Source organism: Bradyrhizobium sp. CCBAU 25360 (assembly GCF_028128695.1).
Classification (GTDB): domain Bacteria; phylum Pseudomonadota; class Alphaproteobacteria; order Rhizobiales; family Xanthobacteraceae; genus Bradyrhizobium; species Bradyrhizobium ottawaense.
Genome location: NZ_LBJA01000036.1, coordinates 56954 through 114014 on the forward strand (window position 1 = coordinate 56954; position 57061 = coordinate 114014).

Annotated in this window: 55 protein-coding genes and 1 riboswitch (1 of these 56 only partly in view); of the genes, 39 read left to right on the top strand and 16 right to left on the bottom strand. The window is 65.1% G+C overall.

Going from position 1 to position 57061, the window contains the following annotated elements; all coding sequences use genetic code 11:
- The first annotated feature begins 22 nt into the window (after positions 1-22).
- The 6 genes from XH81_RS13190 (at position 23) to XH81_RS13215 (ending at position 5767) form a co-directional block, all read left to right on the top strand.
- On the top strand, positions 23-703 hold the full coding sequence (locus tag XH81_RS13190) for a Spy/CpxP family protein refolding chaperone (protein ID WP_161966436.1): 681 nt from the start codon (positions 23-25) through the stop codon (positions 701-703).
- Positions 704-724: 21 nt separating this feature from the next.
- A complete protein-coding gene (locus XH81_RS13195; RefSeq protein ID WP_271596243.1) occupies positions 725-2674 on the top strand; it encodes an FAD-binding oxidoreductase in 1950 nt (649 codons plus the stop codon).
- Between the two features lies 1 nt (position 2675).
- Entirely contained in the window at positions 2676-3383 is a 708-nt protein-coding gene (locus XH81_RS13200; protein ID WP_028141567.1) for an iron reductase, read from the top strand.
- Entirely contained in the window at positions 3380-4159 is a 780-nt protein-coding gene (locus XH81_RS13205; protein ID WP_028141568.1) for a cytochrome c3 family protein, read from the top strand. Before XH81_RS13200 ends, XH81_RS13205 begins: the two co-directional genes overlap by 4 nt.
- A gap of 166 nt (positions 4160-4325) precedes the next feature.
- The gene (locus XH81_RS13210; protein ID WP_131233093.1) at positions 4326-4799 is read left to right on the top strand and encodes a hypothetical protein; all 474 of its coding nucleotides are present in this window, start codon (positions 4326-4328) and stop codon (positions 4797-4799) included.
- Between the two features lie 356 nt (positions 4800-5155).
- On the top strand, positions 5156-5767 hold the full coding sequence (locus tag XH81_RS13215; RefSeq protein ID WP_028141570.1) for an RNA polymerase sigma factor: 612 nt from the start codon (positions 5156-5158) through the stop codon (positions 5765-5767).
- Here the strand turns inward: XH81_RS13215 and XH81_RS13220 are convergent.
- Positions 5764-8496 (bottom strand): bifunctional diguanylate cyclase/phosphodiesterase, encoded by a 2733-nt coding sequence (locus XH81_RS13220; RefSeq protein ID WP_271596244.1) that lies wholly within the window; start codon positions 8494-8496, stop codon positions 5764-5766. The two genes, XH81_RS13215 and XH81_RS13220, sit on opposite strands and share 4 nt — an antisense overlap.
- A 310-nt stretch (positions 8497-8806) precedes the next feature.
- On the opposite strand from XH81_RS13220, the gene XH81_RS13225 reads away from it, so the two are divergent.
- On the top strand, positions 8807-8971 hold the full coding sequence (locus XH81_RS13225; RefSeq protein WP_018320265.1) for a Flp family type IVb pilin: 165 nt from the start codon (positions 8807-8809) through the stop codon (positions 8969-8971).
- On the opposite strand, the gene XH81_RS13230 is transcribed toward XH81_RS13225, so the two are convergent.
- Both XH81_RS13230 and XH81_RS13235 read right to left on the bottom strand, forming a co-directional pair.
- Positions 8952-10208 carry an MFS transporter gene (locus tag XH81_RS13230; RefSeq protein ID WP_271596245.1) on the bottom strand — a complete coding sequence of 419 codons (1257 nt, stop codon included), beginning with the start codon at positions 10206-10208 and terminating at the stop codon, positions 8952-8954. The two genes, XH81_RS13225 and XH81_RS13230, sit on opposite strands and share 20 nt — an antisense overlap.
- The gene (locus XH81_RS13235) at positions 10205-11620 is read right to left on the bottom strand and encodes an amidase (protein ID WP_271596246.1); all 1416 of its coding nucleotides are present in this window, start codon (positions 11618-11620) and stop codon (positions 10205-10207) included. The genes XH81_RS13230 and XH81_RS13235 overlap by 4 nt, the downstream gene beginning before the upstream one ends.
- A gap of 138 nt (positions 11621-11758) precedes the next feature.
- Between XH81_RS13235 and XH81_RS13240 the strand changes: the two genes are divergently transcribed.
- Positions 11759-12352 carry a CGNR zinc finger domain-containing protein gene (locus tag XH81_RS13240; protein WP_028141575.1) on the top strand — a complete coding sequence of 198 codons (594 nt, stop codon included), beginning with the start codon at positions 11759-11761 and terminating at the stop codon, positions 12350-12352.
- A gap of 14 nt (positions 12353-12366) precedes the next feature.
- On the opposite strand, the gene moaC is transcribed toward XH81_RS13240, so the two are convergent.
- From moaC to XH81_RS13260, 4 genes are read right to left on the bottom strand one after another with little or no spacing between them, the layout of a single operon-like run.
- On the bottom strand, positions 12367-12867 hold the full coding sequence (gene moaC, locus XH81_RS13245) for a cyclic pyranopterin monophosphate synthase MoaC (RefSeq protein WP_028141576.1): 501 nt from the start codon (positions 12865-12867) through the stop codon (positions 12367-12369).
- Position 12868: 1 nt separating this feature from the next.
- Positions 12869-13690: an indole-3-glycerol phosphate synthase TrpC gene (gene trpC, locus XH81_RS13250; RefSeq protein WP_028141577.1), complete on the bottom strand. Its 822-nt coding sequence runs from the start codon at positions 13688-13690 to the stop codon at positions 12869-12871.
- A gap of 7 nt (positions 13691-13697) precedes the next feature.
- Complete coding sequence (trpD, locus tag XH81_RS13255; RefSeq protein ID WP_152102902.1) at positions 13698-14711, bottom strand: anthranilate phosphoribosyltransferase; 1014 nt, start codon at positions 14709-14711, stop codon at positions 13698-13700.
- Between the two features lie 14 nt (positions 14712-14725).
- Complete coding sequence (locus XH81_RS13260; RefSeq protein ID WP_038971478.1) at positions 14726-16627, bottom strand: SurA N-terminal domain-containing protein; 1902 nt, start codon at positions 16625-16627, stop codon at positions 14726-14728.
- Between the two features lie 223 nt (positions 16628-16850).
- On the opposite strand from XH81_RS13260, the gene tpiA reads away from it, so the two are divergent.
- The 3 genes from tpiA (at position 16851) to XH81_RS13275 (ending at position 19932) form a co-directional block, all read left to right on the top strand.
- Positions 16851-17606: a triose-phosphate isomerase gene (gene tpiA, locus XH81_RS13265; RefSeq protein WP_271596247.1), complete on the top strand. Its 756-nt coding sequence runs from the start codon at positions 16851-16853 to the stop codon at positions 17604-17606.
- 141 nt (positions 17607-17747) lie between these two features.
- On the top strand, positions 17748-18134 hold the full coding sequence (gene secG / locus XH81_RS13270; RefSeq protein ID WP_018320274.1) for a preprotein translocase subunit SecG: 387 nt from the start codon (positions 17748-17750) through the stop codon (positions 18132-18134).
- A gap of 166 nt (positions 18135-18300) precedes the next feature.
- Positions 18301-19932: a CTP synthase gene (locus XH81_RS13275; protein WP_028141581.1), complete on the top strand. Its 1632-nt coding sequence runs from the start codon at positions 18301-18303 to the stop codon at positions 19930-19932.
- A 4-nt stretch (positions 19933-19936) separates the two neighbouring features.
- Here the strand turns inward: XH81_RS13275 and XH81_RS13280 are convergent, their stop codons facing one another.
- The 3 genes from XH81_RS13280 to XH81_RS13290 form a co-directional block, all read right to left on the bottom strand.
- The gene (locus tag XH81_RS13280; RefSeq protein ID WP_038949807.1) at positions 19937-20599 is read right to left on the bottom strand and encodes a class I SAM-dependent methyltransferase; all 663 of its coding nucleotides are present in this window, start codon (positions 20597-20599) and stop codon (positions 19937-19939) included.
- 106 nt (positions 20600-20705) lie between these two features.
- Positions 20706-22082 carry a sensor histidine kinase gene (locus XH81_RS13285; RefSeq protein ID WP_028141582.1) on the bottom strand — a complete coding sequence of 459 codons (1377 nt, stop codon included), beginning with the start codon at positions 22080-22082 and terminating at the stop codon, positions 20706-20708.
- Complete coding sequence (locus tag XH81_RS13290) at positions 22079-22753, bottom strand: response regulator transcription factor (protein ID WP_271596248.1); 675 nt, start codon at positions 22751-22753, stop codon at positions 22079-22081. Before XH81_RS13290 ends, XH81_RS13285 begins: the two co-directional genes overlap by 4 nt.
- Before the next feature lie 197 nt (positions 22754-22950).
- On the opposite strand from XH81_RS13290, the gene XH81_RS13295 reads away from it, so the two are divergent.
- The 4 genes from XH81_RS13295 to XH81_RS13310 all read left to right on the top strand — a co-directional run bounded on the left by XH81_RS13295 (position 22951) and on the right by XH81_RS13310 (position 26064).
- Positions 22951-23277, top strand: coding sequence for an NIPSNAP family protein (locus XH81_RS13295; RefSeq protein WP_028141584.1), 327 nt, complete (start codon positions 22951-22953; stop codon positions 23275-23277).
- 126 nt (positions 23278-23403) lie between these two features.
- On the top strand, positions 23404-24252 hold the full coding sequence (gene kdsA / locus XH81_RS13300) for a 3-deoxy-8-phosphooctulonate synthase (RefSeq protein WP_028141585.1): 849 nt from the start codon (positions 23404-23406) through the stop codon (positions 24250-24252).
- Positions 24252-25460 (top strand): MFS transporter, encoded by a 1209-nt coding sequence (locus XH81_RS13305; RefSeq protein WP_028141586.1) that lies wholly within the window; start codon positions 24252-24254, stop codon positions 25458-25460. The genes kdsA and XH81_RS13305 overlap by 1 nt, the downstream gene beginning before the upstream one ends.
- Before the next feature lie 112 nt (positions 25461-25572).
- Positions 25573-26064, top strand: coding sequence for a GNAT family N-acetyltransferase (locus XH81_RS13310; RefSeq protein WP_038974896.1), 492 nt, complete (start codon positions 25573-25575; stop codon positions 26062-26064).
- 68 nt (positions 26065-26132) lie between these two features.
- Here XH81_RS13310 and queF read toward each other — a convergent pair whose 3' ends face one another.
- Both queF and XH81_RS13320 read right to left on the bottom strand, forming a co-directional pair.
- Positions 26133-26585, bottom strand: a complete 453-nt coding sequence (queF, locus tag XH81_RS13315; protein ID WP_038949812.1) for a preQ(1) synthase — start codon at positions 26583-26585, stop codon at positions 26133-26135.
- Between the two features lie 154 nt (positions 26586-26739).
- A complete protein-coding gene (locus tag XH81_RS13320) occupies positions 26740-27717 on the bottom strand; it encodes a Vgb family protein (protein ID WP_028141589.1) in 978 nt (325 codons plus the stop codon).
- Positions 27718-27893: 176 nt separating this feature from the next.
- Here XH81_RS13320 and eno point away from each other — a divergent pair, with 176 nt between their 5' ends.
- The 16 genes from eno to XH81_RS13400 all read left to right on the top strand — a co-directional run bounded on the left by eno (position 27894) and on the right by XH81_RS13400 (position 45097).
- The gene (gene eno / locus XH81_RS13325) at positions 27894-29177 is read left to right on the top strand and encodes a phosphopyruvate hydratase (RefSeq protein ID WP_028141590.1); all 1284 of its coding nucleotides are present in this window, start codon (positions 27894-27896) and stop codon (positions 29175-29177) included.
- A gap of 44 nt (positions 29178-29221) precedes the next feature.
- Positions 29222-30355: a zinc-binding dehydrogenase gene (locus XH81_RS13330; RefSeq protein WP_028141591.1), complete on the top strand. Its 1134-nt coding sequence runs from the start codon at positions 29222-29224 to the stop codon at positions 30353-30355.
- 112 nt (positions 30356-30467) lie between these two features.
- Positions 30468-31466, top strand: a complete 999-nt coding sequence (locus tag XH81_RS13335) for an MBL fold metallo-hydrolase (RefSeq protein ID WP_028141592.1) — start codon at positions 30468-30470, stop codon at positions 31464-31466.
- Between the two features lie 296 nt (positions 31467-31762).
- A complete protein-coding gene (locus XH81_RS13340; RefSeq protein WP_028141593.1) occupies positions 31763-32314 on the top strand; it encodes an NADPH-dependent FMN reductase in 552 nt (183 codons plus the stop codon).
- 236 nt (positions 32315-32550) lie between these two features.
- Positions 32551-32868: an FtsB family cell division protein gene (locus tag XH81_RS13345; RefSeq protein ID WP_028141594.1), complete on the top strand. Its 318-nt coding sequence runs from the start codon at positions 32551-32553 to the stop codon at positions 32866-32868.
- Between the two features lie 215 nt (positions 32869-33083).
- Entirely contained in the window at positions 33084-34043 is a 960-nt protein-coding gene (locus XH81_RS13350) for a helix-turn-helix domain-containing protein (RefSeq protein ID WP_028141595.1), read from the top strand.
- 344 nt (positions 34044-34387) lie between these two features.
- Positions 34388-35905 (top strand): aldehyde dehydrogenase, encoded by a 1518-nt coding sequence (gene adh / locus XH81_RS13355; protein ID WP_028141596.1) that lies wholly within the window; start codon positions 34388-34390, stop codon positions 35903-35905.
- 268 nt (positions 35906-36173) lie between these two features.
- Entirely contained in the window at positions 36174-37196 is a 1023-nt protein-coding gene (pdhA, locus tag XH81_RS13360) for a pyruvate dehydrogenase (acetyl-transferring) E1 component subunit alpha (RefSeq protein ID WP_028141597.1), read from the top strand.
- A gap of 29 nt (positions 37197-37225) precedes the next feature.
- Positions 37226-38614 carry a pyruvate dehydrogenase complex E1 component subunit beta gene (locus XH81_RS13365; RefSeq protein ID WP_028141598.1) on the top strand — a complete coding sequence of 463 codons (1389 nt, stop codon included), beginning with the start codon at positions 37226-37228 and terminating at the stop codon, positions 38612-38614.
- A 3-nt stretch (positions 38615-38617) separates the two neighbouring features.
- A complete protein-coding gene (locus XH81_RS13370) occupies positions 38618-38920 on the top strand; it encodes a DUF5076 domain-containing protein (protein WP_018320291.1) in 303 nt (100 codons plus the stop codon).
- 2 nt (positions 38921-38922) lie between these two features.
- Positions 38923-39375: a nucleoside deaminase gene (locus tag XH81_RS13375; protein WP_028141599.1), complete on the top strand. Its 453-nt coding sequence runs from the start codon at positions 38923-38925 to the stop codon at positions 39373-39375.
- Between the two features lie 62 nt (positions 39376-39437).
- Positions 39438-40793 carry a pyruvate dehydrogenase complex dihydrolipoamide acetyltransferase gene (locus tag XH81_RS13380; RefSeq protein ID WP_028141600.1) on the top strand — a complete coding sequence of 452 codons (1356 nt, stop codon included), beginning with the start codon at positions 39438-39440 and terminating at the stop codon, positions 40791-40793.
- A gap of 22 nt (positions 40794-40815) precedes the next feature.
- A complete protein-coding gene (locus tag XH81_RS13385; protein WP_038974895.1) occupies positions 40816-41049 on the top strand; it encodes a hypothetical protein in 234 nt (77 codons plus the stop codon).
- 17 nt (positions 41050-41066) lie between these two features.
- A complete protein-coding gene (lpdA, locus tag XH81_RS13390; RefSeq protein WP_028141602.1) occupies positions 41067-42488 on the top strand; it encodes a dihydrolipoyl dehydrogenase in 1422 nt (473 codons plus the stop codon).
- A gap of 215 nt (positions 42489-42703) precedes the next feature.
- The gene (locus XH81_RS13395; protein ID WP_028141603.1) at positions 42704-43945 is read left to right on the top strand and encodes a threonine synthase; all 1242 of its coding nucleotides are present in this window, start codon (positions 42704-42706) and stop codon (positions 43943-43945) included.
- A gap of 180 nt (positions 43946-44125) precedes the next feature.
- Positions 44126-45097: a tripartite tricarboxylate transporter substrate binding protein BugD gene (locus tag XH81_RS13400; protein ID WP_028141604.1), complete on the top strand. Its 972-nt coding sequence runs from the start codon at positions 44126-44128 to the stop codon at positions 45095-45097.
- Positions 45098-45151: 54 nt separating this feature from the next.
- Here XH81_RS13400 and XH81_RS13405 read toward each other — a convergent pair whose 3' ends face one another.
- The 3 genes from XH81_RS13405 to XH81_RS13415 all read right to left on the bottom strand — a co-directional run bounded on the left by XH81_RS13405 (position 45152) and on the right by XH81_RS13415 (position 48710).
- Complete coding sequence (locus XH81_RS13405; protein ID WP_085968097.1) at positions 45152-45532, bottom strand: response regulator transcription factor; 381 nt, start codon at positions 45530-45532, stop codon at positions 45152-45154.
- A 92-nt stretch (positions 45533-45624) separates the two neighbouring features.
- Positions 45625-46290: a response regulator transcription factor gene (locus XH81_RS13410; RefSeq protein WP_028141606.1), complete on the bottom strand. Its 666-nt coding sequence runs from the start codon at positions 46288-46290 to the stop codon at positions 45625-45627.
- A complete protein-coding gene (locus XH81_RS13415) occupies positions 46287-48710 on the bottom strand; it encodes a PAS domain S-box protein (RefSeq protein ID WP_028141607.1) in 2424 nt (807 codons plus the stop codon). Before XH81_RS13415 ends, XH81_RS13410 begins: the two co-directional genes overlap by 4 nt.
- A gap of 710 nt (positions 48711-49420) precedes the next feature.
- Here XH81_RS13415 and XH81_RS13420 point away from each other — a divergent pair.
- The 3 genes from XH81_RS13420 to XH81_RS13430 are packed head-to-tail and all read left to right on the top strand — an operon-like array spanning position 49421 to position 50351.
- Positions 49421-49816 (top strand): hypothetical protein, encoded by a 396-nt coding sequence (locus XH81_RS13420; RefSeq protein ID WP_028141608.1) that lies wholly within the window; start codon positions 49421-49423, stop codon positions 49814-49816.
- Positions 49813-50001 (top strand): hypothetical protein, encoded by a 189-nt coding sequence (locus tag XH81_RS13425; RefSeq protein WP_049801976.1) that lies wholly within the window; start codon positions 49813-49815, stop codon positions 49999-50001. Before XH81_RS13420 ends, XH81_RS13425 begins: the two co-directional genes overlap by 4 nt.
- A 53-nt stretch (positions 50002-50054) precedes the next feature.
- Positions 50055-50351: a hypothetical protein gene (locus XH81_RS13430; RefSeq protein WP_244439222.1), complete on the top strand. Its 297-nt coding sequence runs from the start codon at positions 50055-50057 to the stop codon at positions 50349-50351.
- An 80-nt stretch (positions 50352-50431) separates the two neighbouring features.
- Here XH81_RS13430 and XH81_RS13435 read toward each other — a convergent pair whose 3' ends face one another.
- Positions 50432-52618 carry a transglycosylase SLT domain-containing protein gene (locus tag XH81_RS13435; protein ID WP_028141609.1) on the bottom strand — a complete coding sequence of 729 codons (2187 nt, stop codon included), beginning with the start codon at positions 52616-52618 and terminating at the stop codon, positions 50432-50434.
- Positions 52619-52934: 316 nt separating this feature from the next.
- Between XH81_RS13435 and XH81_RS13440 the strand changes: the two genes are divergently transcribed.
- The 5 genes from XH81_RS13440 to XH81_RS13460 all read left to right on the top strand — a co-directional run.
- Positions 52935-54671, top strand: coding sequence for an adenylate/guanylate cyclase domain-containing protein (locus XH81_RS13440; protein ID WP_028141610.1), 1737 nt, complete (start codon positions 52935-52937; stop codon positions 54669-54671).
- Between the two features lie 124 nt (positions 54672-54795).
- Positions 54796-54972, top strand: a complete 177-nt coding sequence (locus XH81_RS13445; RefSeq protein WP_018320305.1) for a hypothetical protein — start codon at positions 54796-54798, stop codon at positions 54970-54972.
- Positions 54973-55110: 138 nt separating this feature from the next.
- Positions 55111-55320, top strand: a complete 210-nt coding sequence (locus XH81_RS13450; RefSeq protein WP_028141611.1) for a hypothetical protein — start codon at positions 55111-55113, stop codon at positions 55318-55320.
- A 113-nt stretch (positions 55321-55433) separates the two neighbouring features.
- Entirely contained in the window at positions 55434-55697 is a 264-nt protein-coding gene (locus tag XH81_RS13455; RefSeq protein WP_240536374.1) for a hypothetical protein, read from the top strand.
- 43 nt (positions 55698-55740) lie between these two features.
- Positions 55741-55955: riboswitch (cobalamin riboswitch) on the top strand.
- A 114-nt stretch (positions 55956-56069) separates the two neighbouring features.
- Positions 56070-57061: the 5' end (the start) of a TonB-dependent receptor gene (locus XH81_RS13460; RefSeq protein ID WP_097668907.1), read on the top strand. Its footprint extends 1237 nt past the window's final position; only the first 992 of its 2229 coding nucleotides appear in the window; its start codon is at positions 56070-56072; the stop codon falls past the right edge of the window.

Genomic DNA, 57061 nt, shown 5'->3' on the forward strand with positions numbered 1-57061 from the left:
ATCAAACCCCTGGAGAAAGACCATGGACCTTTCGAGAAAATTCGCCTTGAGCGCAGCCGCCTTTGCCGTCCTTGCCCTGGGGCCGGTTGGGCTGCCGTCCGCGATCGCCGCTGGCCATACGCAGTCCGCGATGATGGATGACGACAAGATGTCGAAGATGCCGGCCCCGTCGGATTCCAGCGACAAGATGAACATGGGTCAGCCAGCGGGGCAGCCGCAGAACATGAGCGGCGGTCGGATGAACGACGACAACAAGATGAAGATGCCGCCGCAAGGCCAGGACAATTCCGGCATGATGCAGATGATGCAAATGATGGAGAAGATGATGCGCGGCCAGATGGGTTCGTCCGGCAGCTGCGGTGCGATGAGCGGCCCCGTGGATGTGACAGAGCGGATCGAGGGGCGGATCGCCTTCCTGAAGGCCGAGCTGCAGATCAGCGACAAGCAGGCCGCCGACTGGAACGGTGTCGCCGACGCCTTGCGTTCGAGCCGGCAGCACCTGCTGGAAGCGCGCAAGATGCTCGCGATGGATGACAGGTCGGGAAGCGCCGATCGTCTGGAGCATTACGAGCGGCATTTGTCCGAGCGTCTGGAGGCCATCAAGTCGGCCCGCCAGGCCTTCACGCGGCTCTACGCGTCATTGAACGAGAGCCAGAAACAGACGGCAGACACGATCCTGCTGCCCTTGATTGCGTCGTTCTGATCGTCGAGGTGAGCGCGAGATATGTTCGGTCTGCCCCTTCGTTGTCGAGTCGGCCTGTCTGCGCTCATCGTCCTGACGAGCCAGCTTGTGGCGAACGCCGCGCCCGAATCGGACTTCGGCCTCGGCCGCGCGCATCCGACGGGGGAGGTCGCTCAGCGTTGGGAGCTGGCGCAGGCAGAGGACGACCACGCCGCACATCATCCCGCGGCGTCCGGCTCCGCAGGCGGTGCGGCCGATGTGCCGCCCGGCGGCGCCACGCCGGGGATGATGGGTGGAATGGACGGCATGATGGGCCGGCCGCGCAAGGAGTTCTATCCGGCATTGATGGACATGCCGGCGCTGTCCGCCGAGCAGCGGAGCAGGCTGGAGGTTCAGGCGCGCGAGCGGATCAGCGCGGAGGCCGATCGGCTGGCGACAGCCGAAATGGATCTGCGGCACGCTATCGCCGGGGGCGATAGCGTCGCGGCGGATCAGGCGTCGCGGCGGCTTCGCGAGTCCCTGAACGCGGTTCAGAGCGGCGTGGTCGCGCTGCGTTCGTTGCACGAGGGCAAGCCGCCGGAGCAGATCGCGCAGGCGTGGTTCAAGTCGCAGATGAACCTGCTGCCCCAACGCGGTGCCATGGCTGCGGATGACGGCACGCACGGAATCTCCTGGTTTCACGTCACGACCATGGCGCTGCTGGTGCTGTTCTCGCTCACGCTGATTGCCGTCTATGTCGCGCGCATGCGCCGGGCGAACGCGCTGGTCGATCGGCTGACGCGCGCTGCGGCCGTTCCGGCTGTTGCCGCGGCCGGCCCATCCGCGACGGCCGTCAGCTCGCCGGACGAGAAGGCCGTGGTGACACCTGCGCAACAGACAAATCGCGACACTGCACGAGTCGAACCGGGCCGCTCCTGGAAGGGCAGACTGAAGATCTGCGCGATCTATCAGGAGACGCCGAACGTGAAGACCTTCCGTCTGCAGGCACCGGACGGCGGCGCGATTCCTTTTGCGTTCCTGCCGGGACAGTTCCTGACCTACGCCATCGAGATCGACGGAAAGACCGTCAGGCGCTCCTACACGATCGCGTCGTCCGCGGCCCAGACCGCCTATGTCGAGACCACGATCAAGCGCGAAGACGGCGGGCTTCTGTCGGACTACATGCATGGCCAGCTGAAGGCGGGAGACCTCATCGAGGTTGCAGGCCCCTCCGGCGCCTTCACGTTCACCGGCGTGGAAGCCGACAGCGTCGTCCTGATCGGCGGCGGGGTCGGCATCACGCCACTGATGGCGGCGATCCGGTATCTCTCGGACATCGCGTGGCCCGGCCAGATCTACCTCGTCTATGGCGCGCAGACGACCGAGCAATTCATCTTCCGGGACGAGCTGGAATATCTCCAGCGCAGGATGAACAATCTGCACGTCGCGGCCACGATGGTGCGGGCCGCGGGCACGTCGTGGATGGGAAGCGAGGGGCAAGTCACGGCCGAGTTCCTGACGCAGGCTGTGCCTGATCTCACCAGACGACGCGTTCATTTGTGCGGTCCGCCCGGCATGATGGACGCGCTCAGGAAAATCTTGATCGGGCTCGGCGTGCCGCGCGAGCAGATCAAGACGGAGGCCTTTGGGCCGGCCCGCGGCGCCGTTCCACCTCCCGGCAAAGTCGCGGCCGAAGCGCAAATGCCGGCGACTGAGGCGAGCAATCAAGGGGCTGCAACAATAGGTCCGGCAACGGCGACCATTCGCTTTGCGACATCCGATAGGGTTGTGGCGCTGCCTCCGGACAAGAGCGTCCTGGAGGTGGCCGAAGGTGCAGGCGTTTCGATCGATTATTCCTGTCGGGTCGGGGTCTGCGGCGTCTGCAAGACACATCTGTTGCAAGGAAACGTCACGATGGAAGTCCAGGACGCCCTGACCGCGGACGACAAGGGGAACGGTCTGATCCTGGCCTGCCAGGCGAGATCGGTCGGAGATCTGGTCGTTGAGGCCTGACATGATGGATCGGAGAGGGCGCCTGATCGCCGACGTCGCTCTGGCGGCCCTGTTGTTGCTGGTGCCGGCGTTCCTGCTGCACTCCGATATCAGGTTCGCAGGAAGCCTCGCCGGCTTTGTGCTCGGGGCCGGTGCGGCCGTGCTGATGATTCTTCTTCTCGTCTATCCCATGACGAAATACAGCGTGGGTTTGAAGGCCCTGGTCACGCGATGCGTGTCGATGCCGACGCTCCTGGCATTTCACGCCTATGCAGGAATCGTCGCAGCATTTTTCGCGCTTCTGCACACGGGCCACAAATTTCAAAGTCCGCTCGGGATCGCATTGGTGGCCAGCATGCTGGTCGTAGTCGTCACCGGATTTGTCGGGCGCTACTACCTGCCGCAGACCGCGACGGAGCTGCGCCAGCAGCAATCGCATCTGGCGACCTTGAGGTCGGCCTATGAGCACATGGCGTCGGCGATGTCGTCGTCCGATCGGGTGGTGCGCGACGGGGCCGCCGTGCCTGGATCGGCGTTGCAGAATGTGCCCGTGCTGCAGCTCGTCGATGGCATTTCCGACCTCGAATCGGCGATCGGATCGAGCGAAGCAATCAAGAGAATCTTCCTGCAGTGGATCGGGCTGCATGTCATGGCGGCGATCGTCATGTATGCGTTGCTCGTGGTGCATGTGGCGGCCGAGGTCTACTACGGGCTGCGGTGGCTCGCGTGACGATCAGGGGCGTGCTCTACGCCGTGGTCGCGACACTGGTCGTCGCGAGCGCGGCGGTTGTGTTGATCGCTCTCTATCGGGGCAGCTCCGAGGTCGTTCCGGGGTGGACGAGGCTTGTGACGCCAGGGCCGCTTTCCGAGAAGCATGCATTTCTGTCCGACAAATGCGAGAGCTGCCACACGCCGGTCAGAGGCGTCGATCCGGTGGCCTGTATCTCCTGTCATGCGCCTTCCGCCGGGGATCTCGCCAAGCAATCGACGGCGTTTCACGCCGCGGCGGGCGGTCAATGTTCCGGCTGCCATCTTGAGCACATCGGCGAGCGGCGGCCGATCAGGATGGATCACGCCTCACTTTTGCAAATCGCAAGGCCTCCCCCCGGCGGGGCATGGTTCGACCGGGCCGCTTCCGACCAACTGACGGCGGACCTGAAGACATTTCTGGGCCTGCCAAAGTCCGACCGGCGGGAAAGGGCGGAGCTCGATTGCGCCGGCTGCCACAGCAACCGGGAGCCGCACCGCGAATTGTTTGGACGGGACTGCGCGGAATGCCATGGGCTCGCGTCCTGGAAAATCGCAGGCTTCCTGCACCCCTCGCCAACGTCGAGGGACTGCGCCCAATGCCATCAGGCGCCGCCGAGCCACTATATGGGCCACTTCGTCATGATGGACCGGATGATCACGGGGCAGGAGCACGCATCGGTCAATCAATGCTTTCTGTGCCACAGGACCGACTCGTTCAATGACATCAAGGGCGTCGGCTGGATGAAGCATCATTGACCGGTTCGAGCGTGCGACGGAGATGGGTGCTGCACATTACAGAATTCGGCAAAAAAATATGAGGCTCATTTCGCGATGAATCGCGCGGCCGGATAGAGGCGCCGAACCTTGAAATCCTGCGCAGAGCACGACGCTCATCGTCGCTCTTGCATTGACGATGCCGCGCGTGTCGTTTTCTGTTGGCCGTCCCTTCAACCAGAGCTATATGTTCCGGGTCGAGGCAGTAGGTGCACAGATGATTGGCTTGAGAAAGCCAAGGCGAAGGTGGTGGGGATGGCTTGTCGCCATCGCATATCTGCTTGCCTCGATGACACCGTCGCTTGCGATCTCGACCGCTCTGGATGCATCGATTCAATGCGAGCATCCGGCCGATCAGCCTGCGCATGAGCACGCGCACGATGAAGGTGCCACTGTGCATTCGCATGACGTTGCGATGGCCGGGGATTGCGACGACGATCAGGGCCGGCCTGGCGACCGGCATGCCACCTGCTGCGGCTCGGTGCTGTGCTTCAGCGCCGTGTCGCCTCAAGCTCCCGCGATTGCGGAGTTCGTCGTGCCCCATGCGCGCTGTGAAGCGCAGCCTGATGTGATCGGCGACGCGGGTGCGTTCCGCCGTCACTACCGGCCCCCCATCGCCTGAGATAGCTCCCGAAGATCGAACTGCGTCGCTCCAGGTTTGAGCGCGGATCGGCACGTCTGCGAGGGGCGCCATGCCCCGGCGGATGACGGCGATGCGCACCCAGACTTCGCACACCGCGATGCGACAGGACCGGTCTCGGTCGTTGATCGCGTGCGCTGCGTGTTGAGCGGAAGAACGCCGACGTCGCGATCATCGGCTTGCGGAAGGCGAGGTGACCGCGTGAGCGACGTTCGAGCGGTGATCTTCGCGACTCTTGTTCGGGGGCTGCCGCATCCGCGGATCGCCGCCGTGACCGATTTGACGCGTTCCCGCTCCAACGAAGCAATCTACCGAATGTCACGCAAGGACGATGCGTCATGAAATCGCCGAACGAGAGTCTGCCAGTGCGGACAGTCGGCTCCCCGGATGCGCAGGACGCCGTCGTTCGTGCCGCCCTCGTCGGCAGTTACGATCGCCTCCGCAGCTATCTGCAGCGACGCTTTGGCGGGAAGGCGGAAGCGGAGGAGGTGCTCCAGGCGTTCATGCTGCGCGCGCTGGAGCGGTCCGGCGACATTCGCGACGCGGATTCGGTCCGAGGCTGGTTGAGCAGGGTCCTGGCGACCACCATCGCCGATTTTCACCGTCAGATATCAAAGAGCAGAACGCGGGAGATGCCGTTCCCGCATGAGCTCAACGAGCGTCTCGCAGCCGATCCGGAGGCCGCGGCGAATGCCGCGGTCTGCGAGTGCCTTCATACCCATCTATCCCTGCTGAAGCCGGAGCATGCCGAAGTGATCAGAAGGGTGGACCTCGGTGGTGAGTCGCGGGAGCTCGTCGCGGCCGATCTGGGCGTGACCGTCAACAACCTGACCGTTCGCCTTCATCGCGCGCGACACGCCCTGAAAGAGCGTCTCGAGCAGACATGCGTTGTATGTCTCGAGGAAAGCTTCTGGGAATGCCGCTGTGCCGACAACCGAGGTCCGACCTAGCTCGCCTCGCGGCGACGGGCTTTCGCGCCGCCGCGCTGGGCGAGCCGGCTGCGATGCAGCGCGAACAGCTCCAGCACCTTGTCGGCGGGCTTCGCGGCGCTGAACAGATAGCCCTGCATCTCGGAGCAGCCGAGCGCGCGGAGCAGACGCTGTTGCTCCTCGGTCTCGACGCCCTCGGCCGTGGTGGTCATGCGGCGCGCGGCCGCCAGGTTGACGACGGCCTGGACGATGCTGGCCGAGCCGTCGGGGCCGCCGATGTCGTCGACGAAGCAGCGGTCGATCTTGATCTTGTCGAACGGGAAGCGGTGCAAATAGCTCAGCGACGAGTAGCCGGTGCCGAAATCGTCGAGCGCGATGCGCACGCCGATGGCGCGGAGCTGGTGCAGGATCGCCAGCGCCGTGTCGTCGTCGCGGATCAGCACCGCCTCTGTAATCTCGAGCTCGAGCCGGCTCGCCGGCAGGTTGGAAGCAGCGAGCGCCGCCATGATCTTCAGCGCCAGCGTGCCGCTCTTGAACTGCACCGGCGAGACGTTGACGGCGAGGCGGATGTCGTCGGGCCAGTTCGCAGCGTCCCGGCAGGCGGTCGCCAGCACCCATTCGCCGATCTCGTTGATCAGGCCGGTATCTTCGGCGATCGGGATGAACTCCGCCGGCGAGACCATGCCGCGCGCGGGATGACGCCAGCGCACCAATGCCTCGCAGCCCGTGATGCGATCATCCTTCAGGCTGAGGCAGGGCTGGTAATAGACCTCGAGGCCGCCATCGCGCCGCCCTTGGGCGATGGCGTGGCGCAGGTCGCTCTCGAGCTGCCGGCGCTCGCGGATCTTGGCGTCCATCTCCGGCTCGAAGAAGCGATAGGTGCGGCGTCCGGCGGACTTGGCGGCGTACATCGCCATGTCCGCGTTCTTGAGGACCTGGTCGAGCGCCGTGCCGTGTTCCGGCGCAAGCGCAATGCCGATGCTCGCGTCGGTGGTGAGATGATGGCCCATGCAGTCGAACGGCGCGCGGATGGCCGCGAAGACCCGCGCGACGAGCTCGTTGACCTGGTCGAGCGACGTCACCGCGCTCTGGACGATGGCGAACTCGTCGCCGCCGAGCCGCGCCACGAAATCCGCCGGGCCGGCACAACGGCGCAGGCTTGCGGCAATCGATTTCAACAGCTCGTCGCCGACGAGATGGCCGAGCGCATCGTTGACGCCCTTGAACTCGTCGATGTCGATGTAATGCACCGCGATCTGTTCGTCGTTGCCGACTGCGGCCAGCTCTTCGCGCAGATGCTCGTGGAACATGGTGCGGTTCGGCAGGTCGGTCAGCGCGTCGTAATGGGCGAGGTGGGTGATGCGCTCCTCGATCCGGCGGCGCTCGGTGATATCCTCGTGGGTCGCCACCCAGCCGCCGTCCGTGAGCGGCTCGTTGAGGATGTGGATCGAGCGGCCGTCGGAGGTGTCGACCACCATGGAATTGCGCGTATGGACGCCCTTCAGCACGCGCACGACATAGTCGTCGATGTCGCCCGTGAACGAGCCGGTCGCCTTGCGATGGGCGATGATGTCGTGGAAGCTCGAGCCGGGCTTCACGATCTCGGCCGACAATCCGTACATTTCGAGATAGCGCTGATTGCAGACTACCAGCCGCTGCTCGGCGTCGAACAGCAAGAGGCCCTGCGTCATGTTGTTGACGGCGCGATCGAGCCGCTGCTTTTCCAGCGTCAGCCGTTCCCGCGAGAGGCGGTGCTGCTCCAGAAGCTTGCGCACGACCGCGATGAGCACGCCTGCGATGGCGAGTGCGGAAGAGGCGGCCACCGAGATCAGGATGCCGATCTGCTCGCGCCAGTCCGTCAATGCGGAGGCGCGCGTCGTGGTGGCCATCATCAGGATCGGGAAGTGGGGCAGGGCGCGCGAGGAGATCAGCCTGTCTTCGCCGTCGACGGGGCTCATGAATCGTCCGGCGAAGTGATCGAGGCCGAAGACTCTCTGCTGCGCGGACGTCCCGTTCTTGAAATTCCGCCCCATCAATTCGCTGGAATGGGGATAGCGGGCGAGCAGCGTGCCGTCCCGATGCAGCATCGAGATCGTCGCGCCTTCGCCGAGCACGACGGAGGCGAAGAACTTCTCGAAATTGGCGGGCTCGATGCCGCGCCCGACGACACCCAGGAACTCGCCGTTCGGCCCGACGATCCTGCGCACGATCAGGACGGTCCAGGCGCCGGAGATGCGACTGTGCAACGGCTCGATCAGGACATCCGGCGAATAGGGATCGTATTTGAAGGTGCGAAAATAGGCGCGGTCGGCAACGTTCACTTTCGGAGCCGGCCATGCCGTCGACGAATTGATCAGATTGCCTTCGGCATCGATGATGTTGACGCCGCCGATGTAGGGCAGCGCCTCGATCTTCGAGCGCAACATCCGGTGGACGTCCTCGCCGGCGAGGCGCTTGCGATAGTCCTCCACGGTCCTGATTCCGGCCGCGCGCACGTGATCGACGAAGTCCTTCTGGATGACCGCGAAATCCTGCAATTGCTGATCGAAATGATGGGCGAGCAGCAGCACGGTGTTTTCCAGCTCGCGGCTGGAGTTGCGCAGCGCCCGCTCGCGGAAATTCTGCGCCATCAGGACCGAGCCAATGGCGATGGCGGCGATCAGCAGGGCGCCGCCCACCACCAGCCAGCGGATCGGTCCGCTGCGCACGAAGGCGTGGTCAAAGAGGCGACTGCCGAATCTCGTCATCATGCTGGATCATTGCCGTGCACACGTCAGGATCAATTCTTGGCCCCGAAGACACCCGTTGGTTTACGGGAACGGTGTGGAGGCGAAGTTAGGAAGCGCGGTTAACGCTGTGTGAACGGCCGCGCGCAAATGCAACCGAGGTCCGCGATACAGCGGGCAGGAATTGCCGAAGGCGTTCGAGGGTGCCGGTCAGTTCCTGCCGGCTATCCCACAATCAACCAAGGCCTAACCATCTAACGTGTTGAGGATCCTCGCCTCGGCATTGGCACGTGATTTGCGAGATGCCCGCTGACGACACAGAGAGGACGCAACGATGAAGAACACCCTGAAGAACTTCCTTGCCGACGAGCGTGGGGCAACCGCGATCGAGTACGGCCTGATCGCGGCCGGCATCGCGCTGGCCATCATCACCGTCGTGAACGGCATGGGCGCCAAGCTCAACAGCAAATTCACCGCGATCAGCGCGTCGCTGCGCTGATCGCGCGGGTGCCGCTGCGCGCCAGTATCGCCACCACGATCAGCGCCGCGACGATGTTCGCGGCGGCACTGATCAGGATCGGCATCGTGTAGCTGTGGTTGACGTCGTAGGCGAAGCCGGCCGCGCTCGGGCCAATCAGCGTGCCGAACGCCACGCTGGTATAGAGAATGCCGATGATTCCGCCGACATTGCGTCCGCCAAAATAGTCCATGACCACAGAGGGCAGCACCGCGACCCAGCCGCCGTAGAACACGCCGTAGATGAAGGCAAAAGCGGCGAGGGTCCGGACATCAGCGGCAATGGCCCAGATCGTCATCGCGAGCGCCATTCCGGTCAGGACCATGATCAGCGCGCGGTCGCGGCCCATCCGGTCGGCGAGTGCGCCGAGAAAGAAGCGGCCTGCGGTGCTGCCGGCCCCGATCACGCCGAGCAGCAGCACAGCGGAGGATGCCGCGACCCCGTGGTCGCGGGCATAGGGCGCGAGGTGGACGAACGGGACGAAGGCTCCGAACGAGCAGACCAGGCACGATAGGTAGAGAGCGACAAACCGCGTCGACCGGATGGCCTCGCGCACGGATGCGCCGCCGGCGTTGTTGGCGCCCGCGGCATCGCGAGGCGGATCACCGTCGGGTCCGAGCCCGCGGTGCTTCGGATCGTTCTCGATGAGCAAGGACATCCCGCCGCCCAGCACCAGCGCAATCGCGCCCAGCACCAGATAAGCGCCGCGCCAGCCCACCGAGGCGATCAGCAATGAGGCGAGCGGCGGCATCGCCAGCGTACCGAGCCCGATGCCGCTCACCGCGAGCCCGGAGGCAAAGCCGCGGCGTCTGACGAACCAGCGTTGCACCGCGCCGATGGCTGGGACATAGGCGCAGCCGACGCCGAGACCGACGCCGAGCCCGTAGGCGAGATAGACCTCGACGACGGACCGGGCAGCGCTCGCGGCGGCAAGTCCGACCGCGACCAGGATCATGCCGGCGACGGCCAGCGGACGCGAGCCAAACCGGTCGGCGAGTGGACCGCTGACGAGGCCGAGCGCGAAGTACAGAAAGCCCGCGATCGAGAACACCAGCGAGATCGAACCGCGCGAGGCGCCGAAATCGCGCTGGAGCGGCTCGAGGAATGCGCTGAACGTGTAGGCGGAGCCGAAGCCGACGAACATGACGGCAAATGCCGCCGCGACGACGAACCAGCCATGGAAAATGTTTCGCTGAGCGAGCGTGGATCGAGTGGTCAATGCTGCCTCCGCGAGGTGAGGGAAGGATGGCGGCGATGCCAGGACGTGACCCGCTGGAAGGCCGCGCCGGCGCGCACGAGCGTGGCCTCGCCCAGATGGGCGGCGACGAGTTGGAACGCGATCGGCAGTCCGTCCGCGGACGCACCACCTGGCAGCGTGATGGTGGGATGACCGGTCATGTCGAACGGGCATGTGTAGCGCTGCAGCTTCGCGATCAGATCCGGCTGTTCGCCGAGCGTCTGGATCATGGCAAGCGTCACTGGCGGGAACGGGTGCACCGGGATCAGCAGCAGGTCGATGGTCTCGAACAGCGCAGTCACCCGGCCGCGTAGCGCCAGCCGTCGCAGCAGGATCTTCTGATAGTCGAGAGCAGAGAGAGCGCGGCCGGTCTCGAGCACGGAGGCGAGGATCGGACCATACTCATCCTTGCGGGCGGGATAGGTCGCCTCGTGAGCGACCGCAGCTTCCACCGCACAGTTCGGCGTCCAGTCGGCGATCGCCTGCGTGACGTCGGGAAATCGGACATTGACGGTGTCGGCGCCAAGCGCGCTGAAAGCATCGATGGTATCCGCCAGCATGCGCTGGGTCGCAACGTCCACGTCGTCGCTGTTCCAGGCGGGATCGACGCCGATCCGCAAGCCCCGCACGTCCTGTGCGGCGGCGGCCAGATAGTCGGGGACCGGATCGACCAGCGACGTCGGGTCGTTCGGATCGTGTCCGGCGATGACGCCGAGCAGCGCGCCGGCGTCGGCGGCGCTACGGCCGATCGGTCCGACATGGTCGAGCGTCGCGGCAAGCTCGAAGGTGCCGTGGCGGCTGACGCGGCCCCAGCTCGGTTTCACTCCGGTCAGGCCGTTGGCGGCGCAGGGCCAGCGGATCGAACCGCCGGTGTCGGAGCCGAGCGAGCCGAAGCAAAGTCCGGCAGCCGTTGCGACCGCCGAGCCGCTGGACGAGATGCCCGGCCAGTAGCTTGCATTCCACGGATTCTTCGGCGGTTTCACCAGCGGATGGTGATCGGCATAGGCACCCTCGGTGAGTTGCGCCTTGCCGAGGATCACGGCGCCCGCGCTCTTGAGCCGGCGCACGACGGTTGCGTCTTCACTGGGACGAAAGTCGCGATGAAGCGTGGTGCCTGCCGCCGTCGGAACGCCCTCGGTCCAGAACAGGTCCTTGAGCGCAATCGGCACGCCATGCAGGGGCCCCCGATACCGGCCCTGCGCGATGTCGGCGTCCGCGGTTTCCGCCTCGGCCATGGCCGTTTCCGCCATCACGTGAACGTAGCTGTCGAGATCGCAGTTGATGGAATCGATCCGGTCAAGTTGCGCGCGCGTCACCTCCAGCGCCGAGATTTCGCGCGCCTTGAGGCGTGCCGCGAGCGCGGTGAGTTCGAGATAGTGCAGGGCGTCGGCCACGGCTCGATTCTCCATTCCGATGATTGGAGGCGCTCGACCCCGAAGGATCGTTCGACACCAGTATAGATAAGATACAGGTGTTGATTGCTGTCAACCGGTAAATCTGTTTTACTGGTGTTCAAAATCTTTGGAGTTCCGATGTCGAAAGAGTCGCGCAAATTCCAGGTTCCGGACGCGTTGGCGAACCTCTACGATTTCGCCAACACGCTCGATGTTCGCCACTTCACGCATTTCGGCGTGGAGCACCCGGAGAGCGATGCGCTTGGCGGCCCGAAGGACCTGGCGGACTGGATGCGGGAACGCGGCCTTGGCGCCAAGGGCGGCCATGTCACGCCCGCAATGTTCGAGACTGCGCTGAGGATGCGCGAGGCCTTGCGTGCCTATCTGCAGTGTGAGCCGAGCGAGCGGCTCCGGAACAAGAGCGTTCTCGGCACGCTCAATGACGCGCTGGCGCCGTTTCCGTTGCGGGTGGAGGCGCACGCAGGCCGTGGCGCGACGCTGTCAGCAGCGCGCGAGGATGCGCTCGCCGGCCTGTCGGCCATCGCGATCGAGCTTCATGACGCAACCCTCGTGGGAACGCTGGACCGGCTGAAGATGTGCGCGTCGGAGGAATGCCGCCGGGTGTTTTTCGACCGGTCGAAGCCATCGACGCGGCGGTGGTGCATGTCGACGCTATGCGGCAACCGGATGAAGACGCGCGCTTATCGCGAGCGGCAGCGCGAGGCGAAATAGAGCGGATTGCGCAGTCAGGCGCGGTAGTGGCCGGACTTGCCGCCGAGCTTCTCGACCAGATGGATGCCCTCGATGCGCACGCCGCGCTCCACCGCCTTGATCATGTCGTAGATGGTGAGGCAGGCGACCGAGACGGCCGTGAGGGCCTCCATCTCGACGCCGGTCGGACCCGTTACCTTGACGCTGGCGCGGACGAGGCAGCCCGGCAGTTTTGCGTCGGGCTCGATGTCGAGCGTCACCTTCGACAGTGCCAGCGGATGGCAGAGCGGAATCAGCTCCGAGGTTCGTTTGGCGGCCATGATGCCGGCGATGCGGGCGGTGCCGAGCACGTCGCCCTTCTTGGCATTGCCGGACACGATCAGATCGAGCGTCGCCTTGGTCATGACGACCCGGCCTTCCGCGACCGCAAGCCGCTCGGTCGCCGGCTTGTCCGACACGTCGACCATGCGCGCCTCGCCGGAGGCGCCGATATGGGTGAGGGCCGGGACGGCCTTCTTGGCCGGATTACGCGCCATATCAGCGCGTGCCCGTCGCGCGCGCCGTCGTCTCGCGCGCGAGCAGCGTGCGCGTCGCGGCGGTGACGTCGGCCTGCCGCATCAGGCTCTCGCCGACCAGGAAGGTCGACATGCCGACGCGCTCGAGCCGGGCGAGATCGGCGGGCGTGAAGATGCCGCTTTCGCCGACCATCAGCCGATCCCCAGGGATCAGCGGCGCCAGTGTTTCGCTGGTCGCGAGCGTGGTCTCGAAGGTGCGAAGATTGCGGTTGTTGACCCCGATCATGGGCGAGCGGAGCTTGAGCGCGCGGTCGAGCTCGGCGCGGTCGTGGATCTCGATCAGCACATCCATGCCGTAGGCGAGCGCGGCGTCCTCGATGTCTTTTGCCGTGGCATCATCGAGCGCGGCCATGATGATCAGGATGCAATCGGCGCCGTGCGCGCGCGCCTCAGTCACCTGATAGGTGTCGAACATGAAATCCTTGCGCAGCACCGGCAGTGCCGTCGCTGCACGCGCCGCCACCATGAAGTCGAGATGGCCCTGGAACGAGGGCGTGTCGGTCAGCACCGACAGGCAGGCCGCGCCGCCGGCCTCATAGGCCTTGGCGAGCTGGGGCGGATCGAAATCGGCGCGGATCAGCCCCTTCGACGGCGAGGCCTTTTTCACCTCCGCGATCAGCGCGTAGTCGCCATTGGCGTGCTTGGCCTTGATCGCGCGCACGAAGCCGCGCGGTGCGGCTTGCGCCTTGGCCTTCACCTCGACCGCCGACAGCGGCTGCGCGCGCTTGGCGGCGGCGATCTCTTCGCGCTTGTAGGCTTCGATCTTGGTCAGGATGTCCGACATGTCAGGCTCAGCCGTTCGAGATCGCGATCAGGTGCTTCAGCTTCGCGTTGGCGGCACCACTGTCGATCGATTTCATGCCGATCGCGACGCCCTCCTTGAGGTCCTTGGCGCGGCCGGCCACGACCAGCGCGGCGGCGGCGTTCATCAGTGCGACGTCGCGGTAGGCGCTCGGCTTGCCGTCGAGCACGCTCTGCAGGGCGATTGCATTGGCGTCGGCATCACCGCCTTTGAGCGCGCCGGCCTCGCAGCGCGGCAGGCCCGCGTCCTCCGGCGTCACCTCGAAATTGCGGATTTCGCCATTGTGGAGCGCGGAGACGAAGGTCGGGCCGGTGAGGGTGATCTCGTCGAGACCATCGGAGCCGTGCACCACCCAGGCGGATTCGGAGCCGAGGTTCTTCAGCACCTGCGCCAGCGGCTGCACCCATTGCCGCGAAAACACGCCGACCATCTGCCGCTTCACGCCGGCCGGGTTGGACAGGGGGCCGAGCAGATTGAAGATCGTGCGTGTCGCAAGCTCGACCCGGGTCGGGCCGACGTTCTTCATGGCCGGGTGATGGGCGGGAGCGAACATGAAGCCGATGCCGCATTCGCGCATGCAGTGGCCGACCTGATCGGGCCTGAGGTCGATTTTCACCCCGAGCGAGGCCAGCACGTCGGCGGCGCCCGAGCGCGACGACAGCGCGCGGTTGCCGTGCTTGGCCACTGGCACGCCGGCGCCCGAGACGATGAAGGAGGCGCAGGTCGAGACATTGACCGAGCCGGAGCCGTCGCCGCCGGTGCCGACGATGTCGACGGCTTCAGGCGGTGCCGTCACGCTCAGCATCTTGGAACGCATCGCCGTAACGGCGCCGGTGATCTCGTCCACGGTTTCGCCGCGCACCCGCAGCGCCATCAACAGGCCACCCATCTGCGAGGGCGTGGCCTCGCCCGACATCATGGCGTCGAAGGCGGAAGCCGCTTCCTCACGCGACAGGCTGGCGCCGGTCGCCACTTTTCCAATGATCGATTTCAGGTCGTCCATCGCGTGCTTTCAACTTACTGCTGGTTCGCGCCGGTCACCTGCGCGAAGGCGGCCTGATTAATGGTGGTCCCGATGTCGGTTTCAAGCTTGTTGACGTAGGAAGCGACCTGCTCCTCGGTCTGGGCACGGTCGAGGCTTTCCTTCAGCTTCTTGACCGCGTCGGAGGCGGCGTCGACCGCGGGTTCGACGATGTCGGTGACGCGGAAGACGATCACCTCGGTGCCGCCGGTCACCGGCGTCTGTCCGACGCCGTCCTTGGCGGTGCGGAAGGCAGCCGCCACGACGGCTGCGGGCACGCTGGCGGGCGTATCGTCGCGCTTGAAGCCGGTTGCTGTCTCGACCTTGGCGCCGATCGCTGCGGCTTCATCGGCAAGCTTGCCGCCTGCTTCGAGCTTCTGCACCATCTCGGTCGCCTTGGCCTTGAGCTTGGTGGCGATCTGGTCCTGGCGCCAGCGCGCCTCGACCTGGTCGCGGACCTCGTCCAGATTGCGGTCGCGCGACGGCGTGATGGCGAGCACGTCGTACCAGACATAGCCGCCCTTGAACGAAATCGAGTCGTTGTCGACGCCGACATCGGTGTTGAAGGCTTGCGACACCACGTCGAGGCCCTGCGGAATGTTGGCGACCGGCTGGCCATTGGGGGCGCGGCCGGAGCGGTCGACCGCGTCGATGGTCACGGCGGTGAGGCCGAGCTTCTGCGCCGCGTCGATCACGCTGGCGCCGCCGCCGCGCTCGTCTTCCATCTTGTCGCGGAGATCGGCGACCTTGACGCGCGCGCGCTCGGTGGCGATCTCGCGCTTGATGTCGCCGGCAAGGCTGGCGTAGTCCGCCTCTTTGCCCGGCTCGATCTTGTCGACCCTGACGATCGCGACGCCAAGCCCGCCCTGGATCGGCTGGCTGATCTCGCCGGCGGGAAGCGCGAAGGCGGCATCGCCGACGGCGGCAGCGAGCGAAGACTTGGTCACGAGGCCGAGGTCGACGTCGGAGGCGCTCAGCCCGCGCTCCTTGCCGAGATCCTCGAACGACATTCCGCCGACGAGGCGCTCGCGTGCGGCCTGCGCGTCGGTCACGTTGGGAAACACGATCTGCTGGATCTGGCGCTTCTCCGGCGTGCCGAGCCGGTCCTTGCGCTGCTCGAACACCTTCTTGGCGTCCTCGTCGGAGACCTCGCTCCACTTCCCGATGTCTTCCGGTGAGACCACGACGAAGGAGATCTTGCGGTATTCGGGCGCGCGGAACTGGACCTTATGATCCTCGAAATAGGCGGCGAGCGTCTCGGGCGAGGGCGCGTCGATCTGGCCGGCCTGGGCGGCGTCGAGCCTGACGAATTCGATGGCGCGCTGCTCGTTCTGGAAGCGCGTCAGCACGTCGATCATGGCCTTCGGCGGCTCGAGGCCGGCGCCGATCGTGCCGGTAATCTGCCGGCGCAGCGACACCTTGCGCTGCTCGGCGACGTAGCGCTGCTCGGTATAGCCGAAATTGCGGATCACGGCCTGGAACCGGTTCGCATCGAAGCTGCCGCCGACGCCCTTGAAGTTGGGGTCGTTCATGATGACCTGGCGGATCTGGTCGTCGGACTGGCCGAGCCCGAGCCGGCGCGCCTCTTCGTCGAGGGCGGCTTCGGCGATCGTCTGCTGCAGCACCTGGCGGTCGAGGCCGAAGGCACGCGCCTGGTCGGGCGTCAGCGGACGGCCGAACTGGCGGCTGATCTGTTGCAGGCGGTCCGTGTAGATCTGGCGGAACTCGTTCAACGAAATCTCGGTGCTGCCGATCTTGGCCACCGTGGACTGCCCGAAGCCCTTGAAGATGTCGGCGATGCCCCAAATGCCGAAACTGACGATCAACACGCCCATCACCACGGCCATAATGGTCTTGCCGAGCCAGTTTGATGAGGCCTTGCGCATTCCTCGAAGCATTTGGTCCAACTTGTTTGAGCAGGAGGGGAACGGGAGCGCGTCTTAATGCAGATTCAGCAAAAGCGCGTCACCAAATTGATCAATCATCATAAAGTGGTGGCTTTCCCCCCGCAACCTCGGGTCCGGCGACCGTTTGCGGCTGCGGTTAAAAGCCTCTGGTCTCTGGAACTGCAGCAGGTCCTCTGCTAGCGCATGCACAAACCTCATTTTGCTGGAAATTGACATGATCGACGCCATCCGCCCCCTGATCGCCGGCAATTGGAAAATGAACGGCCTGAAGGCCCAGGCTGCCGAGTTCGACGCCATGCTCGACGGTGCGGCCGGGGTGAGCGGCAAGGCCGATCTGCTGGTCTGCCCGCCTGCGACCCTGATTGCCACCTTCGCCGACAAGGCGCGCGGCAAGAAAGTCGGGGTCGGCGCCCAGGATTGCCACCCCAAGGCCTCCGGTGCCCATACCGGCGATATCGCCGCCGAAATGCTGGCTGATGCCGGGGCAACGGCCATCATCGTTGGCCATTCCGAGCGCCGCGCCGACCACGGCGAGGGCGATGCCCTGATCCGGCAGAAGGCCGAGGCCGTCTGGCGCGCCGGTGCGACGGCGATTGTCTGCATCGGCGAGACTCAGGCCCAGCGCGACGCCGGCCAGACCCTGGACATCCTGCGCGGGCAACTCGCCGGCTCGCTGCCTGAGGGCTCGACGGCCGCGAATCTCATCGTGGCCTATGAGCCGGTCTGGGCGATCGGCACCGGGCTCACCCCCACAGCCAAGGATGTCGAGCAGATTCATGGGTTTATCCGGGAGGTCCTGACCTCCCGGTTCAAAACCGACGGGGCGAAGATGCGCATCCTCTATGGCGGCTCGGTCAAGCCCTCGAATGCGGCCGAGCTGATGGCGGTCAAGAACGTCAACGGCGCCCTGGTCGGCGGCGCCAGCCTGAAGGCGGCTGATTTCCTTGCGATCGCCAAGGGCTGCCCCTAGCTAACCTCAAAGCGGCTGATCCGGACCTGATCGGGGGTGGCAATGCCCCCTCTGATCGTGTAACACCGCGCAACTTCAGGAAAACCCGCGAAGCGCGATCGGCCGCCGTCAGGCGCCGCCCGCTTGTGACGGAAGGATACTATGCAGACCGTTGTCATCGTCATCCATCTCATGATCGTCGCCGTCATGATCGGCGCTGTCCTGCTGCAGAAGTCGGAAGGCGGCGGCCTCGGCATGGGCGGCGGCGCAGGCTTCATGTCGAGCCGCGGCACCGCGAACCTCTTGACGCGGACCACAGCGATCCTCGCCGCTGGCTTCTTCCTCACCAGCATGTTCCTGTCCTGGCATGCGGGCTACAGCCGCGCGCCGTCGTCGATCATCGGCACGCCGGCGTCGCAGGGCCAGCCGGCCGGCGGATCGCCGATCGCGCCGCCGACCTCGGGCGGCATCCTGGATTCGCTGAAGAAGGCCGACGAGCAGCAGCAGGCGCCGGCTCCGAGCGGCCCGCAGGTGCCTCGTTCGCAATAAAGCAGGGGGGCCATGCAGGGCGGTGGCTACCGTCCTGCATCAACAATCCCCATCAAGGCACTGTCACCACTCTTAGTTTTGGCTCACCCACAGGCCCGCAGAATCTTTGGGGCGGAATACGAATCGCTTTGGCGAATCGAATTCGAGGGATTAGAGGTTAAGTCCCATGGCGCGGTACATATTCATCACCGGCGGCGTGGTTTCTTCGCTCGGCAAGGGTCTGGCTTCAGCGGCACTCGGTGCGCTGTTGCAAGCCCGGGGCTACAAGGTCCGCCTCCGCAAGCTCGACCCCTATCTCAACCTCGATCCCGGAACGATGTCGCCGTATCAGCACGGCGAAGTGTTCGTGACCGATGACGGCGCGGAGACCGATCTCGATCTCGGTCACTACGAGCGCTTCACCGGCCGACCTGCGACCAAGCAGGACAACATCACCACGGGACGCATCTACCAGGACATCATCTCCAAGGAGCGCCGCGGCGATTATCTCGGCGCGACCATCCAGGTAGTTCCGCACGTCACCAACGCCATCAAGGAATTCGTCCTCTCCGGCAACGACGATTACGACTTCGTGCTGGTCGAGATCGGCGGCACCGTCGGCGACATCGAGGGCCTGCCGTTCTTCGAGGCGATCCGCCAGCTCAAGAACGAATTGCCGCGCGATCACGCCATCTACATTCACCTCACGCTCCTGCCTTACATTCCGAGCGCCGGTGAGTTGAAGACCAAGCCGACGCAGCACTCCGTGAAGGAGCTGCGCTCGATCGGCATTCAGCCGGACATCCTGCTCTGCCGCACCGACCGCGAGATCCCGAAGGAAGAGCGGCGCAAGCTGGGGCTGTTCTGTAACGTGCGCGAAAGCGCCGTGATCGAGGCGCGCGACGCCGACAGCATCTACGCCGTGCCCGAAGCCTATCACGCGGCAGGCCTCGACGACGAAGTGCTTGCCGCCTTCGGTATCGAAGCGCGCATCCCGCCGGTGCTCAAGAGCTGGCACCAGATCAACGAACGCATCCGCAATCCCGAGGGCGACGTGACCATCGCCATCGTCGGCAAATATACCGGCATGAAGGATGCGTATAAGTCGCTGATCGAGGCGCTCTCGCATGGCGGTATCGCCAACAAGGTCAAGGTCAACCTCGACTGGATCGAGAGCGAGATCTTCGAGAAGGAAGATCCCGCGCCGTTCCTCGAGCACGTCAACGGCATCCTGGTGCCCGGCGGATTCGGTCAGCGCGGTGCGGAAGGCAAGATCCGCGCGGCGCAGTTCGCGCGCGAACGCGACGTGCCGTATTTCGGCATCTGCTTCGGCATGCAGATGGCGGTGATCGAGGCCGCACGAAATCTCGTCGGCATCGAGGACGCCAATTCCACCGAGTTCGGCCCGACCAAGGAGCCGCTGGTCGGCCTGATGACGGAGTGGCTGCGCGGCAACGAGCTCGAGAAGCGCTCGCAGGCCGGCGATCTCGGCGGCACCATGCGGCTCGGCGCTTATCCCGCTGCGCTCAACCGCGGCAGCCGCGTCTCGCAGGTCTATGGCGGCGCGACCGAGATTTCCGAGCGCCACCGCCATCGCTACGAGGTCAACACCGCCTACAAGGCCCGCCTCGAGCAGCACGGTTTGAAATTCTCAGGCCTGTCGCCCGACGGCGTGCTGCCTGAGATCGTCGAGTACGAGGACCATCCCTGGTTCATCGGCGTCCAGTTCCACCCCGAGCTGAAGTCGCGGCCGTTCGAGCCGCATCCGCTGTTCGCCTCGTTCATTCAGGCGGCGATGGTGCAGAGCCGGCTGGTCTGACGGCTCAGCGCGCGGCGGAGTAGTCGCGCGCGCGCTGCATCGGCTCCAGCGCGGCCCGTGCGGATGATTCAGGCGCAACCGATCCCGCGACGATCTTCATCTGCGGCCGCCGCGTCAGCCTGTAGACGGCGGCAGGTGGCACGTTCAGCAAGGCGCGATCGACGAGCTTGGCGCGCAGGCCGAGCCGATCGAGCACGGGCCGCGGCACCGGGCAGCTCATGCCGTAGGTGAACTGGTAGAAGGCGCCGCCAGGGCGGACATAGCTGAAAGCGCCACCGATGATCGAGACGACCTTGCGCGTTGACATGTTGAGCAGCGGCAGGCCGCTCACGACGGCGCCGACGGGAGCGCCATCATAGAGGCGCTCGGTCGCAAGCCGGCCTGCGTCCATCCACAGCACGCGCGCCCCGGGAAAGCGCATCTGCAGGAGCTTCATGAAGTCGGAGCCGTATTCGATCAGCGTGAGGTCCTGCGGACGGACGCCGCGCTTGAGCAGCTTGTAGGTGAACGCGCCGGTGCCGGGACCGAGCTCGAGGATCGGACCCGTCGTTGCGCTGATCTCGCGCGTGATGAGATCGGCGAGCGCCGCACCCGACGGTGCGACCGCGCCAACCCGACGCGGGGACGACATCCAGGACAGGAAGAAGGAAAGAAAATCGTTGGGCATGCGCACTCCGGAATCTTGCTTTGCACCTCAATGAGGTGCGACGCATGCAGTGTCGCGGGAGCGCATTGCGACAGCATTGCGCTGACCTGTGCGAATGCGAATTGAATCAGCTCTGCCGCATTTCCGGCAGCGTCATCCGGAAACAGGCGCCGCCCTCCGGTCCGTCCGCGACCGAAACGTGGCCGCCATGCAGCTGCACGATCTCGCGCACCATGTTGAGGCCGAGGCCGGCACCGCGATCGAGCGGCGTCAGCCGGTAGAACGGCTCGAAGATCTGCTCGCGCTGACCGGCGGGAATGCCAGCGCCTTCGTCCGCGACCTCGATGCTCGCAGGCCTGCTGACGCGAATCCCGATCGTGCCGCGGCGCGGGCCGTGCTGGATTGCATTCTGCACGAGATTGGTCAGCGCGCGCTCCAGCGCCGCCGCATCGCCGATGGTCTCGATCGGTGTCGCCGGCGCGTCGAGGGCCAGCTCGTAGCCGGCGGCAATCGCCAGCGGCGCGAGATCGGCGGCGACGCTTTGCGCAACGGTGACGAGATTGACGCGCGTGAAGGGATGGCCGCAGCGGTCGATCCGCTGGATATCGAGCAATTGTTCGGCGAGCGTCGCCAGCCGCGCGGAATCCTCCAGCAGACGGGTCTTGTCCGGCCCAGGGGCCAGTGACTCCAGCCGCGTGTTCAGGATCGCGATCGGCGTACGAAGCTCGTGCGCGGCGTCGGCGACGAAGCGTTTGTGGCGGGCATAACCCTGGTCGAGCCGCGCCAGCGCGTCGTTGATCGCGCTCACGAGCGGCATGACCTCCAGCGGGATGCGCTCCACCGGCAGCCGCGCGCCGCGCTGATGGATGTCGATGCGCCGCGCCTCGTCCGCTGCGCTATCGAGCCCCCTGAACGCGCGCCGCACGATCATCGGCGTGGCGATGAACGTCGCCGTTCCCATCAGCAGCAGGCCGGGCAGGGCGATGCCGAGGAACGCAAGGGATGTCATGTACAGCGCCCTGGCGCCGGTCAGACGTCCTTGTGTCGCCGTGATGACCTGCACGTTGCCCGCATCGGTGTCGACCCGCTTCAGTCGTGCCGCCGGCTTGTGCGGATTGTCCTCGAACATCTGCCAGCCGAGCCGCGCCTGGCTGATCTGGTCGAGGCCGTTGCCGATCGCAGCGAATTCGGCCGGCACGGTGCCTTCGCTGAGCGAGTGGCCTTGCCGGTCGCGCACCAGAAACCAGAGGTCAGGTATTTCACTGCGCAACTGCTTCAGCTCTGCGGTCGGCTGCAAGGCCAATCCGCCTTGCGCCTCGCGTGTGAGCGCGTGCTGGACGACGTCGATGACGCGGTCCTCGTCGCGCTCGGCCAGCACGAAGCCGGAGGCACAGAGCCCGGCGAGGACGACCGCAACCAGCGCGACCAGGATCGCGGCCTGAAGCGAGAGCAGGCGCCAGCTCAGCCGCGAGCGCAGGCAATAGGGATCGTCGTGCTTGCTCATATCAGCTTCTTGAGAAGATAGCCGACGCCACGGATTCCGTGGATCTCGATGCCCGCATCGGCTTCCGCGAGCTTTCGTCGGAGCCGCGACACGTGCGTGTCGAGCGCGTTCGACTGGATCTCGTCGTCGAAATTGTAGACCGCCTCTTCGAGCGCCGAGCGCAGCACGGTCCGGCCCATGCGGCGGACCAGGGCCTCGAGCACCAGCAGCTCCCGGCGCGGCAGTTCGAGCGGCACACCGTCGATGCTGGCCTCGCGGTGACTGAGGTCGAAGGCGAGGCGGCCGGCGCGGATCACATCAGGGGAGAGGCCGGCCGGCCGCCGCAGCACCGCGCGCAGCCGCGCCAGCAGCTCCTCGACGGCAAACGGTTTGGCCAGATAGTCGTCGGCGCCGCGATCGAGCCCGGCGACGCGGTCGGCGACCTCGCCGCGCGCCGTCAACACGATGATCGGCACCCCGTCGGCGCGGGCCCTCAGCTTCGGGATCAAGGCGAGACCGTCGCCATCGGGAAGCTGGCGATCGAGCAGGACGGCGGCGTGGACGTCGGCAGAAATGGCCTCCTCCGCCTCGGCGAGCGGAGGGGCATGGTCCACCACCATGTCGTAGCGCTTCAGCGCCGACGCCAGCGCGTCGGCCATTTCGGCCTCGTCCTCGACGAGCAAAATCCGCATGATCCGGCACCTCAACCTCACCCGTGCCATTCTAGCGGCCGTACCATTGCGGCAGCATTGCGGGAACCGGCCGCGACAGAGTGGCCTTGAGCGGGCCCCAGCCATGCGCGGAACGCGACAGGGGCGGTCGGGCGGGGCTCAAGACACCGTCAGGGCCAGTCGTTATAACCGCCGAACTTGGTCAGGGAGAAACAAGAATGATCTACGAAATGCGCATCTATCGTTGCGTGCCGGGCCGTCTGCCGGCGCTGCTCAAGCGATTCGAGACCGCGACGCTGAAGATCTGGGAGAAGCACGGCATCAAGCAGGCCGGATTCTTCACGACGCTGATCGGTGACTCCAATCAGGAGCTGACCTATTTCCTGGCCTGGGACTCACTCGCCGAGCGCGAGAAGAAGTGGGGCGCGTTCATGACCGATCCGGATTGGATGAAAGCACGCGCCGAGAGCGAAGCGGACGGCCAGATCGTCGGCAATATCGTCAGCCAGCTCCTGACGCCGACTGCCTTCTCGGCGGTGAAGTAGGAACCTGCCGATGCAAGGGCGGCGCCGGGGACCCCGGCGCAACCCTGATATTCGACCGGCCCTGGCCGAATAGGGTTGATCCGACCCTCATGGCGGCTATGGTCGCGCCGAAACGAGGGATTTGCCTTGAGCTCTTCGCATTCAGCGGCGCCGGTCGTCACCATTGGCACGGTCAAGTTCGGCAATGATCTGCCGATCTCGATCATTGCAGGACCATGCCAGCTCGAAAGCCGCCAGCATGCGCTGGAGGTGGCTTCCGCGCTGAAGGAGATCGCGGCGCGGCTGAACATCGGCCTCGTCTACAAGACCTCGTTCGACAAGGCCAACCGCACCAGCGCGTCGGCGGCGCGCGGGCTGGGCCTCGCGCAGTCGCTGCCGATCTTCGCCGAAATCCGCTCCTCGCTCGGCCTGCCTGTCCTGACCGACGTGCACGATGCCGCGCAATGCGCCGAGGTGGCGCAGGCCGTGGACATCCTGCAGATCCCCGCCTTCCTGTGCCGGCAGACCGATCTGCTGCTGGCTGCCGCCGCAACCGGCAAGGTCGTCAACGTCAAGAAGGGGCAGTTCCTGGCGCCCTGGGACATGGCCAATGTCGTCACGAAGATTACCAGCGCTGATAATCCCAACGTGCTCGTCACCGAGCGCGGGGCGTCCTTCGGCTACAACACGCTGGTCTCCGACATGCGTGCGCTGCCGATCATGGCGCGGACCACCGGTGCGCCCGTGATCTTCGACGCCACTCATTCGGTGCAGCAGCCGGGCGGGAAGGGGACCTCGTCGGGCGGCGAGCGCGAATTCGTGCCGGTGCTCGCACGCGCCGCCGTGGCGGTCGGCGTCGCCGGTGTCTTCATCGAGACCCATCCCGATCCCGATCGCGCGCCGTCCGATGGGCCCAACATGGTGCCGCTGCGCGAGTTCGAGGGGCTGATCGCCAGGCTGAAGGCGTTCGACGCGCTGGCAAAGAACCCGCGCTGATGCAGCAAGGCGAGGCGCGGTCGCACGATCACGGCCTGCCGACAGCGCTCTACGTCATATCAGGAGCTAGCTTCGCCGCGGCGCTTTCGGCACGCGCACTCGACCCGGTGTTGCCGCACGTCGCCGAGGATTTTGGCGTCAGCATTGCCACCGCCGCAGGCTTTGCCGCGGTGTTCGCCTTCACCTTCTCGATCATCCAACCCATTGTCGGCGCTGCCGCCGATCTGTTCGGCAAGACGCGGCTAATGATCGGCTGCCTCGCGCTGCTCGGCCTTGCCAACATCCTCGGCGCGCTCTCGTCCTCGTTCTCGGTTCTGTTTGCGACCCGCATCCTCGCCGGCATCGGCTCCGGCGGCGTGTTTCCGGTGGCGCTGAGCCTGACCAGCGATCTCGTCGGGCCCGAGAAACGCCAGGTCGCGATCAGCCGCACGCTTGCCGGCGCCATGACCGGCAATCTGCTCGGCGCCTCGGCTTCCGGCCTGATCGGCGATTTTCTCGGCTGGCGCGGCGTGCTCGCGGTGCTGGGCGGGCTCGTGATCGTGGCGTCGATCGCGGTCGCTGCCGGCTTTCGCGGCGCCAAGGTCAAGCATCCGCCGAAGACGAGCCTGTCGGCGTTGAAGGCCGGCTATCGCACCATCTTCACCAACCCCAATGCCTATGTCTGCTATTCGGCGGTGTTCGTCGAAGGCTGCTGCGTGCTCGGCCTGTTTCCCTATATCGCCTCGTTCCTGTTCGAACTCGGGCAGACCTCGCTGTCGATCGCCGGCATCGTCATCGCGGGCTTTGCGGTCGGCGGTTTGTTCTACACGCTGACGGTGTCGCGCCTGCTGCCCTGGCTGGGCATGAAGGGCATGATGATCGCGGGCATGACGCTGGTCGCCTCACAACTCGTCGCCGTGGCCTTCGGGCCGCGCTGGGAGGTCCAGGCGCTCAATCTCATCGTCATGGGCTGGGGCTTCTACATCGCCCATGGCTGTCTCCAGGTGTTTGCCAGCGAGCTCTCGGTCGAGGCGCGCGCCACCGCGCTGTCGCTGCATTCGTTCTTCTTCTTCATGGGGCAGACGGTCGGGCCGCTCGCCTATGGCTTCGGGCTCCAGCATGCCGGCAAGATGCCGACCCTGTTCGCGAGCGCTGCGATCATGGTCGTGCTGGGCTGCGTCTGCGCCCGGCTGCTCAAGCAGCGGGCGCCGGCGGATGCGCGCGTTTAAGCGCTATGGTGTGGGACTAACCAGTCAGCCATCTGTCGCCTCTGCCGCGATGGGCTGTCGGGCGAGAGGCGCCTGGTCTATTGTCCAGATTATCACCTGTGTGTCCTGCGCCATGTCAACGCAATTTGAGATCGAAGACCTTCACCGCGAGCCGAAAAGGGACGCGCTGCTCCTCCTGAACAATGCGAGCGCGCGCGAGACTTCGTTGCTCACGCCGGAGCGGTTCGACCGATTGATCGGATCGGCGCGGCTGGCGCTGTTCGTTCAACCCGACGCAGCGCTTCTGCTGGCGTTCGAACAATCCGACGACTACGACGGCGGACACTTTCTTTGGTTTCGCGGTCGGTTCGACAGATTTCTCTATGTCGACCGGGTTATCGTTGCCGAGGCGTACCGGCGCCACGGTATCGGACGCTTGCTCTACGCCCATCTGCTGGAGCGCGCGGGGGAGCTCGGCCATACACGCGTCGTTTGCGAGGTGAACCTCGATCCGCCCAACCCTGTCTCCGACAGATTCCATGCAGCCCTGGGCTTTGTCGAGGTTGGAAGGGCAACCATCGAAAACGGCGCGAAGACCGTGCGCTATCTCGCCGCCAATTTGTAGGACGAGCATGGTTGCCAGCGCCAACTTTGTCGCGTTCCAAAGCCGCGGAAAATGCGACCGGTTGGCCGCTAACCCCGCCCGCGATACGGCGCGACGCCTTGCTCGGGCACCCACAGGCCCTTCGGTACGCGGCCGGTCTGCCAGAACACGTCGATCGGGATGCCACCGCGCGGATACCAATAGCCGCCGATCCGCAGCCATTTCGGCTTGATCTCGCTCGCAATGCGCTTGCCGATCATGACGGTGCAGTCCTCGTGGAACGCGCCGTGATTGCGGAAGCTCGCGATGTAGAGTTTGAGCGATTTCGATTCCAGCAGCCACGCACCCGGCGCGTAGTCGATCATCAGATGCGCGAAATCCGGCTGGCCCGTGACCGGGCAGAGCGAGGTGAATTCCGGCACGGTGAAGCGCACCAGATAGTCGGTGCCCTTTTGCGGATTGGGCACGCGGTCGAGCTGGGCATCTTCCGGTGTGTGCGGCCATTCGACCGCGCGGCCGAGCTGGAGGGATTTCTTCGCCATCGTCGTCACATCCTTTGGAGCATGATCCGGACCCGAAGGGCCGCGTTAGCGCAAAGTGGGCACCGGTTTTCCGAAAGATCATGCTCAACAGAAATCGGAGCGCGACAAGATCGCGCTCCAGAGGATGCCGGGATGGACGCAAATGCCGCTGCCGTCAACCGGCGGCAATTGTCTGGATCAGCACGATGCGATCGTTGCCGGACTCGCAGCCCCAGAGTTCGCCCGGTCGGCCGTCGAGCTGGCGCACATTGGCGTTGGCCTTGTCGCTCGCGAACACGTTGAACCGCTCGGTGGCGGGATCGAAGCGGACAATCGCGTTGGCGGAGAAATCGGTCAGCCAGACCTTGTCCTTGTCGTCGACGAAGACGGCGTAGGCGCGGGGACGTTCGCCCGGCAGCTTCCAGCTCTTCCACGACCCATCGGCGGGATCGTGGACCGAGACATGGCCGCTGTTCCACTCGCTGACCCAGATCCGGCTCTTCGAATCCGACCAGACGCGCCGCGATCCCTGGCTTGGCGTTGGCGGCTCGACAACGCTGGCATGGCCGGTCGCCAGATCGATCCTGGCGATATAGCTGCCGGCAAGCGAGGCGTACCAGACCTCGCCCTTGGGCGTCACGGTGATGCCATAGGGGCCGACGCCCTTGGGCGCCCTGAACACATTCATGTCGCCGGACTTCGGCGCGAGCCGACCGTAATAGCCGGACTGGCCGGTGAACCAGTAAGTGCCTTCCTTGTCGAACACGCCGGTGTTGAGATTGGCCGAGGCGAACTTTTCCGGCAGGCGGAACAGCGTGACCTTGAGATCGCCGGGATCGACCCGTGCGATCGCGTTCTGGCCGCCCTCGGTGATCCAGGGCGCGCCATCGGGGCCGATGGTCACGCCATGCGGAGCGGCGCCCTGACCGAGGCCGACGGTCTTGAAACTGCCATCCCGGGGATCGAGCCTGCCGAGCAAGCCCTTGCCCTGCGCCGTGAACCAGACCGAACCGTCAGGGGCGGGCGTGAGATCGTGCAGGCCGATACCGGCACTGATCGGGAAGTATTTTGTCCGGAACGGGCCCTCTTGGGCAAAACTTGGGCGAACCACGAACAGGGCGGTGCTGGAAGCAAGAAACTGGCGGCGATTCATGGCGTTACCCCGACTGCTTGGGATTGAGGATGCACGCACAGACCCGATGCCCGCGACCTTAATCCTGGCGACTTCACGCGTCAGTCGAAGTGCCACCCTCAAGCGTTCACATTTGCTTGCGGCCCGTGTAAGACCCGCGGCGAACCGATCAGCTCCAACGAACGGAAGTGCACATCATGACCGCCATCATTGACATCATCGGCCGCGAAATCCTCGATAGCCGGGGCAATCCCACCGTCGAGGTCGATGTCGTTCTGGAGGATGGCGCGCTCGGCCGGGCCGCGGTGCCGTCGGGCGCCTCCACCGGTGCCCATGAGGCGGTGGAACTGCGTGACGGCGACAAGGCTCGCTATCTCGGCAAGGGCGTCTCCAAGGCGGTCGGTGCCGTCAACGGCGAGATCTTCGAGGCCCTCAGTGGTCTCGATGCCGAGCAACAGGCCCAGATCGACCAGATCATGATCGACCTCGACGGCACGCCGAACAAGAGCCGGCTCGGGGCCAACGCCATCCTTGGCGTCTCGCTCGCCTGCGCCAAGGCGGCCGCGAATTCGCTCGACATGCCGCTCTATCGGTATGTCGGCGGCACCTCGGCGCGCTTGTTGCCGGTGCCGATGATGAACATCATCAATGGCGGCGTGCACGCCGACAACCCGATCGACTTCCAGGAGTTCATGATCCTGCCGGTCGGCGCATCCTCCTTCGCTGAAGGCCTGCGCTATGGCGCTGAAGTCTTCCACACCCTGAAGTCGGAGCTGAAGAAGGCCGGCCACAACACCAATGTCGGCGACGAGGGCGGCTTCGCCCCGAACCTGCCGTCGGCCGACGCCGCGCTGGAATTCGTGATGAACGCGATCGGTAAGGCCGGATTCAAGGCGGGCAGCGACATCGTGCTCGGGCTCGACTGCGCCTCGACCGAGTTCTTCAAGGGGGGCAAGTACGTCTATGAAGGCGAGGGCAAGACCCGCTCGATCTCGGAGCAGGCCAAGTATCTTGCAGACCTGGTCTCGCGCTATCCGATCGTGACCATCGAGGATGGCATGTCGGAAGACGACATGGACGGCTGGAAGGAGCTCACCGATCTCATCGGCAAGAAGTGCCAGCTCGTCGGCGACGACCTCTTCGTCACCAACGTCAAGCGCCTCGCCGACGGCATCAAGACCGGCCGCGCCAACTCGATCCTGATCAAGGTCAACCAGATCGGCACCCTGACCGAGACACTCGCCGCCGTCGAGATGGCCCACAAGGCCGGCTACACCTCGGTGATGTCGCACCGCTCCGGCGAAACCGAGGATTCCACCATCGCCGACCTCGCGGTCGCCACCAATTGCGGTCAGATCAAGACCGGCTCCCTTGCACGTTCCGACCGCACCGCCAAATACAATCAGCTCCTGCGCATCGAGCAGCAGCTCGGCAAGCAGGCGCTGTACGGCGGCAAGGCGGCACTGAAGGCGCTGGCATAAGCCAGCGCTTCGACTCGAGAAAAGACGGACAGGGGAGGATCGACATGAGCGACGGCAAGACCGGACTGCAACTGCGTTCGCTGCTGAAGAAGAGTGGCGAGCTGGAATTGTCGCTCGTGAATGTCCCGACGCCGGAGCCGGCCGACGATGAGGTCGTGGTTCGCGTCGAGGCCACGCCGATCAACCCGTCCGATCTCGGCCTCCTGATCGGGCCCGCCGACATGTCCGCCGCCAAGGCCTCCGGCACGAAGGAGATGCCGGTCATCACCGCGACAATGCCGGAGGCTGCGATGCGGATGATGGGAGCCCGGCTCGATCAGTCGCTGCCGGTCGGCAACGAGGGCGCCGGCACGGTGATCGCGGCCGGATCGTCGGACGCCGCGAAGGCGCTGATCGGCAAGACGGTGTCGATGATCGGCGGCGCGATGTACACGCAGTACCGCGTGCTGAAGGTCCGCGACGTCATGGAGCTGCCGGCGGGCACCACGGCCGCCGACGGCGCGTCCTGGTTCGTCAATCCGCTGACCGCGCTCGGCATGACCGAGACGATGCGGCGGGAGGGCCACAAGGCGCTCGTGCACACGGCAGCTGCGTCCAATCTCGGCCAGATGCTCAACAAGATCTGCATCAAGGACGGCATCGGCCTCGTCAACATCGTCCGGAGCAAGGAGCAGGCCGATATCCTGCACAAGATCGGCGCCAAGCACGTCGTGGATTCCAGCGCGCCGAGCTTCACAGACGATCTCACCAATGCGCTGGTCGAGACCGGCGCCACGATCGCCTTCGACGCCATCGGCGGCGGCAAGCTGGCCAGCCAGATTCTGACCGCCATGGAAGTTGCCGCCAACAAGACTGCGAAGGAATACAGCCGCTACGGCTCCAACGTGTACAAGCAGATCTACATTTACGGCAGCCTGGACAACCGTCCGACCGAATTGAGCCGGTCGTTCGGACTGACCTGGGGCGTCGGTGGCTGGCTGCTGACGCCGTTCCTCCAGAACATCGGCCCGGCCGAGATCGGCCGCCTGCGCCAGCGCGTCGCGTCCGAGCTCAAGACCACCTTCGCCAGTCACTACACCAAGGTGGTGTCGCTGACCGAGGTGCTTGATCCCGCCAACATCGCCGTGTACGCCAAACGTGCCACTGGCGAAAAATTCCTCATCAACCCAAATAAATAATCGTGATCTGCGACGGCAGGTCATCGAAGGAAGGTCTTGCCTTCTGAGCGAAGCGGGGGATTATTCCGCCGCCATTGAATGCGGAAAACCGCAAGGCTCAGAAGGGGACTCCATGACCGATCTCAATCGTCGTCATTTGCTCGCTGGCGCCGCTGCCGTCGGCGCGGCCGCAATAACCGGCCTCCGACCGGCCGCCGTCAATGCCGCGGTGCCGCAGGCCGGGACGCAGGCGCCGGGCTTCTATCGCTACAAGGTCGGCGCTTTCGAGTGCACGTCGATCAATGACGGTGCGCGCACCTTCCCGATGCCGGACAAGTTCGTCGCCAACCTGCAGAAGGACGAGGCGCTGGCCGCCGGCGAGGCGGCCTACATGCCGAAGGGCATGGTCACCGTGCCGTTCAACCCGCAGCTCATCAACACCGGCTCCAAGCTCGTCTTGATCGACACCGGCAACGGCATTGCGAATTTCGAAGCCAGCAAGGGCGCCGTCGGCCGCACCCTGCAAAATCTCCAGGCTGCCGGCGTCGAGGCGAAGAACATTGACGTGGTGCTGCTCTCACATCTGCACCCCGATCACACCAATGGCATTCGTCTCGCCGACGGCGCGCTCGCATTCCCCAATGCGGAGATCATGGTGCCGGGCAAGGACTGGGAGTTCTGGACCAGCGAGGGCAACGCCGCCAAGGCCGAGTCCAATCCGATGATGAAGAATTACTTCGCCAACGTGAAGAAGACCTTCGCCGGCCTCGAATCCAAGGTGACCAAATACGAGTGGGGCAAGGAGGTCGCGCCGGGTATCACCTCGATCGCAACCCCGGGCCACACGCCGGGCCACACCTCGTTCGCTGTCGCGTCCGGCGATGCCAAGGTGCTGATCCAGTCCGACGTCACCAACATCCCGGAATTCTTCCTGCGCAATCCCGACTGGCACGTGATGTTCGACAACGATGCCGCGCTGGCGCAGGAGACGCGCCACAAATTCTACGACATGGCGGCGGCGGAGAAGGCGACCGTCATCGGCTTCCACTTCACGTTCCCGGCGGTCGGCCATGTCGAGAAGGACGGCGCCAAATATCGCCTGATCCCGTCGGCGTGGAATCCGACGATCTGATCGGGACCTGCAGCTTTGCGCGTACGTTCGGGCCGCCACTTGGCGGCCCGATTGTTTTGGATCGCATCCACGAGCACGGAATTGTAGCCCTGATGGAGCGCAGCATCATCCGGGACCGGCGTAGCTTGGGGTAGGGCCCTGGGTTACGCCGGCGCTCCATCCCGGCGACGGCCCAAACGTCTGCTTTCGCGAAACACAGCGTTTCCAAATCGGGCGGGTTCATGCACTTGCATCCACCACACGAGATCGCTTAAGTGCCGTCGCGGCACTCCAGCTCAAGCCCTCAAGGACAATCCATGGCCTACAACATCGTCACGATCGCCGGCAGCCTGCGCAAGGACAGCTTTTCGCTGAAGATCGCCAATGCGCTGGCCAAGCTTGCGCCGGATACGCTCAAGCTCGAGGTCGTCACGCCGGCGGGCATCTCGTTCTTCAACCAGGACCTCGAGGGCGCGCCGCCCGCGGACTGGCTGGCCTTCCGCGACAAGCTTCAGAAGTCGGACGGCGTCATTTTCGTCACGCCGGAATACAACCGCGCGATCCCCGGCGTCCTGAAGAACGCCATCGACGTCGCCTCGCGGCCCTACGGCAAGAGCTCGTTCAACGGCAAGCCGGTCGGCATCGTCTCGAACTCGCCGGGTCCGCTCGGCGGCGTCAGCGCCGCAAAGACGCTTCAGAACATCCTGCCGGGCATTGCGGGCCCGATCATGCAGCAGCCGGAGATCTATCTGAATGCGGTCGGCGACGCCTTCGACGCCGAAGGCAACCTCACCAAGGACTCGCTGAAGCCCGTGCTCCAGGCCTATATCGACGCCTTCGCCGCGCACGTCGCCAAGCACCACGGCTGAGGCTTTTCCGCCGAAGCTTGCCCAACTCTCCGTTATGGCCGGGCAAAAGCGCGAAGCGCGTCTTCGCGCTGGATGTCCCGGCCATCCACGTCTTGGCCCCGAGCGACGAAGAACGTGGATGCCCGGGCCTTCGCCGCGCCGAAGCGGCTTCGGCCGCGCAGGCGGGACAAGCCCGGGCATGACGACGGGCAGGGGCAATTAGCACTCCCTTAACCAACCTGTCTCATCTTCCCAAGATGGTCTCCCGCGCGCGCCTGAAATCGATCCTGACCGGTCTTGCCCTCTACGCGATGGCGGCGGCCATCGTCGGCTATTTCGGCGTCAACGCCTATACCGGCAAATATGGCCTCAACGCCCGCCAGGAACTCGACCAGGAGATCATCGCGCTGACGAGCGAACTGGCCCAGCTCAAGCGTGAGCGCGCCAGGAGCGAGCAGCGGGTGTCGCTGCTGCGGTCCGAGCGGATCGACCCCGACATGCTGGACGAGCGGGCGCGCTTCCAGCTCGACTACGTCAATCCGCGCGATCTCGTTCGGATGATCCCGGCGAAGTAGCGTTTTCCGCAAGCTTTCGAAACCGACAGCGAAAGCCGCCGCCAAGATCCGACCACAGTGCCTTCCTCCTGCGAAGGTCGTAAGTCCGGAACCGGGCGACCGCCTTGACGGCAGTGCCGCGGCGGGGTCATGGCTTCTGCGGCGCTCGCCGAAGTTGACGCAGATCAAACGGGTGGCGCCGGCACGATCTAGTCTGTCATCCGGAGGAAACAGTGATGAATGGGTCAATGCCCCGGCATCACGCGGCTCGCGTCGAGGCCGCCATCGCGTCAGGCCAGGCGGCACGATCCGCGCTCGTGGCCTCGTGGCGCCGTTCGTCCAGATTGCATCATCTCGATCCCGGCGGCCGCACCTCGCCGATACGGCTGACCGAAGCCGAGCTGCACGAGGCGCGCGAGCGCATCGCGCCGCTGCTGGCCGCGGCGCAAGGCGCGATGGACCGGCTCTATCAGGCGGTCGGCGCGAGCGGGTGCTGCGTGCTGCTCGCCGACGGCGAGGGCGTGCCGGTCGATCGTCGCGGCACGGCGGCGGATGACGCGACGTTTCAATCCTGGGGCCTGTGGACCGGTGCGCTCTGGAGCGAGGAGCACGAGGGCACCAACGGCATCGGCACCTGCCTCGTCGAGCAGCGTCCGCTGACGATCGACCGCGACCAGCATTTCTTCACCCGCAACACGCTTCTGAGCTGCACCGCCGTTCCGATCTACGACCATGAGGCGGCGCTGGCGGGCGTGCTCGACGTCTCCTCCTGCCGCGCCGACCGCACCGACGCGTTTTCCAGTCTGATCGCGCTTGCGACGGGCGAGGCGGCCAAGCGTATCGAAGCCGATCTGTTCCGCAGGGCGTTCAGCCATGCCCGCATCGTGCTGACGCAAGCTGCGGACGGCCAATGCGGCGGCCTCATTGCGGTCGATGCGGACGATCTCGTGATCGGCGCGACCCGCTCCGCCCGGGCGGCGCTGGGAATCGCTCCCGGCCGGGCGTTGCAGCCGGTGCCCGCAGCCGATCTGCTCGGCGGCGAACCCGCACGCGATCATCTTGCCGGCGGCCAGCGCGCGGTGGTGCAGCGGGCGCTGCTCCGCGCCGGCGGCAATGTCTCGGCGGCCGCCAAGGCCCTCGGCGTCAGCCGCGCCACGCTGCACAGGAAGCTCAAGCGGTTCGAGCTGAACCACTAGGCCGCGCTATTTCCCAGAAACCGTGCGCTCGAAATTCCGGTCTCGTGCCCCCGACGCAGCGCAGCGCGTCGCACTTGCGACGTGGTGCGCTGCAGAGCCGGGGCCCATGTCTCAGCATTCTCCCGTGCCGCCTGGGTCCCGGCTCTGCGCAGCAACGCGAAGAGCGTTGCAGCGCGTCCGGGACACGAGAATGAGCAGGGACACGAGCAGTGTAGCAGAACTGCGACAAGTGCCCCCCGCCATCGCTCCCATCGGGGCTGACAGAAAACATCTCCCGCGACATCGTCCGCGCAAGTCGCGACCACGCGACGAATTGCGCAAACAGCAAACATCGGGAGTGATCAATGAACAAGGTGGAATTCCTCAATGTGACCAAAGTTCCCTTTGCCGAACGCTATGACAACTTCATCGGCGGCAAGTTCGTCGCGCCGATCTCCGGCAAATATTTCGACAATGCCTCGCCGGTGAACGGCCAGATCGTCTGCAAGATCGCGCGCTCGGACGCGCAGGACGTCGAGGCGGCCCTCGACGCGGCGCATGCCGCCAAGGGTGCCTGGGGCCGAACCAGCGTCGCCGAGCGCGCTGCGGTCCTGAACCGGATCGCCGACCGCATGGAAGAAAATCTCGAGCGCCTCGCCATTGCCGAGACCTGGGACAACGGCAAGCCGATCCGCGAGACCCGCGCCGCCGACATCCCGCTCGCCATCGATCACTTCCGCTACTTCGCCGGCGTCGTGCGCGCCCAGGAAGGCTCGATCGGCGAGATCGACCACGACACCATCGCCTATCATTTCCACGAGCCGCTCGGCGTGGTCGGCCAGATCATCCCCTGGAACTTCCCGCTGCTGATGGCCTGCTGGAAGCTTGCCCCCGCGCTCGCCGCCGGAAATTGCGTCGTGCTGAAGCCTGCCGAGCAGACCCCGGCCTCGATCATGGTCTGGGCCGAGATCATCGGCGACCTGCTGCCGCCCGGCGTCCTCAACATCGTCAACGGCTTTGGTCTGGAAGCCGGCAAGCCGCTGGCCTCGAGCCCGCGCATCGCCAAGATCGCGTTCACCGGCGAGACCTCGACGGGCCGGCTGATCATGCAATATGCCAGCCAGAACCTCATTCCGGTCACGCTGGAGCTCGGTGGCAAGTCGCCGAACATCTTCTTCAACGACGTCACCGCCGAGGACGACGATTACTTCGACAAGGCGATCGAAGGCTTCGTCATGTTCGCGCTGAACCAGGGCGAGGTCTGCACCTGTCCGAGCCGCGCGCTGGTCCATGCGGACATCTATGACCGCTTCATGGAGCGGGCGCTGAAGCGCGTCGCGGCGATCAAGCAGGGCGACCCGCGCGATGCCGCCACCATGATCGGCGCCCAGGCATCCGGCGAGCAGCTCGCAAAAATCCTGTCCTACATCGACATCGGCAAGCAGGAGGGGGCCAAGGTGCTCGCCGGCGGCGGACGTGCCGAGCTCGGCGGCGATCTCGCCGGCGGCTTCTATGTCAAGCCGACCGTGTTCGAGGGCCACAACAAGATGCGAATCTTCCAGGAGGAGATCTTCGGCCCGGTGGTCTCGGTCACGACCTTCAAGAACGACGACGAGGCGCTCGAGATCGCCAACGACACGCTCTACGGCCTCGGGGCCGGCGTCTGGAGCCGCGATGCCAACCGCTGCTACCGCTTCGGCCGGGCGATCCAGGCCGGCCGGGTCTGGACCAACTGCTACCACGCCTATCCCGCCCATGCGGCCTTCGGCGGCTACAAGCAGTCGGGCGTCGGTCGCGAGACCCACAAGATGATGCTCGATCATTATCAGCAGACCAAGAATCTCCTGGTCAGCTACAGCCCGAAGAAGCTCGGCTTCTTCTGATCGAGGTGCGGAGAGGGCGGCGCCATCCTGGCGCCGTCCGCTCCGAAGGCCCGGATCGGCATGGTCCATAATTCTTGATCCGGTCACGAATCCGCAGGCGCACATGGCGCGCATAGATTTGTTGCCCGATCAGCGCCAAAGATTTTCCAATATTTCGACCACGTTGCACTGCGGCATAATGAAAGTCGTGTCATGCGGCTGCGGTGCTTTCCAAGGGCGTTTGAGTTGGGTTAGAGAGGACGAAAGTTTTCTCTGACCCGGAATTCCCATGGCCGCACCCAAGAAAGCCGCCGCAAGCACTCCACAGGACAAGACCGACGGCGGTTCGCCCCCGGAATTCACGAGGGAGCAGGAGCTCAAGGCGCTCCGCGACATGCTCCTGATCCGGCGGTTCGAGGAAAAGGCCGGCCAGCTCTATGGCATGGGCGCGATCGGCGGCTTCTGTCACCTCTATATCGGCCAGGAGGCCGTGGTGGTCGGCATGCAGATGGCCCTGAAGCAGGGCGATCAGGTCATTACCGGCTACCGCGATCACGGCCACATGCTTGCCACCGGGATGGATGCCAACGGCGTCATGGCCGAGCTCACGGGCCGCCGCGGCGGCTATTCCAAGGGCAAGGGCGGCTCCATGCACATGTTCAGCAAGGAGAAGCACTTTTACGGCGGCCACGGCATCGTCGGCGCCCAGGTATCGCTCGGCACGGGTCTGGCGTTCGCCAATAACTACCGCGGCAACGACAATGTCAGCGTCACCTATTTCGGCGACGGTGCGGCCAACCAGGGCCAGGTCTATGAGAGCTTCAACATGGCGGAGCTCTGGAAGCTGCCGGTGATCTACGTCATCGAGAACAACCGCTATGCCATGGGCACCTCGGTCTCGCGCGCCTCGGCCCAGCAGGATTTCTCCAAGCGCGGTGCGTCCTTCAACATCCCCGGCAAGCAGGTCGACGGCATGGACGTCCGCGCCGTCAAGGCCGCCGGCGACGAAGCCGCCGCCTGGTGCCGCGCCGGCAAGGGTCCCTTCATCCTGGAGATGCAGACCTACCGCTATCGCGGCCACTCGATGTCCGACCCTGCAAAATATCGCACGCGCGAGGAGGTCGAGAAGGTCCGCCACGACCAGGACCCGATCGAGCAGGTGCGTAACCGCCTCCTGGCTGCCAAGGTCAGCGAGGCCGATCTCAAGGCGATCGACGCCGAGGTGCGCGACATCGTCAACGCGTCCGCCGATTTCGCCCAACATGATCCCGAGCCGGATGCCGCCGAGCTCTGGACCGACGTTTACCGCTGAACGCGCGCAAGCTTTCTTTTGGAGTCGATATGCCAATTCAAGTGCTGATGCCCGCGTTGTCGCCCACGATGGAGAAGGGCAACCTCGCCAAATGGCTGAAGAAAGAGGGCGAGACGATCAAGTCCGGCGATGTCATCGCCGAGATCGAGACCGATAAGGCGACCATGGAGGTCGAAGCGACCGACGAGGGGACGCTCGGCAAGATCCTGATCCCCGAGGGCACCGCCGACGTCGCGGTGAACACGCCGATCGCGACCATTCTCGCCGACGGCGAGAGCGCCGCCGATCTTGCCAAAGCGCCTGCACCGGCCGCGCAGAAGGCTGCCGAGTCCGCTCCGCCTGCCGCCGCGGCGAAGGCCGAGGCGCCCGCACCCAAGGCCGCTCCTGCGCCGCAGGCCGTCGCCGAGCCCGATCCGGAAGTGCCCGCGGGCACCGAGATGATCACGCAGACCATCCGTGAAGCCTTGCGCGATGCCATGGCCGAAGAGATGCGCCGCGACGCCGACGTCTTCGTGATGGGCGAAGAGGTCGCCGAATATCAGGGCGCCTACAAGGTCACCCAGGGCCTGCTCCAGGAGTTCGGCGCCAAGCGCGTCATCGACACCCCGATCACCGAGCACGGCTTTGCCGGCGTCGGCGTCGGCGCCGCGATGACGGGCCTCAAGCCCATCGTCGAGTTCATGACCTTCAACTTCGCCATGCAGGCGATCGACCAGATCATCAACTCCGCGGCCAAGACGCTCTATATGTCCGGCGGCCAGATGGGCTGCTCGATCGTGTTCCGCGGGCCCAACGGCGCCGCTGCGCGCGTCGCCGCCCAGCACAGCCAGGATTATTCGGCCTGGTACTCGAACGTTCCGGGCCTGAAGGTCGTCGCGCCATTCTCGGCCGCCGATTACAAGGGTCTTCTGAAGGCTGCGATCCGCGATCCCAATCCGGTGATCTTCCTCGAGAACGAGGTGCTCTACGGCCACACCGGTGAGGTGCCGAAGCTCGACGATTTCGTGATCCCGATCGGCAAGGCCCGCATCGTGCGCTCAGGTAGCCATGTCTCGATCATCTCCTGGTCGAACGGCATGACCTATGCGCTGAAGGCGGCCGATGAACTTGCCAAAGAGGGCATCGAGGCCGAGGTGATCGACCTGCGCACGCTGCGTCCGATGGACACCGAGACCATCATCAACTCGGTGAAGAAGACTGGCCGTGCCGTCACGGTGGAAGAGGGTTGGGCCCAGAGCGGCGTCGGCGCCGAGATCGCCGCGCGCATCATGGAGAACGCCTTCGACTATCTGGACGCGCCTGTGACGCGCGTCTCCGGCAAGGACGTGCCGATGCCCTATGCCGCGAACCTGGAGAAGCTCGCGCTGCCGTCGGCGGCAGAAGTCGTCGAGGCCGCCAAAGCCGTCTGCTACAGGTAGACCATGGCGGGCCCGAAGGAGCAGCCACTTCCGCCCGACGTCATGACCCGCGACGACGCGGTCGAGATCCTGCGCGTGTTCGTGCTGGACGGCGGGCTGTCGATGGCGTTCCAGCGCGCCTTCGAGGAGCCTGACATGTGGGGCCTGCTGCTCGTCGATCTCGCCCGCCACGCCGCGCGCGCCTATGCGCGCGAGAGCGAATATACCGAAGAGGACGCGCTGAACCGGATCCTGGAGATGTTCCAGGCCGAGATCGAGCGTCCCACCGACACCGGCACCACGACGCCGCGCGGCAAGGGACACTGACCGTGGCGATCGAAGCTCATCATTTCGATTTCATGCTGGAGGCGATCCGCGAGGCGGAGGCCTCGATCGCACAGGGCGGCCTGCCGATCGGCGCCGTGCTGACGCGCGACAACAAAATCATCGCCCGCGGCCACAACAACCGCGTGCAGGAAAACAATCCGATCCTGCACGGCGAGATGAGCTGCCTGCGCGAGGCCGGCGCGATCTCATTCCACGACACCGTCATGTACACCACGCTGTCGCCATGCTCGATGTGCGCCGGCGCGCTGGGGCTGTTCAAGGTCAAGCTCGTGGTGATCGGGGAATCCGTCACCTTCGAGGGATCCAAGGACATCCTCGACAAGTTCGGCATCCCCTGGATCGATCTTGCCGACGACCGCTCGATCACCATGATGAAGAATTGGCGTTCCATCCCTGCCAATGAGCGCCTGTGGCAGGGCGACATCGGCAACTAAACCTGGTCTGTTCGTCTCCGCTGTCGGAGGCGACGTTTTGCAAAGTTCTTCTTGAGGTCAGCATGCCCATCAACATCCTGATGCCCGCTCTCTCGCCGACGATGGAGAAGGGCAACCTCGCCAAGTGGCTGAAGAAGGAAGGCGACAAGGTCAAATCCGGCGACGTCATCGCCGAGATCGAGACCGACAAGGCGACCATGGAGGTCGAGGCCATCGACGAGGGCACGATCGCCAGGATCCTGGTGCCCGAGGGCACGCAGGACGTCCCGGTCAACGACGTGATCGCGGTGCTCGCCGGCGAAGGCGAGGACGTGAAGGCGGCGGGTGCCGCCAAGCCCAGCGCTTCGGCCGCACCTCCGAAGGCGGCCGAGGCTCCTGCTGCGGCGCCGGCTCCCGCAGCTGCGCCTGCCGCGCCCAAAGCCGCGCCGTCGCCGGCTGCTGCACCTGCGCCGCAGGCCGCTACTCCGGCCGCGCAGAGCAACGGCCAAGGTGGTCGCGTGTTCTCCTCGCCGCTGGCGCGGCGTCTCGCCAAGGACGCCGGCATCGACGTGTCGATGGTAACAGGCACCGGCCCGCACGGCCGCGTGGTCGCCCGCGACGTCGAGCAGGCCAAGTCGGGCAAGGGCCTCAAGGCGCCCGCCGCGGCACCATCAGGTGCGCCCTCGATCGCGCCCACCATGTCGGACAAGCAAATCCTGTCGCTGTTCGAGCCCGGCTCCTACGACATCATTCCGCATGACGGCATGCGCCGTACCATTGCGCAGCGCCTGACTGCATCGATCCAGAACGTCCCGCACTTCTACCTGACCATCGACTGCGACATCGGCAAGCTCCTCGCTGCCCGCGAGGAAATCAACGCTGCCGCGCCGAAGGACAAGGAGAAGAAGCCGCTCTACAAGATCTCGGTCAACGACTTCGTCATCAAGGCGATGGCAGTGGCGCTGCAGAAGATCCCGAACTGCAACGTCAGTTGGACCGAAAGCGGCATGGTCAAGCACCATCATTCCGACGTCGGCGTTGCGGTCGCAATGCCGGGTGGCCTGATCACCCCGATCATCCGCAAGGCCGAGACCAAGACGCTTTCGACCATCTCCAACGAGATGAAGGATTTCGCCGCGCGCGCCCGCTCGCGCAAGCTCAAGCCCGAGGAATACCAGGGCGGCACCACCGCAGTTTCCAACCTCGGCATGTACGGCATCAGCCACTTCACCGCCGTGATCAACCCGCCGCATGCGACCATCCTCGCGGTCGGCACCAGCGAGGAACGCCCTGTGGTACGCGGCGGCAAGATCGAGATCGCGCACATGATGAGCGTGACCTTGTCCTGCGATCACCGCGCCATCGACGGTGCGCTCGGCGCCGAGCTGATCGGCGCCTTCAAGCAGCTGATCGAAAACCCCGTCATGATGATGGTCTGACGCGGCGGCAGAGGGCGCAATTTTGCATGTCCGTACCCGCTGGCCATGGATATCGCTGCTGCTCGGAGCCGCGGTTGCGCTTAACCCGATCGGGCTCGATTTTCTGCACTCTGCGTTCTTTGCCGGTGAGCAACTGGCACGGAACATCGCCCAGCCCGTCGTGCTCATCGCTCTGGCCGTCATGGTCCTGGCGGTGATGCTCGAATGGCTGGTGAGGTCTTTTCTGGTCAAGCGCCGCGCCCGCGGCGCCTCTTGAGTTGAACGGGAGCCGCCATGGCCGACACATCCTTCGACGTCATCATCATCGGCTCCGGTCCCGGCGGCTATGTCACCGCGATCCGCGCCGCTCAGCTCGGCTTCAAGGTCGCGATCGTCGAGAAGTCGTATCTCGGCGGCATCTGCCTGAACTGGGGGTGCATCCCGACCAAGGCGCTGCTGCGCTCGGCCGAGATCTATCATTACATGCAGCATGCCGGGGATTACGGCCTGTCGGCGGAGAAGGTCTCGTTCGATCCGAAGGCGGTGGTGCAGCGCTCACGCGGCGTCTCCAAGCGGCTCAACGACGGCGTCGGCTTCCTGATGAAGAAGAACAAGGTCAGCGTGATCTGGGGCGCGGCCACGATCGACGCGCCCGGCAAGGTCACGGTGAAGAAGTCCGACGTCGAGGGCCCGAAGGGTGCGCTGGGCGAGGGGACCTATCAGGCCAAGCACATCATCGTCGCGACCGGCGCGCGGCCGCGCGTGCTGCCGGGGCTCGAGCCCGACAAGAAGCTGGTCTGGACCTATTTCGAGGCGATGGTGCCGGAGCGGATGCCGAAGTCGCTGCTGGTCGTCGGCTCCGGCGCGATCGGCATCGAGTTCGCCTCGTTCTTCCACACCATGGGTTCCGAAGTCACCGTCGTCGAGGTGCTGCCGCAGATCCTGCCCGTCGAGGACGCCGAGATCGCGGGGCTCGCCCGCAAGCGCCTGGAGAAGCAGGGCATCAAGATCATGTCCTCGACCAAGGTCACGAAGCTGGAGAAGAAGTCCGACAGCGTCGTCGCCACCATCGACGACGGCAAGGGCAAGCCCGTCACATCAGAGTTCGAGCGCGTGATCTCCGCAGTCGGCGTCGTCGGCAATATCGAGAATCTCGGCCTGGAAAAGCTCGGCGTGAAGACCGACCGCGGCTGCATCGTGATCGACGGCTACGGCAAGACCAACGTCCCCGGCATCTATGCCATCGGCGACGTCGCGGGGCCCCCGATGCTCGCACACAAGGCCGAGCATGAGGGCGTGATCTGCGTCGAGGCGATCAAGGGACTGCATCCGCATCCCATGGACAAGAACATGATCCCGGGCTGCACCTATTGCCAGCCGCAGGTCGCCTCCGTTGGCCTCACCGAAGCCAAGGCGAAAGAGAACGGCCGCGAGATCCGCGTCGGCCGTTTCCCCTTCGTCGGCAACGGCAAGGCGATCGCGCTCGGCGAGGACCAGGGCCTCGTCAAGGTGATCTTCGACAAGAAGACCGGCCAGCTGCTCGGCGCCCACATGGTCGGCGCTGAAGTCACCGAGCTGATCCAGGGCTACGTCGTCGCCATGAATCTGGAGACGACGGAAGAAGAGCTGATGCACACGGTCTTCCCGCATCCCACGCTGTCGGAGATGATGAAGGAAGCCGTGCTGGATGCGTATGGAAAGGTGTTGAATATTTGATGGAACGAGGGCTGCGGCGCAGCGTGCTGCCATCAGTCCCGTCATCCTAAGGTGCGAGTTCGGCGGCGCACCGCGCCGCCGAGTGACCCTCGAAGGATGAACGGCCGAGCTGCAGCAGCCGGGCTCGTTGCCCTTCGAGGCCTCCGCTTCGCTCCGGCGCCTCGGGGTGGCGGGTTTGATAGAGAAATACGAAAACAACAAAAGGGAATGAACCCATGCACGACAACGACAACCTCATCGTCGAACGCCCGACCTTCGTCACCCATCTCGAATGCGCAATGGAGGGCGATCATTACGCCGCCGACCAGGTCCACAATCTCTCCAAGGCCGGCAAACCGCTGCTGGTACGCTACGACCTCGCAGGCGTGAAGAAGGCGCTGACCAAGGACGCGCTCGCGCAACGCCCCGGCGACATGTGGCGCTACCGCGAGCTGCTGCCGGTGCGCAAATGCAAGGACATCGTCTCGCTCGGCGAGGTCACCACGCCCCTGATCCGGCTGCCGAAGCTCGGCAAGAAACTCGGCGGCGGCGAGATCATCGTCAAGGACGAGGGACGGCTGCCGACCGGCTCGTTCAAGGCGCGTGGCCTCGTGATGGCGGTGTCGATGGGCAAGGCGCTCGGCATCAAGCACATGGCGATGCCGACCAACGGCAACGCGGGGGCTGCGCTGGCGGCCTACGCCACCTCCTGCGGCATCAAGACCACAATCTTCTGCCCGGCCGATACGCCGGAGGTGAACGTCAGCGAGATCGAGCTGCAGGGCGCGACCGTCTACCGCGTCAACGGGTATATCGACGATTGCGGCAAGATCGTCGGCGAGGGCAAGGCCAAGGTCGGCTGGTTCGACACCTCGACGCTAAAGGAGCCGTACCGCATTGAAGGCAAGAAGACGATGGGCCTCGAGCTTGCCGAGCAGCTCGGTTGGGACGTGCCCGATGTGATCTTCTATCCGACCGGCGGCGGCACCGGCCTGATCGGCATGTGGAAGGCCTTCGACGAGCTCGAGAAGATCGGCTTCATCGGTTCGAAGCGCCCGCGCATGGTCGCGGTGCAGGCCTCGGGCTGCGCGCCGATGGTGCGGGCCTATGACGCCGGCACCGAGCACGCCACGCGCTGGGAGGACGCCCACACGATCGCCTCGGGCATCCGCGTGCCGCAGGCAATCGGCGACTTTCTCATCTTGCGCGCGGTCCGCGAGAGCAAGGGCTTTGCCATCGCGGTCGACGACGACAAGATCTCGTCGGCGCTGAACGAGGTTGCGCGCGAGGAGGGGCTGCTGCTCTGCCCCGAGGGCGCCGCGACCTATGCCGCCTACAAGGACAGCCTCGCCGATGGCCGCGTCTCGAAGGGTGACCGCGTCATGCTGTTCAATTGCGCGACCGGCCTGAAATATCCGCTGCCGCCGGTGACCCGCACGCTCGATCGCCACGAGCCGATCGATTACACACAGTTCTAGCTTGCTTCTCCTTCGCCCCGCTTGCGGGGAGAGGGTTGGGGTGAGGGGGAGTCTCCGCGGGGGCGGTGACAGCTGAACCTGCGGAGACCCCCCTCACCCGAATTGCTTCGCAATTCGACCTCTCCCCGCAAGCGGGGCGAGGTGAAGAAAAACAAGAACGACATCGCTGGGGAGAAGACAATGACGAAGGCCGTCTGGGCTGCGCTGTTTGCTATTCTCGCTGTGACCGGCGCCGCGCGCGCCGATGACTATCCCTCCCGTCCCATCACCATCATCGTGCCGTTCGCAGCCGGCGGCCCGTCGGATGCGATGGCGCGCGTGCTCGCCGAGCGGATGCGCACTCCGCTCGGCCAGCCCCTCGTGGTCGAGAACGTCACCGGTGCGGGCGGGTCGATCGGCGTCGGCCGCGCCGTGCAATCGCCGCCGGACGGCTACACCATCTCCTTCGGCCATCTCGGCACCCACGTCGCCAACGGCGCCGTCTACAAGCTCAAATACGACCTCGTTGCCGACCTCGAGCCGGTGGTGCTGCTGCCGAGCAATCCGATGATCGTCGTCAGCAAGAACGCGGTGCCGGCGACGTCGCTGAAAGAGCTGATCGAATGGCTGAAGTCACGGCCGTCGCCGCCGACAGCGGGCACCGCCGGCGCCGGCTCCGGCAGCCACATCGCCGGCGTCTATTTCGAGAGCGTCTCCGGCATCAAGCTGCAATACGTGCCGTATCGCGGCACGGCACCCGCGTTGAACGATCTCATCGCCGGCCAGATCGACGTCATCATCGACCAGACCTCCAACTCCATCGCGCAGGTCCGCGCCGGCACCATCCGCGCCTACGCCATCACCGACAGCAAGCGCCTTTCCTCGGCCCCCGAGATTCCGACCGCGGAGGAGGCAGGGCTCAAAGGCTTCAACATGACGCTGTGGTCGGGCATGTGGGTGCCGAAGGGCACGCCAAAGGAGATCGTTGCCAAACTCAATGCTGCGGCCGTGGAGGCGCTGAACGATCCTGCCGTGAGGAAGCAGCTCGAAAGCCAGGGGCTGGAGATGACGCCGAAGGACCAGCTCACGCCCGAAGCGCTCGGCACCCGTCAGAAGGCCGAGATCGCCAAATGGTGGCCGATGATCAAGGCGGCCAACATCAAGGTGGATTGAGCATGCCGCATGGCCGCAGACATGTCGTGGCCGTGGGGACGCGGGGCCGCCGCATCACATCGTGGCGTCACCGGGGTCCGACAATGCGGTCTCCAGGCACTGGATCAGGGCTGGGGTTGAAAACGGCTTGGCGAGAAAGCAGATCGCGCCGGCCCTGAGTGCGCGGTCGCGTACGGCCTCATCCGGAAAAGCCGTCATGAAAATGAAGGGCGTGACGCGCCCGAGGCCGCGCATGTGCGTCAGCAGCTCGACGCCGCTCATGACCGACATCTGCACGTCCGTGATCACGCAGCCGGTCGTCTCCAGTTGGGCGGATTGGAGAAATTCGTGAGCCGAGCCAAAGGTGTGGACCGTATACCCGCGCGACGTCAGGAGGTTGTTCGTCGCAAGACGAACGGAGGGATCATCATCAATGACGGAAATGATCGAAGACACTGGCAATATAATGCTCCTGCACGGGGAGCCGCCGGCTGCGATTCAGCCGCTTGAGGGAAGGTGGGCCACCGGAGCGAGATTGGAAAGCATACTTAGGTTTGCAAATGACCCCTGTTGCGCGGGATTCCGAGCGCGTCGGTCATTCTGACGAGGTCGGCCAACGACTTCGCCGCCATTTTCCGCATGATCTGGCCGCGATAGATCTTCACGGTGATTTCGGCCAATCCAAGCTCGGCAGCGACCTGCTTGTTCATCAGGCCGGATGCAACCAGGGCGAGGACGTCGCGTTCGCGCGCCGTCAGTCCCTCGAAACGGGATCGCACCCCCGAGATCGACTGCTCGGCATCGCGTCGCTTGCGATCACGTTCGATCGCCGCCTGCACGGCATCCAGCATGTCCTGGTCGCGCACCGGCTTGGTCAGAAAATCGACGGCACCGCTTTTCATGGCTCTTACGGTCATGGGAATATCGCCGTGACCGGTGATGAAGATAATGGGCGTGTGAATATTGGCTTTGGCGAGGTCCGCCTGGAGGTCGAGGCCACTCAAGCCCGGCAGGCGGATGTCGAGCACGAGGCAACTGGGGACCGCCGGCGGTTTGGCTTCCATGATCTCCGCCGCCGAGCTGAAGGCTTCGACCTTGAGGCCGACCGATTGAAAGAGATTGGTGAGCGCACGGCGCATCGACGGATCATCATCGACGATCAGGACGATCGGATCACCGGCGCTCGCCTGGGCCTGCTTGGCATGATCAGTCACGACGTGTCCTTGTGTGGCAAGGGCAGGGCGATCTGGAATGTTGCTCCGCTCCCTTCATTTTGAATGGCCGAAAGCCGGCCCGCATGAGCCTCGATGATCGATCGGCAGATCGAGAGTCCCATTCCCAGACCGCCCGATTTCGTCGTGAAGAAGGGGGTGAAGATGCGTTCCTTGACGTCTTTGCCAAGGCCGACACCGCGGTCCGTCACGGTGAGGAGCAGGCGGTCGTCGTCCGTCCGGCTCGAGCGGATCGCCAGCTCGCGCGGGCGGTCGACATTGGCATGCATGGCTTCGATGCCGTTCACCACCAGGTTGATCAGCACCTGCTGAAGCTGGATCCGGTCGCCGCAAATCCTCGGCAGGTCGGACGCCAACTCCATTCGCACCGACACCGCATGGATCGCCAGCTCGCGCCGAACCAGCGCCACTGCCTCCCTGACGACCTGGTTGATGTCGAGTGGAGCCATTTCGATCTCGGTCTTCTTCGCAAGCGCTCTGATCCGGCGGATCACCTCGCTTGCCCGATTGGCATCCTCGACAATCCACTCTGCGGAACGGCGCGCGGCCTTCAGGTCGGCGGGGTCGCGGTCAAGCCAAGCGATGCACGCGTCCGCGTTGGAGATCACCGCGGCGATGGGCTGGGTGATTTCGTGGGCAATCGAGGTGGTCAGTTCCCCGAGCGTCGTGACGCGGGTGACGTGGGCGAGCTCGCCTTGCGCCTTGCGCAGCGCCTCTTCCGCCTGCTCCACGCGGATCGCCGCCGTGACGTCGCTGCTGACGCCGCGATAGCCGAGAAAATTGCCTGTCTCATCATGGAACGGCTTGCCGCTGGTCCGCACGTAGATTGGAGATCCGTTACCATCCCTGCTGCGGTAGATCAGATCGCGGAACGCAACGTGGGCATCGAGCGCCGCGCGATGCTGCTCCCATTTCTCCGGCTCGAACTCGGCGTCGGGCGGAATGTCCCAGCGGGCCAGGCCGATCAGGCCCTTCGGCGCCGCGCTGGAGGTTTCGGCGTGCTCCGATATTCTGGTAATGCGGTGGTCCGGCCCGGTCTCCCAGAACCAGTCCGATGCGGTTTCGGCATAGTCGCGGAAGCGCTGTTCGGATGTCTTGAGCTCATCGAACGCCTTATGCAGGGCATCTTTCGCCGCGAACTGCTCGGTGACGTCCACGTGCGTGCCGATGATTTCCATCACCTCGCCGTCGCGGCCGATCACAGGATGTCCCTCGCTGTGGACGCGTCTGATCGAACCGTCGGGGCGCACAATCCGGAAGTCGATCTGGAAGGGCTGCTTTTGCCTGACAGCTTCACGTTCCACCTCGACAATCCGCCGAAAGTCCTCCGGCAGGATACGTTGCTGAAAAGCCCGGGCCGGGACATCGGTCTGGTCCAGCTCAAATCCGAACAGTCGGTACAGTTCAGCCGACCGGTAGGCGAACTCCTGACGATGAACGTCCCAGGCCCAGCTGCTCGTATGGCTGAGGCGTTGGGCTTCGGCCAAATAGGCTTCGCTGCGACGCAGCCTCTGTTCCGCTTCCTTCGCAATCGTGACATCGGTCACCGCTCCGACGAACTCGATGCGCCCGGACGGGTGCCGCACGGCGCGCGCCACGGAATGGAGATATTTGATCGATCCGTCGGGCATCAGCAGGCGATATTCGTGGTCGAAATCCTCCGCCAGCCGGTAGGCCCGATCAAGGGTGCCGCGGACTATGTCGCGATCTTCCGGATGGATGCGCTGAAAGGCGAAGTTCAGGGTCGGCTTCGTCGCAGGGTCGCATTGGAAGATGCGGAAGGTCTCCCTCGACCAGACCGCCTCGCCGGTGGCGAGGTTCAAGCCGAAGCTGCCGGTGTGGCTCAATTCCTGGGCCTGGGCGAGGTAGGCCTCGCTCTGTCGCAGCGCATCCTCGGCTTCCTTGCGCTGGGTGATGTTCTCGCAAGCGACCAGCAGGATCGGCGTGCCGTCGCCGCGCAGCATCGCCTTGGCGTTTTCGCGGACCCAGAGCACCGACCCGTCCTTCCGGAACTTGCGAATCTCCCAGGTATGCGACTGGTCCACGGTCGTCAGGCACAAAGCGACGCATTGACGAACGAAGTCGTGGTCTTCCTCGAAGAAGACGTTCAGCACGGATTGGCCGATCAGCTCGGCCGTCGAGTAGCCCAATTGTGCGGCGCCAAACGTATTCACGTTGAGCACCGTTCCGGACGGATCGACCATGAAGTACATGACCGGATTGTGCTCGAACACCTCGCGCCATTGCTTCATGGCGTCACGCAGATCGGTGTTCTGCCGCGAGGCGTCAGCGACCGCGGACCGGTCCTTCTCGCCGTTGCCGAATGATCGAAGCGCCGCAAGGCCGCCGAGCAGGAATTGTGCGGCCGAAGTCCCGATTTTCGTGATCTGGCCAGGCATCATCGCAAGCGTCCCGGCGCGCTAGCGTCAAGGCGAGTAGAGCACTTTGCCAGAACAGGGGCAATTGCCCCCGACCAAAGTCGGATTCCCGGCAAAGCTCCCGGTTGCCGTGCAGCTTGCGCGCGTTGCGCCGTCTCGTTGCGCGGGTGGGCCAGGACCGCAAAACTACGGCACAAACCTACGTATAGCTCGCACAACCCTAGTTCTAGCGCGCATTTACCTCCGTACAATTGAGCGATGGGGTGCAGGCGGCCTAGTTTTGCGGTCAATCGAGAGGAGACGATTGCGGAGCACATTCGCTGAAAGGCTCGGGGGTGTTGCCCTCAAAGAGCCAGGCTCCGCATCCGCCCCCTGACTTGCCGGATGAGTTGGCGGTCACGATTGAGAGGCCGCATTTTCCGTGACGACCGTGGCGACCCGAGCTTGCGCACAAGGAAGCCGGGGCCCCTGAGAGGTCAAGAGGAGAGGATGATGTGCGATAGCCCAGAGCATTCCGAGCGCCGTCCCGAGACCAAAGGCTGTGCCGTCTGCACGGCGAAGTTTGGCCTGATCCGATACTATTCCTGGCGGACGCCGCTCTGCTCGAGGAAATGTCTCGACCGGTTCAGGGCGCGCCGCGAGCGCGACCGCCGCTGGTTGTTCCGATATCAGGCGGCCTGAGGACCAGCCGCCGCGCCTGCCACCTCAGGCAATTTCTTCGTCGGGAGGCTGCGTTGAACCGTACCTGCAAGCTCCTGTTGGCGATCGCGCTGCCGCTTCCGCTGGTGACGGGCGTGGAGGCCGGCGAAGCCGGAGGGGATGGGCCACATCGTCACCATCCGCCCCAGGATCAACTGCTGCACGAGAAGTTCTATTCGAGCTGGCACATGCCGGACAATCCGGTTCTGAGCTGCTGCAACAATGCCGATTGCTACCCGACCGAGATTCGCTACGTCGACGGCAGGATCTACGCGCGGCGCCGGGAAGACGGCAAATACATCCTGATCCCGTCCCAGAAGGTCGAGCGCAACAGGGACAATCCCGATGGCCGCAACCATATCTGCGCGCCACCGCCGTCCGCCTCTCTGGTCGACTTGGTCTACTGTTTCGCGTTGGGAGGTGCCACGTGAGATTCATATTGGTGAACGGCAGAACCCCGTTCCGCAAGACGTCGTGCCTTTGGTGCTGCGAGGAGATCGATGGTGGCTATCTGCGGGACGCCAGGACGCTGCTGCGCTACTGCGGCTACGAGTGCTTCGCACTTCATCACGAGGCCGCGCCGTTGATCGAGGGACGTACGCGCGCGGCATCTTGAGCCGTCAGGCTGGCAGGACGCATTCGGCAGGAGAGGACACGGCATTGAGATTCATGCTCGTCAATCAGGAACATCCTTGCCACGGCGTCTGCGGCGCATGCGCGCGGCCGCTGGGTGCGAGTTACGTCCGGCATGTGTCCAAGCAAGAGCGGTATTGCGACTACGGTTGCTACCGTCAGCAGACGGCCATGGACATGCTGTGGCCCCGCAGCCCGTTCGAGGCGTTCGCGGTGCTGACGGCGATCTCGAGCTGGGGCTGGATGATTCAGATGGGCGCGCTGTCGCGCTCATTGGCCGAGGCATATCTGCGCGAGTACGACCTTCTGACCATGGAAGGAGGTGACGGCTAGCTCGATGACGGCCGCGCAGAACAGTCGGCCGCAGTCACCGCGTCCAGCCCGCGCCGCGTCCAGCCCCGGCGGTGGCGAGGCTAGGGCGAGGGGGCTGCGGCCGATCCCGTTGGTGCCGCGCTCACTTCCTGCGTCGTGACGCGCTGGTCGGACTTGCCGGCGATCATGCTGCTGCCCTCGAACCTGGCGCGGTACACCAGCACGTTCTCCATCACGCGCTGGACGTAGTTGCGCGTCTCCGACAGCGGAATGCGCTCGACCCAGTCGACCGGATCGACCTTGGGATCCCTGGGGTCGCCGCGCGCCTGCACCCATTCGCGCACGCGGCCGCGGCCGGCATTGTAGCCGGCAAAGGTCATGATCTGGTTGCCGCGATATTCCGACAGCAGCGCGCTGAGCTCGGCCGCGCCCATTTGCGTGTTGTAGACGGGATCGGAGACCATCTTGTCCCAGTCGTAAGTCAGGCCAAAGCGCTTGGCGGTGTCGCGGCCGGCTTCAGGCGTCACCTGCATCAGCCCGACCGCATTGGCCGGCGACTTGTCGCGCTGGTCGAACGAGCTTTCGGTGCGCGCCACCGAATAGATCACGCTGGTCTCGATCGCGGGCGCGACCTGCTGGTGCTCGGGGATGCCGATGGTCGGAAAAGCGTAATGGTCGAGGGCGAGCCCGCGCGCCAGCGCCGACTTGCCGACCTCCAGCATCACGCGCGCATCGCGGCGCTGTCCGGCGAGTTCGCCGAGGCCCTCGAGGGCCGCCACGTCGGTGCTCTCCCTGGCGAAATCCTCGGCGTAATAGAACACCGTGTCGCGCTCGCCGATGCCGTAGAGCATGTCGGCGGCGCGCACGCGCTCGTCTGCGGGCGGGGTGTCGAGCGCGGCCAGCACGGGCGAGGGCGGTCGCAGCTCGATGCGATCGAGGCCGAGCTTTGCGCGCGCAAGCTGGCCGTAATAGGCGGTCGGATAGCGCGCGGCCGCCCGGTAGCTCATGCGCGCATCGGCCGTCGCCCCCATCGCCTCGGCGGCACGGCCGCGCCAGTAATGGGCGCGCGACAGCGCGATCGGATTGGCCGAGCCTTCGTCGATGGCGGCGAAGTGCACCATCGCCGCCTGGGGATCGCCGAGGAAGCGCAGCGCGATCCAGCCGCACATGAAATGATAATCGACGCGGTAGACTTCCTTCTCGGGCACCGCGGCGGTGCGCACCACGTCATACGCCGTCTTGAACTTGCCCTGGTCCAGCAGCTTGCGCGCGAGCAGGCGACGCTCGCGCCACCAGGCGTCGGTGTCCTGGGCGGCCATGGTGTCGGGCGCGGCGGCCAGGATCACCTCGGCGGCGTCGTCGATGCGGTCCTTCTGGAGGTGCCATTGGGCGCGGCACAGCACATAGCCGAGATCGCGGCGCGCTTCAGTCGGTACGTCCTCGAGATCATCCTTGGCCTTGCTGGCCTTGCCGGTGACGGCGGCGCAGGCCTTGACGATCGCCAGCGCATCCTCGCCGAGCCGTTTTGCCGCGCGCCGCGCACCGGCATAGTCCTTGGCGCCGAGCCGCTTGTCCATGCGGGCGCGATGATCCTCGGAGTTGAGCAGATCGCGGAACGCTTCGTAGGAATCCTCCTCGCTCCGCTCGGACAATTCGTCGGTGCGCCAGGCCTCGCGCACGAGCCGGGTAGCCCTGTCGACGTCGCCTTCAGTGAGCAGCACGCGGGCGAGGGCGAACTTGCCCTTGGCGCTGGTCGGGCGGTCCATGGTGAATTTGTGCACGGTGGCCGCGTCGGCCTTCTCCTGCCACAGCCGCGCCTCGGCGCGGCGGCGGAGCAGGGCGCTGCTCGGCCAATCCGGATTGGCGGCAAGGAAGGCGGCATAACGCTTGAAATTCGCCGTGCTCTCGGAATGGCGCAGCATGAACCAGTCGGCGAGCTTCTGACCGGCGGGATCAGTGATGCGGTCGCGCGCCGCGCTCGCGTCATCCGTCTTGCCCTTGCGCGCGAGGTCGATCGCATCCTTCAGCGCGGCGAGGTCGCCGGTGAGGGGCGGGGCGGCCGGTTTCTCTGATGGCTCGTCGCCGGTCTTCTTCGACTTGCGCTTGGCCTCGGCATGCTTGCCGTGGCGGGACTTGGCCACGGCATGTCGCTGCTTGCCGGCTTTCGCCTCATGCGACTTTTTCGGCGCAGACGATTTGTGGCTGCTCTTCGCCGCCAGCTCGGTGGGGAGGAGGGCCATTGCGGCCACGGCAACGAGAAACGCGAGCGAGCGTAGGCACTGGTTCATCCCATGGTCCCCCTGCGAAACCACTACAAACCAAGGTCCGCGACGACATGCGGCTTGAGAATCAACGACATCGAGAACGATGCCACGGCATCGTTTCGCATTCCTCACGCTGTCGCAACAATGCGGCAAAATACGGATGTGACGAGGGAACTTCCGCTGGGGGGCAGTTCCTTTAACCTTTGTTAACGATCCGGGCTCGCGCGACGACCGGCCATGGTCTGGGCGCCAGGAGGAACCAGATTGCGCGTGTTCCCGCAGCAAGATCCGGTGTATGGAGTTCCCTTGCTTCGTCCCTTTGGCCTTTGTCCCTGCAGCTATGCCGATTTTCAACCAGTCGATCAGGCGCAAGATCGTCGGTATCGCCCTCGGATTGATCGTCCTGATGCTGGTCACCTCGATACTGTCGATGGTGATGTCGAGCCAGGTCGGCGTCCTGCTCGACGAGCTGACCAACCGCTACATCCCGGCCTATGGCGATCTCGCGCGCGTCAACATCCGCTCGCTGGAGCGATCGGTGGCGCTGCGGCGGATGATCATGACGAAGATGCAGGCGTCCTCGGACGAGGAGGCCTATGCGGCGCGCCTTCGCGAGTTCGAGGACGCCGACCGCAAGATCGAGGAGGAGGCCGAGCGCGCGCGCAAGCTGATCAACGCGATCATAGACGACCCTCGCACGCCGTCCGACAACGCCGCGCTGGCACGGATCGAGACCCGCATCGAGACCGCCGTCGGCGAGCTGCGCCGCGATCAGAAGGAGAGCCACGCGAAACTCCTCAACCAGATCGACGCACAGCAGATGGCGGAAGCGCGCATCACGCTCGAGCATATCGACGCGCTGCGCGACCAGTTCAACCAGAAGATCGATGCGATCCGGGCCGACATGCTCAAGCAGGTCTTCGCCAGCACGTCGCAGGTGATCGGCCATCAGCACCAAGCGATCATCGTCTCTGGCATCGTGACGTTGCTCGCGGCGATCGTCGGCTTTGCCTTTGCGCTCCTGGTGTCCAGCGGCATCACGCGCCCGGTGCGGCTGCTGCTCGCCGGCACCCGCGAGGTCGAGGCCGGCCGCTTCGACAAGACCATCACCGTCTCCACGCAGGACGAGATCGGCGAGCTCGCCGCGGCTTTCAACCGCATGACCGAGCAGCTCAGGCACAACGAGCGCATCCGCGAGACCTTTGGCCGCTACATCGATCCCAAGGTGGTGCAGGGGCTGATCGACCGGCCCGAGGTCGCGATCGACGGCGAGCGCCGGGTCATGACCATCATGTTCTGCGACATGAGCGGCTTCACCTCGATGAGCGAGGGCATGACCCCGCGCGGCCTCGTCAGGGTGATGAACCACTATTTCACGGTGATGTCCGGACCGATCAGGGGTAATCGCGGCATCATCGACAAATATATCGGCGACGCCATCATGTCCTATTGGGGCCCGCCCTTCATCGAGGAGGACGAGCAGGCGCTCCTGGCCGGCATCGCCGCAACCGAGATGGTCGACCAGGTGCCCGCGCTGCAGAAGCAGCTGCCCGACCTGCTCGGCATCCGCGCCATGCCGGCGCCGTGTGACCTGCGGATCGGCATCGCCACCGGCGAGGTCCTGACCGGCAGCATCGGCTCCGAGCTGATGATGAGCTTCACCGTGATGGGCGACGCCGTGAACCTGGCCTCGCGGCTGGAGGCCGTCAACAAGGTCTACGGAACCCGCATCCTGATCTCGCAGGCAACTGCCGACGCGATCGGAGCGCGGCTCGAATTGCGCGAGATCGATCGTCTGGCGGTCGCGGGCCAGAGCGCGCCGCAGCCGATCTTCGAGGTGATGGCGCGGGCGGGCGCACTCACCGGCGCGCAGGACAGCCTGCGCACGCATTATGCCGAAGCGCTCGCCGCCTATCGGGCCCGCCGCTTCGACGAGGCCCGCGCCGCCTTCAACGCCGCGCTCGAAGCCGTCCCCGGCGACGGCCCCTCGCGCACGATGCTCGGCCGCATCGCGCAGTTCGAGGCCAAGCCGCCGGAAGAGGGGTGGGACGGCGCCTGGCGGCTGGAGCAGAAATAGCCGTTTTTGTTGCGCCAGCTCGCCCTGTCCGGAAAAAACGTTTCTACTCGATAACGATGTTCGCCGTGACCTATTTCCCGGGCTTAGGTTGGATGTCCTTGAGGCGTTTGACGGGGACACGCCGATGACGGAACTTCAGGACAGGCTGGAACGGTTCGAGACGCTCACCGCCGAATGCGAGCTGATCGCCAAGCTCGCCACCGACAGCACCAAGCGCGAGTTCTATCTGAAACTCTCGGAGCAATACCGTCAGCTGGCGGTGGACATGCGGCAGGCGATCGCGACCAAGGCTGCTGCCTGACGCCGGCTGCAATCCGTTCTTAAGGTTTGGCGCGCATCCTTGACCTCGCGAGCGATCGCTCGTGGTGGAAAGGCCGGGGTTCGCTGCAATGCAGCGCACCTCGCGAGTGTCATTTGCCATGCTTGACAGGGCAATCACATGCGCCTCGTTGCCGTGATCATATTCGCGCTCATGACGGCGGCCTGCGACCAGGAGCAGGACATCACCGGCTCGACGCCGACCTGCCCGATGCGGAACTACAGCTACAATCCCCGCGACATGAACCAGTGCGTCAATGCCTGCAAATCGTGCGATCGCGGCACCACGGTCACCTGCACGACCTCCTGCACCCTCAAGGGCGCGCGCTGAGCGCACCGCCTTCTGCCTTGTAGGGATGCAACCCGTGGAATGGGCGGTGCCTGGGCACCGGAACGATCCACATGGGTCAATCATTGAAGCAAGTGGGCAGGACGCGGAGTCCGATGGAAATGGGTATGCTCGATCCCGGCCGGTTTCTGGTGTCGTGCTCGCATTGCGATGCCTGGCCGATGGCAGCCAACGTGAAGCGGTCGAGTTGGACGGCGTCTCCACACGAGGTGCGCTTTGTCTGCACGCGCTGCCGGCGCGAGGAGACCGCGATCGTCTCGGCCTCCGGCGAATTGACCCCGATCAAGCGCGTCGATGTTCCGCCGCGCGACGTCGCTGCCGCCTGGGCCCAGGCGCAACGGGTGCGAGGGCGGACCTGAGCGGCCGGCACCCAACGGTCGATTGACTCCCGGGGCGAACGGCTCGTAAATGATCGGCGACGGTTCTCCTCATGGAGATCAAAAGGGAATGTGGTGCGGGATTGTCCCAACGCAGGGATTTGTCTCAACGCCACGGCTGCCCCCGCAACTGTAAGCGGTGAATCTTTCGTCTCATGCCACTGGGAATCTCGGTCCTGGGAAGGCGACGCAAGGTCACGACCCGCGAGCCAGGAGACCTGCCGTCAGCCGTGGTCACACGCGAAGATGTCGGTCGGGGAGTACAGACATTGGCTTCACCGGAGCAATCCATCGCTCTGCCGTGAAACCTCGTTCGCTGTGACGTGCCACTGACGTCATACCGAGGTTACCATTGTGTCCCGTCTTGTCCCTGCTGCCAGGCGCCTCAGCGTCGGCCTGCTCGCATCCGTTTCCTTCCCTTCGCTCGATCTGTCCTCCGCCTTCGCCCAGCAGGCGCTTGCCGAGCAATTGCCGCCGATCGAGGTGACCAGGTCCGACGATCAGAACCGAACGCGCGCCAGGGCGATCGGCGATGGCGAGGCGGGGGTGAGGACGAATGTCGCGCCGGCAGGCAATGGCGCCGGCTCATCCGGCTCCGGCGGTGAGGCTGCCGCCGGCAGCGGCGGCATCGTCGGGGCCGCGACGACCGTCATCACGGCAGCCGATATCGCGCATTCGCCATCGCAGACGCTCGCCGAGATCATTGCGACGCAAACGCCGGGGGCCCAGATCACGACGTTCTATGGCGGCCAGATCGGCGCCAAGACCAGCGTGGACCTGCGTGGCTTCGGCGCCTTTGCCACTGCCAACACGCTGGTGCTGGTCAACGGCCGGCGGCTGAACGACGTCGACATGGCGCAGGTGGACCTCTCCACCATCCCGCTCAATTCCATCGAGCGCATCGAGGTGACGCGCGGCAATTCCGGCGCGGTGCTCTACGGCGACAACGCGGTCGGCGGTGTGATCAACATCGTCACCAGGAACGGCGTCGGCGGACCGCCCGTGACCGCGCGCATCGAGGCCGGCTTCGGCTCGTTCAACACCAGACTCGGCAACGTTTCGACCTCGCTCAATTCCGGTCCGTGGTCGACCTCGTTCTATGGCAACACGGTCAGGACCGATGGCTATCGCGACAACAATCGTTATTCGCAGCAGAACGGCGTCGGCAATCTCAACTACACCACGCCAGGCCTGACGGCCTTTCTCACCGTCACCGGCGACAATCAGGAGTTGCGACTGCCGGGCGGCCGCACCGTCGATCCCTCGATCGGCCTCAATGAGGTCGCGACCAACCGAAGGGGGACCAGCACGCCGTTCAACTATGCCAACCAGCAGGGTATTGGCGC

Bases quoted from the DNA above. Each gene is read 5' to 3' on its own strand.
- XH81_RS13290 (WP_271596248.1), bottom strand. From the start codon at position 22,753: ATGCGGATTTTGCTCGTCGAGGACGAGGCCGAAATGGCCGACGCGCTG.
- XH81_RS13395 (WP_028141603.1), top strand. From the start codon at position 42,704: ATGCACGACAACGACAACCTCATCGTCGAACGCCCGACCTTCGTCACC.
- XH81_RS13400 (WP_028141604.1), top strand. From the start codon at position 44,126: ATGACGAAGGCCGTCTGGGCTGCGCTGTTTGCTATTCTCGCTGTGACC.
- eno (WP_028141590.1), top strand. From the start codon at position 27,894: ATGACCGCCATCATTGACATCATCGGCCGCGAAATCCTCGATAGCCGG.
- XH81_RS13240 (WP_028141575.1), top strand. From the start codon at position 11,759: ATGTCGAAAGAGTCGCGCAAATTCCAGGTTCCGGACGCGTTGGCGAAC.
- XH81_RS13445 (WP_018320305.1), top strand. From the start codon at position 54,796: ATGACGGAACTTCAGGACAGGCTGGAACGGTTCGAGACGCTCACCGCC.
- XH81_RS13340 (WP_028141593.1), top strand. From the start codon at position 31,763: ATGGCCTACAACATCGTCACGATCGCCGGCAGCCTGCGCAAGGACAGC.
- XH81_RS13335 (WP_028141592.1), top strand. From the start codon at position 30,468: ATGACCGATCTCAATCGTCGTCATTTGCTCGCTGGCGCCGCTGCCGTC.
- XH81_RS13275 (WP_028141581.1), top strand. From the start codon at position 18,301: ATGGCGCGGTACATATTCATCACCGGCGGCGTGGTTTCTTCGCTCGGC.
- XH81_RS13350 (WP_028141595.1), top strand. From the start codon at position 33,084: ATGAATGGGTCAATGCCCCGGCATCACGCGGCTCGCGTCGAGGCCGCC.
- XH81_RS13440 (WP_028141610.1), top strand. From the start codon at position 52,935: ATGCCGATTTTCAACCAGTCGATCAGGCGCAAGATCGTCGGTATCGCC.
- XH81_RS13295 (WP_028141584.1), top strand. From the start codon at position 22,951: ATGATCTACGAAATGCGCATCTATCGTTGCGTGCCGGGCCGTCTGCCG.
- queF (WP_038949812.1), bottom strand. From the start codon at position 26,585: ATGGCGAAGAAATCCCTCCAGCTCGGCCGCGCGGTCGAATGGCCGCAC.
- XH81_RS13305 (WP_028141586.1), top strand. From the start codon at position 24,252: ATGCAGCAAGGCGAGGCGCGGTCGCACGATCACGGCCTGCCGACAGCG.
- trpC (WP_028141577.1), bottom strand. From the start codon at position 13,690: ATGTCGGACATCCTGACCAAGATCGAAGCCTACAAGCGCGAAGAGATC.
- moaC (WP_028141576.1), bottom strand. From the start codon at position 12,867: ATGGCGCGTAATCCGGCCAAGAAGGCCGTCCCGGCCCTCACCCATATC.
- XH81_RS13260 (WP_038971478.1), bottom strand. From the start codon at position 16,627: ATGCTTCGAGGAATGCGCAAGGCCTCATCAAACTGGCTCGGCAAGACC.
- XH81_RS13345 (WP_028141594.1), top strand. From the start codon at position 32,551: ATGGTCTCCCGCGCGCGCCTGAAATCGATCCTGACCGGTCTTGCCCTC.
- trpD (WP_152102902.1), bottom strand. From the start codon at position 14,711: ATGGACGACCTGAAATCGATCATTGGAAAAGTGGCGACCGGCGCCAGC.
- XH81_RS13365 (WP_028141598.1), top strand. From the start codon at position 37,226: ATGCCAATTCAAGTGCTGATGCCCGCGTTGTCGCCCACGATGGAGAAG.
- XH81_RS13320 (WP_028141589.1), bottom strand. From the start codon at position 27,717: ATGAATCGCCGCCAGTTTCTTGCTTCCAGCACCGCCCTGTTCGTGGTT.
- adh (WP_028141596.1), top strand. From the start codon at position 34,388: ATGAACAAGGTGGAATTCCTCAATGTGACCAAAGTTCCCTTTGCCGAA.
- XH81_RS13220 (WP_271596244.1), bottom strand. From the start codon at position 8,496: ATGATGACGAGATTCGGCAGTCGCCTCTTTGACCACGCCTTCGTGCGC.
- XH81_RS13190 (WP_161966436.1), top strand. From the start codon at position 23: ATGGACCTTTCGAGAAAATTCGCCTTGAGCGCAGCCGCCTTTGCCGTC.
- XH81_RS13435 (WP_028141609.1), bottom strand. From the start codon at position 52,618: ATGAACCAGTGCCTACGCTCGCTCGCGTTTCTCGTTGCCGTGGCCGCA.
- XH81_RS13430 (WP_244439222.1), top strand. From the start codon at position 50,055: ATGCTCGTCAATCAGGAACATCCTTGCCACGGCGTCTGCGGCGCATGC.
- XH81_RS13370 (WP_018320291.1), top strand. From the start codon at position 38,618: ATGGCGGGCCCGAAGGAGCAGCCACTTCCGCCCGACGTCATGACCCGC.
- XH81_RS13380 (WP_028141600.1), top strand. From the start codon at position 39,438: ATGCCCATCAACATCCTGATGCCCGCTCTCTCGCCGACGATGGAGAAG.
- XH81_RS13415 (WP_028141607.1), bottom strand. From the start codon at position 48,710: ATGATGCCTGGCCAGATCACGAAAATCGGGACTTCGGCCGCACAATTC.
- XH81_RS13195 (WP_271596243.1), top strand. From the start codon at position 725: ATGTTCGGTCTGCCCCTTCGTTGTCGAGTCGGCCTGTCTGCGCTCATC.
- XH81_RS13455 (WP_240536374.1), top strand. From the start codon at position 55,434: ATGGAAATGGGTATGCTCGATCCCGGCCGGTTTCTGGTGTCGTGCTCG.
- pdhA (WP_028141597.1), top strand. From the start codon at position 36,174: ATGGCCGCACCCAAGAAAGCCGCCGCAAGCACTCCACAGGACAAGACC.
- tpiA (WP_271596247.1), top strand. From the start codon at position 16,851: ATGATCGACGCCATCCGCCCCCTGATCGCCGGCAATTGGAAAATGAAC.
- XH81_RS13330 (WP_028141591.1), top strand. From the start codon at position 29,222: ATGAGCGACGGCAAGACCGGACTGCAACTGCGTTCGCTGCTGAAGAAG.
- XH81_RS13285 (WP_028141582.1), bottom strand. From the start codon at position 22,082: ATGAGCAAGCACGACGATCCCTATTGCCTGCGCTCGCGGCTGAGCTGG.
- XH81_RS13225 (WP_018320265.1), top strand. From the start codon at position 8,807: ATGAAGAACACCCTGAAGAACTTCCTTGCCGACGAGCGTGGGGCAACC.
- XH81_RS13310 (WP_038974896.1), top strand. From the start codon at position 25,573: ATGTCAACGCAATTTGAGATCGAAGACCTTCACCGCGAGCCGAAAAGG.
- XH81_RS13280 (WP_038949807.1), bottom strand. From the start codon at position 20,599: ATGCCCAACGATTTTCTTTCCTTCTTCCTGTCCTGGATGTCGTCCCCG.
- XH81_RS13200 (WP_028141567.1), top strand. From the start codon at position 2,676: ATGATGGATCGGAGAGGGCGCCTGATCGCCGACGTCGCTCTGGCGGCC.
- XH81_RS13450 (WP_028141611.1), top strand. From the start codon at position 55,111: ATGCGCCTCGTTGCCGTGATCATATTCGCGCTCATGACGGCGGCCTGC.
- secG (WP_018320274.1), top strand. From the start codon at position 17,748: ATGCAGACCGTTGTCATCGTCATCCATCTCATGATCGTCGCCGTCATG.
- lpdA (WP_028141602.1), top strand. From the start codon at position 41,067: ATGGCCGACACATCCTTCGACGTCATCATCATCGGCTCCGGTCCCGGC.
- XH81_RS13215 (WP_028141570.1), top strand. From the start codon at position 5,156: ATGAAATCGCCGAACGAGAGTCTGCCAGTGCGGACAGTCGGCTCCCCG.